The 57,671-nt window shown below is 40.3% G+C and carries 56 protein-coding genes (2 of these 56 cut by a window edge); 28 read left to right on the top strand and 28 right to left on the bottom strand.

Features of this window, described 5'->3' with window-relative positions; genetic code table 11:
- The 7 genes from FTT88_RS05010 to FTT88_RS04980 all read left to right on the top strand — a co-directional run.
- On the top strand, nt 1–322 hold the final stretch of the coding sequence (locus FTT88_RS05010) for an amino acid permease (protein WP_078192075.1). Its footprint begins 1,082 nt before the window's first position; the window shows 322 of its 1,404 coding nt (coding positions 1,083–1,404); the start codon falls outside the window, past its left edge; it ends in the stop codon at nt 320–322.
- 344 nt (nt 323–666) lie between these two features.
- Nucleotides 667–876, top strand: a complete 210-nt coding sequence (locus FTT88_RS05005; protein WP_372491094.1) for a lipoprotein — start codon at nt 667–669, stop codon at nt 874–876.
- A 24-nt stretch (nt 877–900) separates the two neighbouring features.
- Nucleotides 901–2,145, top strand: a complete 1,245-nt coding sequence (gene lysA / locus FTT88_RS05000; protein ID WP_180020737.1) for a diaminopimelate decarboxylase — start codon at nt 901–903, stop codon at nt 2,143–2,145.
- Nucleotides 2,146–2,158: 13 nt separating this feature from the next.
- A complete protein-coding gene (gene dapF, locus FTT88_RS04995) occupies nt 2,159–3,004 on the top strand; it encodes a diaminopimelate epimerase (RefSeq protein WP_111883917.1) in 846 nt (281 codons plus the stop codon).
- A gap of 136 nt (nt 3,005–3,140) precedes the next feature.
- The gene (locus FTT88_RS04990) at nt 3,141–3,908 is read left to right on the top strand and encodes an enhanced serine sensitivity protein SseB C-terminal domain-containing protein (RefSeq protein WP_180173719.1); all 768 of its coding nucleotides are present in this window, start codon (nt 3,141–3,143) and stop codon (nt 3,906–3,908) included.
- 71 nt (nt 3,909–3,979) lie between these two features.
- Entirely contained in the window at nt 3,980–4,903 is a 924-nt protein-coding gene (locus FTT88_RS04985) for a tyrosine recombinase XerC (RefSeq protein ID WP_180023306.1), read from the top strand.
- 279 nt (nt 4,904–5,182) lie between these two features.
- Nucleotides 5,183–5,554: a hypothetical protein gene (locus FTT88_RS04980; RefSeq protein ID WP_111883920.1), complete on the top strand. Its 372-nt coding sequence runs from the start codon at nt 5,183–5,185 to the stop codon at nt 5,552–5,554.
- A gap of 500 nt (nt 5,555–6,054) precedes the next feature.
- Here the strand turns inward: FTT88_RS04980 and FTT88_RS04975 are convergent, their stop codons facing one another.
- Entirely contained in the window at nt 6,055–6,549 is a 495-nt protein-coding gene (locus FTT88_RS04975) for an Lrp/AsnC family transcriptional regulator (protein WP_180106426.1), read from the bottom strand.
- 113 nt (nt 6,550–6,662) lie between these two features.
- Here FTT88_RS04975 and FTT88_RS04970 point away from each other — a divergent pair, with 113 nt between their 5' ends.
- The 6 genes from FTT88_RS04970 to FTT88_RS04945 all read left to right on the top strand — a co-directional run bounded on the left by FTT88_RS04970 (nt 6,663) and on the right by FTT88_RS04945 (nt 14,379).
- Nucleotides 6,663–7,268, top strand: a complete 606-nt coding sequence (locus FTT88_RS04970) for a LysE family translocator (protein ID WP_180023307.1) — start codon at nt 6,663–6,665, stop codon at nt 7,266–7,268.
- Nucleotides 7,269–7,795: 527 nt separating this feature from the next.
- Nucleotides 7,796–8,548: an electron transfer flavoprotein subunit beta/FixA family protein gene (locus FTT88_RS04965; protein WP_078192067.1), complete on the top strand. Its 753-nt coding sequence runs from the start codon at nt 7,796–7,798 to the stop codon at nt 8,546–8,548.
- An 18-nt stretch (nt 8,549–8,566) separates the two neighbouring features.
- A complete protein-coding gene (locus tag FTT88_RS04960) occupies nt 8,567–9,499 on the top strand; it encodes an FAD-binding protein (protein ID WP_180066371.1) in 933 nt (310 codons plus the stop codon).
- A 455-nt stretch (nt 9,500–9,954) separates the two neighbouring features.
- Complete coding sequence (locus FTT88_RS04955; protein ID WP_180173718.1) at nt 9,955–10,587, top strand: hypothetical protein; 633 nt, start codon at nt 9,955–9,957, stop codon at nt 10,585–10,587.
- A gap of 290 nt (nt 10,588–10,877) precedes the next feature.
- Nucleotides 10,878–13,862, top strand: coding sequence for a DNA gyrase subunit A (gene gyrA / locus FTT88_RS04950; RefSeq protein WP_180009983.1), 2,985 nt, complete (start codon nt 10,878–10,880; stop codon nt 13,860–13,862).
- Between the two features lie 73 nt (nt 13,863–13,935).
- Nucleotides 13,936–14,379 (top strand): DUF3887 domain-containing protein, encoded by a 444-nt coding sequence (locus tag FTT88_RS04945; protein WP_180039637.1) that lies wholly within the window; start codon nt 13,936–13,938, stop codon nt 14,377–14,379.
- Nucleotides 14,380–14,444: 65 nt separating this feature from the next.
- On the opposite strand, the gene gltP is transcribed toward FTT88_RS04945, so the two are convergent.
- Nucleotides 14,445–15,740 carry a glutamate/aspartate:proton symporter GltP gene (gene gltP, locus FTT88_RS04940; protein WP_078190399.1) on the bottom strand — a complete coding sequence of 432 codons (1,296 nt, stop codon included), beginning with the start codon at nt 15,738–15,740 and terminating at the stop codon, nt 14,445–14,447.
- Between the two features lie 459 nt (nt 15,741–16,199).
- Between gltP and FTT88_RS04935 the strand changes: the two genes are divergently transcribed.
- Nucleotides 16,200–16,748, top strand: coding sequence for a hypothetical protein (locus FTT88_RS04935; protein ID WP_180003324.1), 549 nt, complete (start codon nt 16,200–16,202; stop codon nt 16,746–16,748).
- Between the two features lie 119 nt (nt 16,749–16,867).
- Here FTT88_RS04935 and FTT88_RS04930 read toward each other — a convergent pair whose 3' ends face one another.
- From FTT88_RS04930 to FTT88_RS04915, 4 genes are read right to left on the bottom strand one after another with little or no spacing between them, the layout of a single operon-like run.
- The gene (locus FTT88_RS04930; RefSeq protein WP_180173717.1) at nt 16,868–17,986 is read right to left on the bottom strand and encodes an ABC transporter permease; all 1,119 of its coding nucleotides are present in this window, start codon (nt 17,984–17,986) and stop codon (nt 16,868–16,870) included.
- Nucleotides 17,983–19,113: an ABC transporter permease gene (locus FTT88_RS04925; protein WP_180173716.1), complete on the bottom strand. Its 1,131-nt coding sequence runs from the start codon at nt 19,111–19,113 to the stop codon at nt 17,983–17,985. Before FTT88_RS04925 ends, FTT88_RS04930 begins: the two co-directional genes overlap by 4 nt.
- Entirely contained in the window at nt 19,113–20,276 is a 1,164-nt protein-coding gene (locus FTT88_RS04920) for an HlyD family secretion protein (RefSeq protein WP_111883932.1), read from the bottom strand. Before FTT88_RS04920 ends, FTT88_RS04925 begins: the two co-directional genes overlap by 1 nt.
- 21 nt (nt 20,277–20,297) lie before the next feature.
- Complete coding sequence (locus tag FTT88_RS04915) at nt 20,298–21,785, bottom strand: TolC family protein (protein ID WP_180108783.1); 1,488 nt, start codon at nt 21,783–21,785, stop codon at nt 20,298–20,300.
- A gap of 347 nt (nt 21,786–22,132) precedes the next feature.
- On the opposite strand from FTT88_RS04915, the gene serC reads away from it, so the two are divergent.
- On the top strand, nt 22,133–23,212 hold the full coding sequence (gene serC, locus FTT88_RS04910) for a 3-phosphoserine/phosphohydroxythreonine transaminase (protein ID WP_078192058.1): 1,080 nt from the start codon (nt 22,133–22,135) through the stop codon (nt 23,210–23,212).
- A 605-nt stretch (nt 23,213–23,817) separates the two neighbouring features.
- Here serC and FTT88_RS04905 read toward each other — a convergent pair.
- Entirely contained in the window at nt 23,818–24,750 is a 933-nt protein-coding gene (locus FTT88_RS04905) for a hypothetical protein (protein ID WP_180009976.1), read from the bottom strand.
- A gap of 266 nt (nt 24,751–25,016) precedes the next feature.
- Here FTT88_RS04905 and FTT88_RS04900 point away from each other — a divergent pair, with 266 nt between their 5' ends.
- Nucleotides 25,017–25,505, top strand: a complete 489-nt coding sequence (locus FTT88_RS04900; protein WP_373685259.1) for a YaiI/YqxD family protein — start codon at nt 25,017–25,019, stop codon at nt 25,503–25,505.
- 5 nt (nt 25,506–25,510) lie between these two features.
- Nucleotides 25,511–26,416, top strand: coding sequence for a DMT family transporter (locus FTT88_RS04895; RefSeq protein ID WP_168378072.1), 906 nt, complete (start codon nt 25,511–25,513; stop codon nt 26,414–26,416).
- A 7-nt stretch (nt 26,417–26,423) separates the two neighbouring features.
- Here FTT88_RS04895 and FTT88_RS04890 read toward each other — a convergent pair whose 3' ends face one another.
- Nucleotides 26,424–26,993, bottom strand: coding sequence for a PilZ domain-containing protein (locus tag FTT88_RS04890; protein ID WP_078192054.1), 570 nt, complete (start codon nt 26,991–26,993; stop codon nt 26,424–26,426).
- 26 nt (nt 26,994–27,019) lie between these two features.
- Between FTT88_RS04890 and FTT88_RS04885 the strand changes: the two genes are divergently transcribed.
- The 3 genes from FTT88_RS04885 to FTT88_RS04875 all read left to right on the top strand — a co-directional run bounded on the left by FTT88_RS04885 (nt 27,020) and on the right by FTT88_RS04875 (nt 31,497).
- Nucleotides 27,020–28,255, top strand: coding sequence for a lipoprotein-releasing ABC transporter permease subunit (locus FTT88_RS04885; RefSeq protein WP_078190389.1), 1,236 nt, complete (start codon nt 27,020–27,022; stop codon nt 28,253–28,255).
- Nucleotides 28,248–28,931, top strand: a complete 684-nt coding sequence (gene lolD, locus FTT88_RS04880) for a lipoprotein-releasing ABC transporter ATP-binding protein LolD (RefSeq protein ID WP_180173715.1) — start codon at nt 28,248–28,250, stop codon at nt 28,929–28,931. The genes FTT88_RS04885 and lolD overlap by 8 nt, the downstream gene beginning before the upstream one ends.
- Before the next feature lie 106 nt (nt 28,932–29,037).
- Nucleotides 29,038–31,497, top strand: coding sequence for a DNA internalization-related competence protein ComEC/Rec2 (locus tag FTT88_RS04875; RefSeq protein ID WP_180173714.1), 2,460 nt, complete (start codon nt 29,038–29,040; stop codon nt 31,495–31,497).
- A 32-nt stretch (nt 31,498–31,529) separates the two neighbouring features.
- On the opposite strand, the gene FTT88_RS04870 is transcribed toward FTT88_RS04875, so the two are convergent.
- A complete protein-coding gene (locus FTT88_RS04870; protein ID WP_180173713.1) occupies nt 31,530–32,498 on the bottom strand; it encodes a lysophospholipid acyltransferase family protein in 969 nt (322 codons plus the stop codon).
- A 128-nt stretch (nt 32,499–32,626) separates the two neighbouring features.
- On the opposite strand from FTT88_RS04870, the gene sppA reads away from it, so the two are divergent.
- Together sppA and FTT88_RS04860 are read left to right on the top strand one after the other, a co-directional pair.
- Entirely contained in the window at nt 32,627–33,652 is a 1,026-nt protein-coding gene (sppA, locus tag FTT88_RS04865) for a signal peptide peptidase SppA (RefSeq protein ID WP_180173712.1), read from the top strand.
- A complete protein-coding gene (locus FTT88_RS04860) occupies nt 33,649–34,458 on the top strand; it encodes an alpha/beta fold hydrolase (RefSeq protein ID WP_180173711.1) in 810 nt (269 codons plus the stop codon). The genes sppA and FTT88_RS04860 overlap by 4 nt, the downstream gene beginning before the upstream one ends.
- Nucleotides 34,459–34,533: 75 nt before the next feature.
- Here the strand turns inward: FTT88_RS04860 and purN are convergent, their stop codons facing one another.
- Both purN and purM read right to left on the bottom strand, forming a co-directional pair.
- On the bottom strand, nt 34,534–35,163 hold the full coding sequence (gene purN, locus FTT88_RS04855; protein WP_180173710.1) for a phosphoribosylglycinamide formyltransferase: 630 nt from the start codon (nt 35,161–35,163) through the stop codon (nt 34,534–34,536).
- 9 nt (nt 35,164–35,172) lie between these two features.
- Nucleotides 35,173–36,243, bottom strand: coding sequence for a phosphoribosylformylglycinamidine cyclo-ligase (gene purM, locus FTT88_RS04850; protein ID WP_180162971.1), 1,071 nt, complete (start codon nt 36,241–36,243; stop codon nt 35,173–35,175).
- A 134-nt stretch (nt 36,244–36,377) separates the two neighbouring features.
- On the opposite strand from purM, the gene cxpE reads away from it, so the two are divergent.
- The 4 genes from cxpE (at nt 36,378) to FTT88_RS04830 (ending at nt 42,687) form a co-directional block, all read left to right on the top strand.
- A complete protein-coding gene (gene cxpE / locus FTT88_RS04845) occupies nt 36,378–37,595 on the top strand; it encodes a chloramphenicol efflux transporter CxpE (protein ID WP_078190381.1) in 1,218 nt (405 codons plus the stop codon).
- 18 nt (nt 37,596–37,613) lie between these two features.
- Nucleotides 37,614–38,318 (top strand): DnaA regulatory inactivator Hda, encoded by a 705-nt coding sequence (gene hda, locus FTT88_RS04840; protein ID WP_078190380.1) that lies wholly within the window; start codon nt 37,614–37,616, stop codon nt 38,316–38,318.
- A 118-nt stretch (nt 38,319–38,436) separates the two neighbouring features.
- Nucleotides 38,437–40,248: a rhombotarget A gene (gene rbtA / locus FTT88_RS04835; protein ID WP_180173109.1), complete on the top strand. Its 1,812-nt coding sequence runs from the start codon at nt 38,437–38,439 to the stop codon at nt 40,246–40,248.
- A gap of 24 nt (nt 40,249–40,272) precedes the next feature.
- A complete protein-coding gene (locus FTT88_RS04830) occupies nt 40,273–42,687 on the top strand; it encodes a CSLREA domain-containing protein (protein ID WP_180173709.1) in 2,415 nt (804 codons plus the stop codon).
- Nucleotides 42,688–42,775: 88 nt separating this feature from the next.
- Here the strand turns inward: FTT88_RS04830 and FTT88_RS04825 are convergent, their stop codons facing one another.
- The 5 genes from FTT88_RS04825 to FTT88_RS04805 all read right to left on the bottom strand — a co-directional run bounded on the left by FTT88_RS04825 (nt 42,776) and on the right by FTT88_RS04805 (nt 46,065).
- On the bottom strand, nt 42,776–43,180 hold the full coding sequence (locus FTT88_RS04825; RefSeq protein WP_078190378.1) for a DUF3106 domain-containing protein: 405 nt from the start codon (nt 43,178–43,180) through the stop codon (nt 42,776–42,778).
- Complete coding sequence (locus FTT88_RS04820) at nt 43,170–43,490, bottom strand: hypothetical protein (RefSeq protein WP_078190377.1); 321 nt, start codon at nt 43,488–43,490, stop codon at nt 43,170–43,172. Before FTT88_RS04820 ends, FTT88_RS04825 begins: the two co-directional genes overlap by 11 nt.
- Entirely contained in the window at nt 43,487–44,101 is a 615-nt protein-coding gene (locus tag FTT88_RS04815) for an RNA polymerase sigma factor (RefSeq protein ID WP_111883945.1), read from the bottom strand. Before FTT88_RS04815 ends, FTT88_RS04820 begins: the two co-directional genes overlap by 4 nt.
- A 160-nt stretch (nt 44,102–44,261) precedes the next feature.
- Complete coding sequence (locus FTT88_RS04810; protein WP_078192042.1) at nt 44,262–45,038, bottom strand: RNA methyltransferase; 777 nt, start codon at nt 45,036–45,038, stop codon at nt 44,262–44,264.
- A gap of 52 nt (nt 45,039–45,090) precedes the next feature.
- Nucleotides 45,091–46,065: a class 1 fructose-bisphosphatase gene (locus tag FTT88_RS04805; protein WP_078192041.1), complete on the bottom strand. Its 975-nt coding sequence runs from the start codon at nt 46,063–46,065 to the stop codon at nt 45,091–45,093.
- A 184-nt stretch (nt 46,066–46,249) separates the two neighbouring features.
- Here FTT88_RS04805 and FTT88_RS04800 point away from each other — a divergent pair, with 184 nt between their 5' ends.
- On the top strand, nt 46,250–46,447 hold the full coding sequence (locus FTT88_RS04800) for an NF038105 family protein (RefSeq protein WP_078190373.1): 198 nt from the start codon (nt 46,250–46,252) through the stop codon (nt 46,445–46,447).
- A gap of 267 nt (nt 46,448–46,714) precedes the next feature.
- On the opposite strand, the gene pal is transcribed toward FTT88_RS04800, so the two are convergent.
- The 12 genes from pal to FTT88_RS04740 all read right to left on the bottom strand — a co-directional run bounded on the left by pal (nt 46,715) and on the right by FTT88_RS04740 (nt 57,200).
- Entirely contained in the window at nt 46,715–47,284 is a 570-nt protein-coding gene (pal, locus tag FTT88_RS04795) for a peptidoglycan-associated lipoprotein Pal (RefSeq protein WP_168378062.1), read from the bottom strand.
- 68 nt (nt 47,285–47,352) lie between these two features.
- The gene (gene tolB, locus FTT88_RS04790) at nt 47,353–48,636 is read right to left on the bottom strand and encodes a Tol-Pal system beta propeller repeat protein TolB (RefSeq protein ID WP_171319182.1); all 1,284 of its coding nucleotides are present in this window, start codon (nt 48,634–48,636) and stop codon (nt 47,353–47,355) included.
- Between the two features lie 192 nt (nt 48,637–48,828).
- Complete coding sequence (locus FTT88_RS04785; RefSeq protein ID WP_257222184.1) at nt 48,829–49,347, bottom strand: TonB C-terminal domain-containing protein; 519 nt, start codon at nt 49,345–49,347, stop codon at nt 48,829–48,831.
- 48 nt (nt 49,348–49,395) lie between these two features.
- A complete protein-coding gene (locus FTT88_RS17515; RefSeq protein ID WP_180054933.1) occupies nt 49,396–49,914 on the bottom strand; it encodes a cell envelope integrity protein TolA in 519 nt (172 codons plus the stop codon).
- A 62-nt stretch (nt 49,915–49,976) separates the two neighbouring features.
- Nucleotides 49,977–51,371, bottom strand: a complete 1,395-nt coding sequence (gene tolA / locus FTT88_RS04775; protein ID WP_180059242.1) for a cell envelope integrity protein TolA — start codon at nt 51,369–51,371, stop codon at nt 49,977–49,979.
- Between the two features lie 3 nt (nt 51,372–51,374).
- The gene (gene tolR / locus FTT88_RS04770; protein ID WP_078190369.1) at nt 51,375–51,824 is read right to left on the bottom strand and encodes a protein TolR; all 450 of its coding nucleotides are present in this window, start codon (nt 51,822–51,824) and stop codon (nt 51,375–51,377) included.
- A complete protein-coding gene (tolQ, locus tag FTT88_RS04765; RefSeq protein WP_078192037.1) occupies nt 51,824–52,522 on the bottom strand; it encodes a protein TolQ in 699 nt (232 codons plus the stop codon). Before tolQ ends, tolR begins: the two co-directional genes overlap by 1 nt.
- A gap of 27 nt (nt 52,523–52,549) precedes the next feature.
- The gene (gene ybgC / locus FTT88_RS04760; RefSeq protein ID WP_067765246.1) at nt 52,550–52,957 is read right to left on the bottom strand and encodes a tol-pal system-associated acyl-CoA thioesterase; all 408 of its coding nucleotides are present in this window, start codon (nt 52,955–52,957) and stop codon (nt 52,550–52,552) included.
- 216 nt (nt 52,958–53,173) lie between these two features.
- Nucleotides 53,174–53,821, bottom strand: coding sequence for a hypothetical protein (locus FTT88_RS04755; protein ID WP_180054940.1), 648 nt, complete (start codon nt 53,819–53,821; stop codon nt 53,174–53,176).
- Between the two features lie 98 nt (nt 53,822–53,919).
- A complete protein-coding gene (ruvB, locus tag FTT88_RS04750; protein ID WP_168378058.1) occupies nt 53,920–54,927 on the bottom strand; it encodes a Holliday junction branch migration DNA helicase RuvB in 1,008 nt (335 codons plus the stop codon).
- A 219-nt stretch (nt 54,928–55,146) separates the two neighbouring features.
- A complete protein-coding gene (ruvA, locus tag FTT88_RS04745; RefSeq protein WP_168378057.1) occupies nt 55,147–55,749 on the bottom strand; it encodes a Holliday junction branch migration protein RuvA in 603 nt (200 codons plus the stop codon).
- A 110-nt stretch (nt 55,750–55,859) separates the two neighbouring features.
- Nucleotides 55,860–57,200, bottom strand: a complete 1,341-nt coding sequence (locus FTT88_RS04740) for a deoxyguanosinetriphosphate triphosphohydrolase (protein WP_180007613.1) — start codon at nt 57,198–57,200, stop codon at nt 55,860–55,862.
- A 355-nt stretch (nt 57,201–57,555) separates the two neighbouring features.
- On the opposite strand from FTT88_RS04740, the gene FTT88_RS04735 reads away from it, so the two are divergent.
- Nucleotides 57,556–57,671 carry the 5' end (the start) of a M20/M25/M40 family metallo-hydrolase gene (locus FTT88_RS04735; protein WP_180164264.1) on the top strand. 775 nt of this gene lie beyond the right edge of the window, so the window shows 116 of its 891 coding nt (coding positions 1–116); its start codon is at nt 57,556–57,558; its stop codon lies beyond the right edge, outside the window.

Below are 57,671 nucleotides of genomic sequence, written 5' to 3'. Positions count from 1 at the left end.
ATTACAGTATTTCGTACCGAACACGGTTGAAGCCTTCACTTTAGCAACTACACTGTCGACGATTTTATTTATCTGCGTATGGCTCATGATTATCTGGAGTTATATCGTTTACTATAAAACTCGTCCTGAGTTGCATGCGAAATCAACCTTTAAACTACCGGGTGGTTTATATACCTGTTGGCTCGTGATTATCTTCTTCATCGGCATGATTTATGTCTTGTCGCTAGAAGCAGATACCATGAAAGCGCTCATGGTGAGCCCGATTTGGTTCATCATATTGATTATTGGCTATTTCGGTTTTTATAAGAAAAAGCACCATTAATTTACATTTTTAATCTGATGTAAAAACATAAAAAGCTGCTCCTGAGGGGGCAGCTTTTTTATTTGGATATGGACTTATTTTAAGTTAAAACAGACTGTTTATTAGCGTTTCGATTTGTATTAAACAGCATTCAAATTGATATGCTATTTCAGTGAAATCAATAGCCTGATCGAGCTAGAAATAAAGACAAATAAGGATTGAAAACAGCACCATCAAATTTTGCTTAAATTTAGTGCAGAATGGCAAAAAGCTCACTTGGAATTACAGGGCTTTTCTTTTATCCGCGGGTTGATCACGTTATACTCGGAAAAATCTTTTCATTAGGTACGTTTATGTATCGTTTTATGAATTATAAAATTATTGTATTAGCAAGTGCTGTGCTGCTGACCGCTTGTGGTCAGTCTGGTGCATTGCATTTACCTTCAGATGCAAATGCAGATAAGCGCGCAAAATATCTGATTTATCCAGATACGCCTGCACAGCAAAAGCAGGAAAAACAAGCGGCTCCTGTTGCAACTGAATCGGAATCTTCAAATTCTAACCCTACACCTTAATGCTTTTATAGAAAGGATACTTTCATGAGTTTCACCCGTACGAATGGGGTATTGCATGCAGAGCAATGTTCTTTACAACAGCTTGCACAGCAATATGGCACACCGCTTTATGTTTATTCAAAAGCTACTTTTGAAAAGCATTATTCAGATATGGATCGTGCATTTAGCTTTATCGACCATCAAATTTGTTTTGCGGTAAAGTCAAACTCTAATCTTGCGGTGTTAAACGTACTTGCCAAGCAGGGCGCTGGTTTTGATATCGTGACGGGTGGTGAACTCGCACGTGTGTTAAAAGCCGGTGGTGAAGCTTCTAAAATTGTATTCTCTGGTTTGGGTAAAACTGAAGCCGATATCCAAAAAGCGTTGGACGTGGGTATTGCATGTTTTAACGTTGAATCACATGCAGAGCTAGATCGAATCCAAAAAGTTGCTGCGGCAATGGGTAAGAAAGCACCGATTTCATTGCGTGTAAATCCAGATGTGGATGCTAAAACGCATCCTTATATCTCTACGGGTTTAAAAGAAAATAAATTCGGTATTCCTTCAGACAGCGTTTTTGACACCTATGCCTATGCGGCGACATTGCCAAATCTTGAGATTATCGGGATTGATTGCCATATCGGTTCACAGTTGACTGAAACTCAGCCTTTTGTTGATGCACTTGATCGTGTCATTGTGATGATCAATCAATTGAAAGAGATGGGGATTCAGCTAAAACACATCGATATCGGTGGTGGTTTAGGTGTGACTTACAAAGACGAAGTTCCACCAACTGTTGAAGAATATGCTCAGGCAATGCGTCCGGCTTTAGAAAAATTAGGCCTTAAGGTGTATATGGAACCGGGGCGTAGTATTTCTGCAAATGCAGGTGTGTTGTTAACCAAAGTTGATTTACTCAAACCGACCAATCATCGTAATTTTGCGATTATTGATGCTGCAATGAATGACTTAATCCGTCCCGCTTTATATGAAGCATGGATGGATATTCAGGAAGTAACACCTCGTACAGATACAGAAAAGAAAGACTGGGATGTTGTTGGTGCGATTTGCGAAACCGGTGATTTCCTCGGTAAGCAACGTCAGTTGGCGATTCAAGAAAATGACGTGCTTGCAGTATTGGGTGCGGGTGCTTATGGTTTTGTCATGAGCTCAAACTACAACAGCCGCGGACGTGCTGCTGAAGTAATGGTTGACGGTGATCAGTCTCATTTGATTCGTGAGCGTGAAACCATCGAATCATTATGGGAACGTGAACGTTTATTGCCTTAAGGAGAAATTCGAGATGTTATTAGAATTTACCAAAATGCATGGCCTTGGCAATGACTTTATGGTGGTCGATCTAATTAGCCAACGGGCTTATTTAGATACAGTGACGATTCAGCGTTTGGCCGACCGTCATTTTGGTATTGGTTTTGATCAGCTTTTGATTGTAGAACCACCAGATTTACCCAACGTCGATTTTAAATACCGTATTTTTAATGCAGACGGTTCTGAAGTTGAACAATGCGGTAATGGCGTACGTTGTTTTGCGCGCTTTGTGCATGAACGTAAGTTGACCAGCAAAACCAAAATCAAAGTACAAACCAAGTCAGGTATCGTAGAGCCTGAATTAGGTGCGAATGGTTGGGTGCGCGTTAACATGGGTTATCCTCGCTTTTTGCCGCATGAAATTCCATTTATTGCGGAAGAGCCTGAAAACTTATACGACATTGCATTGGCGAATAATGAACAACTCACCATTGATGTAGTGAGTATGGGTAATCCGCATGCAGTGACGATCGTTCCTGATGTCATTACTGCAGACGTCGCTAAAATTGGTCCACAAGTCGAATCGCATGAGCGTTTTCCACAGCGTGTAAATGCTGGCTTCATGCAAATTGTGGATGAGAAACATGCACGCCTACGTGTATTTGAACGTGGTGTCGGTGAAACCATGGCCTGTGGTACAGGTGCTTGTGCAGCGGCAGTATCAGGTATGCGTCGTGGCTTATTAGCCAATTCGGTCGAAATAGAGTTGGCAGGTGGTAAGCTGCAAATTGAGTGGCAAGAAGGTGGTGTGGTTTGGATGACCGGACCAACCGCAACAGTTTACGAAGGACGCTTAGATTTAAGTTACTTCCAAGGTTAAACTCCAAGCCCTGATTCATTCAGGGCTTTTTTCATAAAATAAAAAGTGAATAAAAAATTATAATTCAATGGGATTGGAATCAACATGGAACACATAAATGAAGAAATCTTAGAACAACTTTTTCATAAAGCCTTACATGAACCCGCGTATCGACCCGAATTTTTTAGCTCAGTTATTAGCAGCCAATGTGTATTGTGTGGGAACAACAGGGGCGGATTCACGCATTGCCGAAGATTTGACCTTGGAGGAAGGCGACAGTGTTCAATTGAAATCATGGGAAGATGAAACTTATGATTGCATCATCCCGTTTTTTACTTCTTTGGAAAAAATGCGGTTGGCAATATCTGAAGAAGAGTCGTATATCCGGCTACCAACCAAGGTATTATTTGAAATGACCTTGGGAGCAAAGCTTATATTGAATCCACAATCACCAGATGCAACGAAGGACTTTGTACCAGAAGAAATTCAACATTTGCTGAACGGGCAGTATATTCAGCACTCAGAAAACTATGAAGTTACGGAAGATACGGAAGTTTTAATTGGTCAGCCAGCGGAATATCCGCAGTTTATGATTGATCAATTAAGCATTTTTTTCGGCACAGAGCGTGTGGTAAAAGCAGCTTATTTGGCGCAAATGCTGAATCAAGCTCGAGATGATTCACCAACTTTGCTGATCGGACTAGATTTAGAAGCAGGATTATCTGAACAACAAATTCAAGATTTGCACAGTAAAATTGGTCGTATCACACAGGATATTTTAAAAGAGCAATGCCCAGTGGATTTAATCCATGTCAATCCGCACAGTGTGGATGGTGTAGAAGGGTATTTGCTTAATGAAACGCAAGCTTTTTACCAACGTGTTGATGGTAAGCCTAAGGGGTTCTTTGCTAGACTCTTTTCATAAAACAGATATGTAAGATCGCTTTAGAGAATGTACTGAAACGCTAAAGCACATGTTGAAATGGGAGAAGACAGATGACGATGGATCAGAGTCAACTACTGGCTATGTGGTTGAAGGAACGTGAAATTCAAAATCAGTCTAAACATACCTTGCAAGCGTATGAGCGTGATGTCAGTGATTTTCTCCAATTTTGTACAATACGCAACTTGCCACTGCATGATGTTGAAAAGTCAGATCTGCGTGAATTTGTTGCTCATAAAGTGGAACAGTTTCAGCTCAGTCCAAGTAGTTTGCAGCGCATGTTATCTTCGATTCGCCAATTTATGAAATGGGCAGAACAAGGAAATTATCTCAATTTTAATCCTGCAGATGATTTTCAGCTCAAACGCCAATCACGTCCTTTACCTGGATTGGTCGATATTGAAACCATTAAACAAATCATGGAACAGCCTGAGCCAGAAAGTGAAACTCAACGGCAGCTTTGGATACGTGATAAAGCGATTTTGGAGCTGCTATATTCAAGTGGTTTACGTTTGGCTGAAGTGCAGGGCTTAACCATTCGAGATATTGATTTTAATCGCCAACTGTTACGTATTACGGGTAAAGGGAATAAAACCCGCATTGTACCTTTCGGTTCTAAAGCCAAAGAGGCTGTGATGCATTGGTTGCAATTATATCCTGCATGGCATGGTGATTTTGTCCCAGAAGCCCAAGTTTTTATCACTCAAAAAGGCAATCCACTAGGGGTAAGACAAATAGAAAATCGAGTTAAATTTCAAGCTCGACGTGCAGGTGTAAATGTCGATTTACATCCGCATTTATTACGACATTGCTTCGCTAGCCATATGTTGTCCAATAGCGGTGACTTGCGTGCTGTACAAGAAATGTTGGGGCATAGTAATTTAACCACTACACAAATTTATACCCATGTGGATTTTGATCGATTGGCACAAGTTTATGATCAGGCCCATCCAAGGGCACAGCATAAAGATTCGTAACAATTGCAAAAACGACTTTGGTACTCAGTGGTCTAAATTTTGCTTAAATACACAGGCTAGATTTTACATTTTGTATCCTAAAGTGGTCTACTTCATGAAAATTAAATAAGGATGTGAAAAAATATTGGTAAAATTGACCGACATTTTGAACTATTGTCGCATTATAAAAATTCAAATTATCGGGTATAAAAATTGTCCATTATTGAATTGACGTAAGTGCTGAAGTGAAATTCGCCATTTACTAAATTGCTGTACCGTTAAAAATATATAGGCCATACCATGATTTCAGATATTCAAGAAAAATATGACCAGTTAAATGGTCAGCAAAAAGAAATTTTTGCAGGATACGGCTTACGCCAGATCAAACACTTTGTTGAAATCAGTTTGCCTGAAGTAGAAGCTGTATTGCCTGAAGGTGCGCAGCTACAAGGGATTAATGCCGATGGAAAAGTTCAGGCGTTTAATGCGGCGACGGGCCAATACTTTATTTGGATTTCGGATAAACAATGGCAGCTTACCAATAAAGCAACTGCTAAATTTGACAGTAAAGAAGATGCCCTCACCATTTGGCGTATTTTTGATTTGGCAAAGTATGAACTTATTGACCTAAGCCACATCCATCGTGACTTTTTGGAAAATCAGCCAGCCTAAACCATTGGTCAAATAAACAACTCATGGGCTATCTTCATTGGTTTTGGATGTTTAGCCCTTATATCACCCGCACCATGACATGTTGTGATGTTTATGAGCAGAGCGTTAAAGTGTCTACCTCGTTTGGTTTTAAGCTTTCAAATAAACATTTGAGATAAGCTAGTGGACGTCTTTGCAAAACTTATGATGCTAAACAAAATCTCTAAATGTAAACCCATTTTGCTGTTCAGTAATCAATTCGCTCAGTTTTGATAGCGAGAGCCTGTAAATCCAATCAGTCGTATTCTTGTTTAAGAAATTAAGCTCAAAGGCTCCTTAGATTGTGTTCGTTCATTTGCCGCAAATCATTATTTTTCTTTGCTTAAAATATAATGAAATACCGCATAGCTAGGTTTTTGCATTCGAGGCTGTGAATAACTGCGTTACTACGTGGTCATTCTTGTAGTATCAGCCTCGTCGTTTCTAATGCTTGAGTTGCTCGTTGGCAGACCAATTTCTGTTTATAAATCTTCTAACGGTAACTGGAAGCTTTGTTTGATGATTTGGCTAGGTAAATCAGTCTTTACACTAGTGATGCCATTTTTCTTGGTTAAGTGAGTAGACTGAAATTTACGGTAACTTTCTAGGTCAGGAACTACAACTTTGAGCATTGCATCGCACTCACCCAAAATAATGTAGCACTCCATGACTTGAGGAAGTTCTTTCATCGCTTCGATAAAAGTATCGATGGTTTCAGCATCTTGCCCATTCAACCAAATACGAGAGAACAAAATTAATTGAAAGCCAATCTTTTGTGGATCGACCACGGTGGTGTAATTCTGAATCACACCTGCTTCTTCGAGTAATTTAACCCGACGTAAACAAGAAGAAGGCGAGAGTCCAATTTCCTTGGCTAAGTCATTATTTTGGATGCGGCCATTATTTTGAAGTGCGCGAATGATATTTTTATCAATACGATCTAGTTTAACTAGAATTGACTTAGAAGATGTCTTCATAAAATAGAATATAATTCTAAAAATAATATCTATTATAGAATATTTGATATCCTATTTTAAAGCGATTCAAACATACTAATTTCACTTTCAGGACATAGAAAGGGAAAATTGAAATGTCTGTATTTGCTTTGTTTGCCTTAACGGTAATTCCCCTTATTTTCACACCAGGACCCGATATGCTTTTTATCCTGTCACAAGTGATGGGTAAGGATGCAAAAGCAGGCATGATGGCAACAGTGGGGGTGTGCTCAGGTTATTTGGTTCACTCGATTTTAGTGGCATTGGGTATTGCTGCGATTATCGTGTCATTTCCACTACTCTTTGAAACAATCCGCTGGTTGGGGATTGCTTATCTTTTATATTTGGCAACGCATTTGCTGCGTTCAGTATTTAGCAGTAAAAAATTAAGTATTGAGAAAAAGTCAGCGTCCAACCCGATTAAAAAAGGCTTTTTTACGGCTTTACTGAACCCGAAAGGAATGTTGATATATTTTGCAATTTTGCCGCAATTTATCGATAAATCAGCGAATACCGTGAGTCAAGGTTTGATTTTGTCCTTCATTTTTATTGGGCTGATTTTTGTGGTGTATTGTAGTTTAAGTGTGGTCTTTGCACGTATTACACAAAAAACTCAAATTGATGAACGCAAACAAAAGTGGATCGATGGTACATCAGGTGGTTTATTGGCTCTCGCTGCGACATGGTTAATTGCCAATTAAAAACAGCAAATGTAAATAGAAATAAATGCTTTAACTAAAACCTTCGTGAAAGCGGAGGTTTTTTTATATGTGCTGAATATCGACACATATTAAGAACAAGAAAGAGAGAAAAACCCACCAATTAGCTTCGGAAAAGTGAAATTAGCGCTAAATTCATTATGCTTCTATCTTAAATGACAAGTTTAGATATGTTGCCGAATGTGTAGAGGGAAAGCTCTATTTCAGAAAGATTGATCGAAAATTGATATTAAATCAGATCTTTTGATGAGCTAAATCAAGTAAAAAAATAATAAAAATCAATGCTTAAAAAATAACTGAATAATGCGTTTTTTTGGATAACTGAAGCATTCTTTAAAAAATGTGAACGATAAGTTCAAGGAAATTACGCTTTTTTACAGGTCTTTCGATAATTGTGACTTGACCGAAATGCCGTACACATTGCAAGATAGGGCACCTAAAAAATTTAAAGTGAAGAGTTAATATAACTTTTCTCAACATTTACATTTGCTAAAACAGCCGAGGATTACATGAAGGCTCTTGTTGCTGTAAAACGTGTGGTTGATGCCAACGTTAAAGTTCGCGTTAAGCCGGACAACAGTGGTGTTGACTTAACGAACGTTAAAATGTCAATTAACCCATTCTGTGAAATCGCAGTGGAAGAAGCGGTTCGTTTAAAAGAAAAAGGAACTGTTTCAGAAATCGTTGTTGTTTCTATTGGTCCTAAAGAAGCTCAAGAACAAATCCGTTCTTCTATGGCGCTTGGTGCAGACCGAGGTATCCTTGTTGAAGCTGACGACAGCCAGTTAGGTGCACTTGAAGTTGCAAAAATCCTAAAAGGTGTTGTAGACGCTGAACAACCTCAATTGATCCTTCTTGGTAAACAAGCAATTGATGACGACTCTAACCAAGTTGGTCAGATGCTTGGCGCGCTTTTAGGTGCTGGCCAAGGTACTTTCGCTTCAGAAGTTAAAGTTGAAGGCGACAAAGTACAAGTGACTCGTGAAATCGACGGTGGTTTACAAACTGTTGAACTTGCACTTCCTGCAATTATCACCACTGACTTGCGTTTGAATGAGCCACGTTATGCTGCTCTTCCAAACATTATGAAAGCGCGTAAAAAGCCGCTTGATACTAAGTCACCTGCTGATTATGGCGTTTCACCTGCAACTAAGCTTAAAACTGTTAAAGTTGAAGCTCCTGCAGAACGTAAAGCGGGCGTACAAGTGAAGTCTGTAGATGAGCTTGTAGATAAATTGAAAAACGAAGCGAAAGTGATCTAATACAGAAGGATAAAAATCATGAGTATTTTAGTTATCGCTGAGCACAACAACAAAGCACTAAATGGTGCAACTCTTAACGTTGTTGCTGCAGCGCAAAAAATCGGTGGTGATATCACTGTATTAGTAGCTGGTTCAGGCGCTCAAGCAGTTGCAGACCAAGCAGCTAAAGTTGCGGGTGTAAGCAAAGTATTACTTGCTGACGACGCTGCTTATGCTAATCAATTGGCTGAAAACGTTGCTAAATTAGTTGCTTCTATCGGTGCGGGTTACACTCACATCCTTGCTGCTTCTACGACAACGGGCAAAAACGTACTTCCACGTGCCGCTGCGCTACTTGACGTAAGCATGATCACTGACATCATTGCTGTTGAAGGTCCTAAAACTTTCAAACGTCCAATCTATGCAGGCAACGCGATTGCAACTGTAGAGTCTGGCGAGTCTGTTGTAGTTGCGACTGTTCGTGGTACTGCATTTGATGCTGTTGCAAGCGAAGGCGGCTCTGCTGCAGTTGAAGCTGTTGCATCTACTGGTGATGCTGGTATTTCTAAGTTCGTTTCTGAAGAAATCGTGAAATCTGAACGTCCAGAATTAACAGCTGCGCGTATTGTTGTTTCAGGCGGTCGTGGTGTTGGTTCAGGTGAAAACTATCACACTGTTCTTGATCCATTAGCGGACAAGCTTGGTGCTGCGCAAGGCGCATCTCGTGCAGCAGTTGATGCTGGTTTCGTACCAAACGATATGCAAGTGGGTCAAACAGGTAAAATCGTTGCTCCTGACTTGTACATCGCTGTAGGTATCTCTGGTGCGATTCAGCACTTGGCAGGTATGAAAGAATCTAAAGTGATCGTTGCGATCAACAAAGATGAAGAAGCGCCAATTAACTCAGTAGCTGACTACTGGTTAGTGGGTGATTTGAATACTGTTGTTCCAGAATTAGTATCTAAAATCTAATTTCTGAACGCAGTTCAAAACGCTCCTAAGCTTATGGTTTAGGGGCGTTTTTGTTGTTTGAAGAATTAGTAGGTCTTCTTGGTTATGTTTAATCGATTAATTATACGTAAATGTACATATATAAATTGCAGTTAGATGTTTCATGCTTATGGGGGTAGTGGATTCTTAGTTTAGTACTTCAATATTCATACGATGTGATTTCTTATTATTGGTATTAGACACGACTGTAGCGTAAGCTAAACGTATGTTGAAACTTAAATGGTAAGTAAGCAGGAGCAATCGCTTGGTAATAGGATGGAAATTAATAAATTATAAAAAATACAAAGATTTAAAATAAAATAATAAAAATTTATCCTTCAAGTTTGAATCTTAAACTTAAAGCAAGCTTAAAGGATTGTATATTTTGTGTTAACATTGCTTTTTTATTGAACTTGCCCTTTAGGCTGAGTCTCCCTTTGAAATTTGATTTTCAGTTACCAGTCAGTGTATTGGTGCTGATGATCTGCTGTTTACTTTTTCCTGTTTTACAAAGTATCTCTTTTCCTTTATTTGATGGAATGACTGTTACAGCAGTTGAATCGGTCCAAGCATTGTTATTGCTGTTTTTTGCGATTTTTACTTTTTTCTATATTCGACCACTTGAAATGCAAGATGGAAAGATACTATTTTGGTTGTGGGCTGTTGCATGGTGGTTGTTGCTATTTGGTCGCAGTATTAGTTGGGGGCGTGACTATTTTCCTGATGTGCCTAAACCGTATTTTCGTTTAATTTCGGTATTCATGATTGCACCTGTCGTCTTTATGCTGTTTTCGCCTTATTTACGCCAAGAAATTGTACATAAACTAAAAACCTTGGCTTTACCAATTTGGCCATTCGGCTTGGTGATATTGGGCTTACTGATTTCTGATGCAGTTGAGCATAGTCGAAGTCTTAGTTTTTTATTTTTGTATGATTTGGCTTGTAAAGATTTCATCGAAGAAGTTTATGAATTTCCGCTTATTTTAGGTTTGTTTTTAACAGCATACCCATGGATGCAGCAGGATCATGTACCTCAAGAATTAGAGGTCATGCAATATCATAAAGAGTGATTTTTATCACATTTATGGGTCTAAATTTGAAGCTTCGAGAAGAAATATTTTGAACATTAAACAACCTCTATTCTTAGAGGTTTTTTTCACAGCAAATAAAATCAAAATGCTTAAAATAAATACAAAAAATCATGGTTCTAGTGCAAGATGATTGGCACAAAAATTAGGGTTTTTATGCTATACTGTCCGACTTGATTTTTGATATTGGTTCAGTGTTTTTTGAACTAATTTTTACAGATTTACGATATATAAATGCGGGCAGAATTCTGCTTGTATAACAAGGAGTATGCATGAGCGTATCGGAAATTAGACCGATTGCCATTGAGGATGAACTGAAGAGCTCATATCTCGATTATGCAATGAGCGTGATTGTGTCACGTGCGTTGCCAGATGTCCGAGATGGTCTCAAACCTGTTCACCGTCGTGTGCTTTTTGCAATGCACGAATTGGGCAATGACTACAACAAAGCTTACAAAAAGTCTGCCCGTGTAGTCGGTGACGTCATCGGTAAATATCACCCACATGGTGACTTAGCTGTATACGAAACTATTGTTCGTATGGCTCAAGATTTCAGCTTACGCTATCAATTGGTTGATGGTCAGGGTAACTTCGGTTCTGTCGATGGTGACAGTGCAGCAGCAATGCGTTATACCGAAGTTCGTATGCGTAAATTGACCCACGAACTTTTAGCGGATCTTGAGAAAGATACCGTAGAGTGGGAAGACAACTACGACGGTTCTGAGCGTATTCCACAAGTCATGCCAACACGTGTGCCTAACTTGTTGATTAACGGTGTAGCTGGTATTGCTGTAGGTATGGCAACCAATATGGCTCCGCATAACATGACAGAAGTCATTAATGCATGTCTTGCTTATGCCAACGATCCGCACATCAGCATTGAAGGATTAATGGAACACATTTCTGGTCCAGACTTCCCTACAGGCGGTATCATTTACGGTAAATCTGGCATTGTCGATGCGTACCGTACTGGTAAAGGCCGTTTGCATATCCGTGGTAAATATCACATTGAAGAAGACCAAAAATCGGGCCGTAGCACGATTGTCTTCACTGAAATTCCTTATCAAGTTAACAAAGCAAAAACCATTGAACGTATTGCTGAGTTGGTCAAAGAGAAAAAACTTGAAGGTATTTCTGAACTTCGTGATGAATCAGATAAAGAAGGGATGCGTATTGCAATTGACTTGAAGCGTGGTGAAAACGCTGAAGTGATTGTAAATAACTTATTCCAAAATACCCAATTAGAAAATTCATTCAGTATTAACATGGTCTGCCTCGATAATGGTCAGCCTAAGTTAATGAACTTGAAAGATATTATTGCAGCGTTTATCCGTCACCGTCAGGAAGTGGTTACACGCCGTACCATGTTCGAATTGCGTAAAGCACGTGAACGTGGACATATCTTAGAAGGTTTGACGGTTGCACTTGCAAACATCGATGCGATCATTGAAACCATCAAAACATCTGCAAACCCAAGCGAAGCACGCGAACGTTTACAAGCGGGCGAGTGGGCAGGCGGTGGTGTTGTTGCATTGCTTGAAAAAGCGGGTGCGGTATCTGTCCGACCAGATGAAATTGAAGGCGAAGATCCAGCACGTCCATTTGGTTTAACAGGTGATATTTATCGTCTGTCTCCAACCCAAGTAGGTGCGATCTTAGAACTTCGTTTACATCGCTTAACTGGTCTAGAACAAGACAAGTTACAAGCTGAATATACAGAAATTCTTGGTCAAATTGCTGAATACACGGCAATTTTGAACGATTTCAACTTATTGATGAACGTGATTAAAGAAGAATTGGCTTTAATCCTTCAACAATATGGCGATGCACGTCGTACCGATATCGTGGAATCACGTATCGACTTCTCTCGTGAAGATTTAATCCCTGAAGAGCAAATGGTACTAACTGTTTCTAAATCAGGCTATGCAAAAACTCAACCATTGTCAGACTACGCTGCACAGCGTCGTGGTGGACGTGGTAAGTCTGCAACTTCAATGAAAGAAGACGATTACATCCAGCATTTGATCGTGACTTCAAACCACGCAACAGTGCTTTGCTTTACCAATGTAGGTAAAGTTTATCGTCTGAAAGTGTATGAAGTGCCTCAAGCATCTCGTGGTGCGAAAGGTCGTCCAATGGTGAACTTATTACCATTAGATGAAAACGAAACCATCACCGCTATTTTACCTGTGGTTGATGCGCCGAAGAAATTTAAAGAACGCTTGGCTGACTTTAAAGCATTTGTAAAAGCCAATAGTGCACAGCTACAAACCAATGAAGTGATTAATAGTCATTTTGCTGGTTTAGAAGCTGCACTTGCTGAGACTGAAGATGGTGCAGATGATTTATCTGACGCACTTCGTATTCAGTTGAAACAATTGGGTCTAGAGTTGTCTACGACTGATCTTGATGATGAAATCATCAATGACTTTGCACAGCAAGCGGAAGCCGTTCGTAAAAACTTCTACGTATTTATGGCAACAGAATACGGTACGATTAAACGTGTTGAGTTAGAACAATTCTCGAATGTTCGTTCAAACGGTCTACGCGCGATTGAACTCAATGGTGATGACACCTTAATCGGTGTTGCCATTACCGACGGCGAACAACAAATCATGTTGTTCTCAAACGAAGGTAAAGCCATTCGTTTTGCAGAAACTGACGTGCGTTCAATGGGTCGTTCTGCCAAAGGTGTTCGTGGTATGCGCGTGACCATTGGTGCAGCAGCTCAAGCTGAAGACGCTGAAGATGCGGATGTAGAGTCTGATGATGAAGATACCTCTGATTCAGCTCTCATTAGCCGTATAGTGTCATTGGTAGTTGTTCCGGAAACTGGTGAAGTACTTTGTGCTTCAGCTAATGGTTATGGTAAACGTACACCAGTAGATGACTTCCCAACTAAGAAACGTGGCGGTAAAGGTGTTATTGCAATTAAAACATCTGAACGTAACGGTGAACTTGTTGGTGCGGTAGCGATTGATGCGTCTAAAGAGCTAATGTTAATTTCAGATGGTGGTACGTTGGTTCGTACACGTGCGTCTGAAGTGGCACAAACAGGTCGTAATGCTCAAGGTGTTCGTTTGATCCGTTTAGGTGAAAGCGAAATCTTGGTCGGTGTTGTTGCGATCGAAGCAGTTGAAGAAGACGAAACTTTTGAAGAAGTGGAAGCAATCGAAACTGAGCAGCTTGTCGATGACTCAACGATTATTGATCAAAATGACAATGAATCAGATCTCAATGAGCCTGAAGAAGACTAATTGAAGATTTAGAAAAGAGGGCGCTACGGCGTCCTTTTTTATAGACAGATAATTTTAGATTGATGAGTACAATATGAAATTAAAATATTTTGCAATGGCTTCACTTATTGGGCTTGGCGGCTGTGACCAAATTGGCCAAAAAGCATTAAATGCAATACCAGACCCAAGTGTTGAACAGACTGAAGTAGCCCAAGCTGCCTATGATCAATTACGTGAAGGCAATTTTGAAAAGCTGTACACTTACTTTGAACCAGAACTCAAAGCGAAGTTTGAACAGAATGAAAAAGAGCTGCGTAAATTTGCACGAGGTATTCCGAAACAAGATTACTCACGCAAAAATATAGTGGCAAAGCACATTGAAAAATCGACTGAAAAGCCGTCTTTATATACGGTCACTTATGAGTACGGTTATACCAATAAAAACCTTGTACAGTACGATGTAAGTTTTGATAAGCCGGCAGGAAGTAACAAAATTCGAGATTTTAATATTTCAGTGTTTGGTGAAAAAAATAAATAAAGTTTGGAAAAATAAAACAAAGCTGTAAAAAAGGACGCCGAAGCGTCCTTTTTTATGACATAAAATTAAGCGGCATCTTTTAGATTAGCAGCATAATTTTTTTGTTTTTCAGTATCAAATTGGCCTTCCCATTTACTGATCACCAGTACCGCAAGCGCGTTACCAATCACATTTAGTACAGTACGTGCCATATCTAAAATACGGTCAATACCCGCAATGAATGCCAGACCTTCAAGTGGAATACCGACACTGCCGAGAGTCGCTAGCAAGACCACGAAAGAAACGCCAGGTACACCTGCAATCCCTTTAGAGGTAATCATCAAGGTTAGGACCAGAATCACTTGTTGGGTGATTGTCAGATCGATCCCGTAAAGCTGAGCAATAAAGATAGCCGCAATACTTTGATATAGGGTCGAACCATCGAGGTTAAATGAATAGCCAATTGGAATCACGAAACTGGTAATCGGTTTCGGAGCACCGTAAGCTTCCATTTTTTCCATAATACGGGGGAGGACAGTTTCAGAACTTGCAGTTGAATACGCGAGAATCAATTCATCTTTTAAGATCTTGATAATGGCCCAAACACTGAAGCCACAGAACTTGGCAACGGCACCTAATACTATAAAAATAAAGAAGAATATTGCACCATAAACTAAAACTGCGAGCTTAAGCAGTGGCACAAGAGAGCTGAAGCCGAAATTCGCAACAGTCGCTGCAATCAAGCCGAATACACCAATAGGTGCAAACATCATGATCATGTGCGTAACTTTAAACATCGTTTCAGAAACAGCGGTCAACACTTTAATTAAAGGTTGTTTTACTTCCTGATCAAGCGCACCTAAACCTACACCAAACATCACAGAGAAAAAGATGATTGGGAGCATTTGACCACTCGTCAAAGCTGCAAAAAAGTTAGATGGAATAAGTGAAAGTATTGTTTGAATCAAACCATGAGAATGTTCACTGACTTCATGTGTTGTTTCTTGATACTTTGAAATATCGACTTGCGTCAATGCAGACATATCAATGCCGGCACCAGGTTGGAATACGTTGGCTGCAACTAAACCGACTAAAATAGCAACGGTGGTAATGATTTCAAAATAAATAATCGTTTTGAAACCTAGTTTACCTAAGTTACTACCGTGACTTGTATTGGCAATACCTAAAATAAGCATCGACACAACAAGCGGAATAACGATCATCTTAATGAGGTTAATAAAAATTGAGCCCAAAGGAGTCAAAAAGTTATTAACTAAAGCATCACGATATTCAGGAGAATAGTGTAGGAAAGCACCAACAAGTATACCTAGAATGAGAGCAATCACGATTTGCCAGGCAAGGCTCACCTTAATCTTTTTCATACATCAGCTCTTATGTCAGATTTGGGAGAAAAAAGCCCACAGTCATCCACGAACAAATGTTGCAGACAGACTGAATCCGCCATGACAAAAAGTTCTGAATAATTTGGGAGATAAATACGATAATATTTTGCAGTTTATATGAGAATACAGCCAACGATTTTGATCAAAACTAAACTGTTTGATCGATAAATTATCATTTTTAGTTGTATAAGCGATTTGATTGTTAAGTTTAATTTATAGAACGAATAAAATTGAGTTATTAATGAACACTTCACAAAATCTCTGATTTGCCTAGAAAGATCGAAAAACTAATTGTGAGCCTGTATTTTTCATTTTTATATAGAAGTTTGCTTTATACTTGTGAGGCAGATAAATCAGTGAAAATTCTATAAATCACACAGATTATCCGAAATAAATTTTAACTTTATATATTTTAATAATAACCAGAGGGCTTGTACGGTGTTGAAAAAATTAGTCGTCATCATCGCTTTAATCTTACCTATAACGGCTTGTGAAAAAATTGGCGATTTCTTGATTGCAAAATTCGAATCAAGCCTACCAAGTGAGACAAGCTCACAGCGTACTAAGTCAGAAAAATTATTCGCAGCACTACACCAACCCCATCAAGACAGCTTTTTGGCATTGGTTGAAGAAAATGTTCGTGATGTGATGCTAGCAGATCCAGAGCTGTTTTCACGTATGAAAAAGCTGATTCCTGCAGGTCAACCTAGCGCTGAAGCGCAAGTGATTCAGCGAATGGCAAATACTCGGCTGGGAGAAGGTAAGACCACAACAATTGTGTATAAATATGATTATCCGCAAAAAGAACTGTATATGAGTGTGGTCTTTGCAGGTCATGATGGGGACGATAAAGTGAAAGGATTCTGGCTCGAAAACGCTGCAGAAAAAGAATCAGATGATTTGGTTACTGAGATCACCTCAGATGCAGATGATTTTGATATTCAAGTGGATGAAGCATCGACTGTCACGCCAAATGCATACAGCTAATAGATGACAGCAAGAATTTAAATTTGAGACATGATTAGATACAAAGCGTTCGAGTCTATGATGAATAGGTTTGAACGCATTTCGCTTGAGACCAGACATGTCTTACAGCACAAACAGTTTTATCTTTTGGCAAACTTTAAACGCCAGACAGCAAGACATAAAAAAATCAGTCCAATACTTGTGAGGTAAAGCAATTTAGGGATGACAATTGCTGTAGGTACACCCATCTGATTGAGTTGAAGAAACATTTGAATGCCTTGAGTTGACGGCAACACCTGAGCAAGTATTTGCATCCATTCAGGCATAGCTGCATGCGGCCATGCCGTTCCCGAAAGTAGAAATAGCGGAATAGAACTAAAAACGATGACATGTCCTGCACGTTCTGGCAGGTCAAGAAAAGTTGCGAGATAGAGGGTCATCGCAATAATACAACTGAGGAAGATGGGCACAGCAATGAACATGCCCCAAAAATTTCCACCCCGTGGATAATCGTTCAGCCAAAAGGTAAAACCAAATAAATAGAAGCACCCTAAAGTCCCGATAGTCAAAATACACAAGAAGATGCCAGCCAATTGTGAATAGCTTGGACGCCATGTGGTGTTTTGTCGATAGGTCGCAATCAGCATGCACAGACCCAATAAAATCGTCTGATGAATAATTAAGGGAGCAACCGCTGGGAAAATATAGCTGCCGTAGCCTGAAAGTGGATTAAACAATGGAATCTTATGGATAGATAAAGCTGGGCTAAAATCGGATATGTTCTGGAATTTTTCTGCATATTCGCCGAGAGCATTTTCCATCGAACTGGCTAAACCTAAGCCAATTTTTTGCGTCTTTAGAAAGTTTGCAGCACTGAGATATAAACCAATTCCACCGGTTTCACCACGGCGAATGCTATTTGAAAGATTACTCGGCAACAGTAAAATCCCGTCAGCTTGCTGACTTCGGAGCATATTTTCAGCTTCCGCAAAATTACCAGTCACAGCTCGAATTTCTACATTGGGACTATTGGCTACAGCACCAATAATCGTATTGGTGAGTATGCTTTGTTCCTCATCCACCACAATAATGGGGAGCGATTCTGCGTGTTCCGCTTGATAAGCAATGGGATAAAAAAAACTGTAAAGAAAAACAGAAAGCACTAAGGTGGTAAAAATCGAACTGTGCTTAACAATATCTTTAAAGGTTTGAATATAGTGTCTGAGCAAAGTTGATAGAAATGACACGATTTTATTCATATGCTTTGCTCCTTCAGTACTTTCCGTAAAAAGAAGCTGGCAAGAACCAAATAGAACAGACAGTAAATGATCAGGGTGACAAGCGGTGTGATTGAAATGGAGATTGGGCTACCAATGACCCATTGTTCTGTTTGTAATTTGGCATAAGGCGTATAGGGAATAATATTGGCCCAGAATTTTGTAAACATCGGCGCGTTATTCAGCGGCAATGTCACCCCTGCAAAACTCAGTGATGAGCCACCATATACCGCAATAAAACCAAAAGATTTGGTGAGATCACGTGTCGCCAAAACTACAGTAGAACTGATAAAGGCATAGGCTGTATAAAAAAACAATTGCCCGAGCAAAATGAGCAGTAATGAACCCTGAACAAACCACCCTCGAAACACGATTAGCCAGAACATCCATGCCCATGTCCAAGCGGTAAAAATGAAAACATAACTGAGATTTTTAGCGATTAAAGCTTGAAAGACAGAAGTCGGTTTCACCCATTGATTTACAGTGTCATATTTGATTTCTTGACCGACTGAAAATGCGACACAGCAACACAGTAATAAATGCAGAATCGCAGGAATCATGTACGGCTCTAAATAGAACTCATAATTTAAACCTGGATTATATAAAGGTGAAATTTTGACATTGGGTGTCGGTGCATCGAGGTAGGGAATTGTATTTTCTAAATACTGATGACCACTAAAATCGGCCATGGCTTGCAATGTACTTAGCAGCATGGCTGATGAAATACTATTGCCGACACTAAAATAGCTTTGGTTATAGGCAATGCTGACTTCTGCATCTTTTGCTTGAACCAGTCGTTGCTCTGCACCAGCAGGAATATGAATATAGCCCCAAATTTGAGTCTGATTTAAAAGCTTTTCAGCATCATCCATACTGGGTGTAATGGTGGCTACTTTTAAGGTATGGTTCAGCTGCGCAAAATGAGTAATGTTACGGCTTAAACTGCTTTGATCTTGGTCTATGATCGCAATGGGTAAATGATCTGGTTTGCCTTGAGCAAACATATTGGTAAAGAGCAAAATCACAAGGGCAGGGGCAAGTGTGACCATACACAATTCCCATTTATGCTGCATCAAATAGCGAAACTCACGCAGAATGCCCCTAAACATTATTTACGCTCTTCAATTTTAAACAAAACGCTCATACCCACTTTTAAGTCAGCAATCGGCTGAGCGGGTTTCAGTTGGACTTTAAAACTACGAATGTCATAGCCGCCCGTTTGTCGCGTGGTTTTGATTGTTGCAAATTCACCTTCGGCTTCGATGTGATCAATTTTAAACTCGGCAGATTTGTTCAGCGCCGGTATAAATCCTTGCATGGTCTTGAGTTGATACACTTGAGCATACTGGTCTTCACGGACATTTAAGCTAATCCATAAGCTATCATCTTGAATCAGGCTTACAACGGGCACACCCATTGCAACTAATTCTGAAACTTTGCCATAGGTTTTTGAAATAGTGCCATTGGACGGTGCAAATAACTTGGTTTCAGCCTCAAGTGCATTGGCTTCAGCCAACGCGGCTTGCGCAATCTTGACTTGGGCATCTGCCGAGCTTTGTTGTTGCGGTGTACTGCCACGTTTTGCACGCGCATATTGTTGATAAGACGCTTCTGTCATTTGTGCAGCAGACACTGCGGCAGCTTGCATTTCATCACGGCGTTGTCGTGAAATGACACCTTCTTTATAGAGGTTTTGACCACGTTGGTATGTGGTTTGCGCCAATTGTTGCTGTGCTTTTAGACTTTGCCAATTGGCATATAAACTATCAATATTTTCTTGTTGAGAGCCACGTTCAGCTGTGGATTGCAGTGCTTGCGCAGATTGGAGTGCAGCTAAAGCCTGTTGTTTCTTTGCATCGACTTCGGGGCTGGTTAAACGAACCAGTGCTTGACCTGCTTGTACTTTTTCACCGTCATGCACATATATTTCTTCAATACGACTAGGTACTTTGGTACTAATGTGGATGGTTTCAGCCTCAACTCGACCTTGTAATTCAACCTGCTTGGGCTGATAACTTTTCCATAAGCCAAATGCAATCAATGCCAAAAGCAGAACTAAGACAATGCCAATCACGAGCTTGATCAAAGCAGATTTATTGCGACTTTGCACTGAGCTTTTTTTCGTCTCTGCATCAGTATTGGTATTCACTTTCTTTGGAGTATCCTCAGCAGTATTTGCTGTAGACGAAACGTTTGAACTCGAGACATTGGATTGGGATGTTTCAGCATTCGCAGAGGCATCTTCTTGGTGATCAGTTGGTTCCTGATTCATATGGTTTCCCCTCGGCTAAACTTAGCGAATATAGTCGGTGTGTGATTGATTGATATAGCTTTGGAACTGGTCAATGCTCCCGTGACTTTGTAGCAGTGTTGCGAGTGACATCACGTATTTATAAGCATTAAGTGCCATTTCACTTTGTAGCCCGTTCAATGCATTTTGTGCATCAATGACTTGTGTGGCCGTACCCATATCTTCTTTAAATGAAAGCTGTTGAATTCTTAAATTTTCTTGAGCAGCTTTTAGGTTTTGCTGCAACAACAGGTGACTTTGTTGAGCGCTGGTGACTTCATTAAATGAGCTATAAATCAGGCTTTCAATTTCTTGTTTGGTACGCTCAGTCATTAACTCAGATGCATAGCGTTGAAGTTCAGCAGCTTGTACGGATTTGTTTTTATCAATACCTGAAAATAAGTTGTAGCGAGCGGCAACACCAACGATCCAGTTTTGTTTATCGTCGAGACTATATTCACCAAAGGCAAAGACGTTGGGTTTTTTTGCTGCGCTTTGGGCTTTCACATTAGCACCAGCCAATTGACTGTCCAATTGCATTTTACGCACCAAACTAGACTGATCCTGATAACTTTTTAGTAAGGCGGTTATATTTTGATTGTGTTGCTGATTGATAAATAATGGCGTTGTAAGATCAGTAATTTGGCTGCTTTGCATTAAGTTGTTTAACTTAAATAAGCTAGAGCGGAGATTCGCTTCAGTATTTTGAAAAGTTCTGAGAGCATTATTCTTCGCCACTTCAAATTGCATACGCTGGCCTTTGCTAATAAAACCCTGTTGTTCCATTTTGAGCGCATTGGCATAGTGTTGTTGCATCGCATTTAAATTGAAGCGGCTGCTTTCGACTAATTTTTTTTGTAATTGAGCATTGAAGTAGGCTTGGATTAATTCAAAACGTTGCACATCTTGTTGTTGTTCACTGCTTATCGCGCTGCGTTTGGCTTGGATATTGGCAATTTCCTTGGCGCTAGACGTTAACCCACCGGTATACAGCGGCATCATTACGGAAACGGTAGGGCGGATCACTTGATCATCTAAGACCACTTGGGAAGAATCTGGAATTAATCCGACACCATCACGGATTGGCTGTTGCAGACTGTCTTTTAATGGGTCTGCCAAATCACTCGGTAAGCTTTCATCAATTTTATTATTAATGCCATTACTCAGCGTTTGTTCTAAGTTGTTTTTTAAGGCGCCGAGAGGAATATCGAGTTCATTATGAAAGGCATAGGCACGGACGTTTAAATCCACACGAGGTAAACCAAGGCCTTTAATGGCCTGAGCTTGAAGTTCGGCAGATTGTTGTAGCGCTTGGTTGGCCTGAGTACTATACGAACTAGTGAGTAGACTTTGTTCTGCTTGGCTATAACTGATACTTTGCGCAAGTACCGTGGGGCTAAAAAAAACACTCAAACAACCAAGGCCAAGCAGCAATCCTGAACGAAATGTATGTTTAATTTTTATAGAATAATCTGTTCGAGGTAGAGGCATAAAAACACACTCACAGCTAGGATGGGTTCATTATAGTCATTGTGATGAAGTTGGGTAAATTCACTAAGTTGTTGTATTGTTTCATATACATATGTAAATAAATTTTATCTTTGTAGCGCACGTCATTTTCGCACATCAAGACCTTAAATTAGCATCAATTCAAGGGATAAAAAATATCAGTAAATCTAATAATTTGAATTAATAAGAATTAATTTTGATCTTTATTGAAATTTTGACTTTAAATGTCAGACAGCATTGGAATATTTTCAGCTTTAACTACTGCAAGCACGCGTCAGATATGGTTAAATGCCATCATTTTATTGTGTTTCACTTTGAAAGGAAAACTCATGCGCGCGTACAACTTCTGTGCTGGTCCTGCTGCATTACCCACTGCCGTTTTAGAAAAAGCTCAAGCTGAAATGCTTGACTGGCAAGGCAAAGGCCTTTCGATCATGGAAATGAGCCACCGTAGTAAAGACTATGTCGCTGTGGCAGAGAAAGCAGAAGCTGATCTTCGTAAGCTGATGAATATTCCAGACAACTATAAAGTGTTATTCCTTCAAGGTGGCGCATCACTTCAATTCTCTGCGATCCCATTAAACCTATTGGGTAAAAACAGCAAAGCAGACTATATCCACACTGGTATTTGGTCTGAAAAAGCGTTGAAAGAAGCACAGCGTTATGGCGACATTAATGTTGTTGAAGCGGGTACCACCATTGACGGTAAACTTGCGATTACTGATCAAAGCACTTGGAACTTATCTGATGATGCGGCTTATGTGCATTATGCAGATAATGAAACTATTGGTGGTCTTCAGTTTGCCAACATTCCTGAAACAGACAAGCCATTGGTTGCCGATTTTTCATCAAGCATTTTATCTGCACCATTAGACGTCTCTAAGTTCGGTTTAATTTATGCAGGCGCTCAGAAAAATATTGGTCCGGCTGGTTTAACTTTAGTGATTATTCGTGATGATTTATTGGATCAAGCGAAAGCAGATATTCCAAGTATCTTGAAATATTCAGCTCAAGCGAAAAATGGTTCAATGGTGAATACACCATCAACTTATGCATGGTACTTATCTGGCCTCGTTTTTGAATGGTTACTTGAGCAGGGCGGTGTAGACGCAATTTATAAAGCGAATATGGCAAAAGCTGAATTACTTTATGGTTATATTGATTCAAGCGATTTCTATGCAAATCCAATTGCAAAAGAATTCCGTTCAATCATGAACGTACCATTTACTTTGGCGAATCCAGAATTGGAAAAACAATTCTTGAAAGAAGCTGAAGAAAACCACTTGCTGAATTTAGCTGGTCACCGTTCAGTGGGTGGTATGCGTGCAAGTATTTATAATGCTGTTCCGCTAGAAGGCGTTCAAGCACTGGTTAACTTTATGGATGACTTTGCAAAACGCAACGCATAATCCTAAAGGCATAAAAAAACCGGCAAATGCCGGTTTTTTTATTGAATAGATTAAAAAATAAAAGTATGTAACACGTATGCACAAATCAGCATACCTAACATAAAAAATAAGCAGGACATTGGCTCGATTTGATATCGAGATTCCATGTGATGGTCAACTTGTGATAAGTTTTCTTCTTGCACGACTTTCATAGATATTCTTTCCGATCTATTTATCGTTAATTACTATTTCTTAAACGCATTTTTAACATAATTATTTGATTAAATAAAGTACTATCTGCCATAAACTTACTAAACTATTTAGTTCATTTAAAAATAAGCAACCGAATTGCTAAATTTAGTTTCATAAATTTCCTATCTTATTTATTTATATTAGATTTTTATATTTTATCTTTTGCAGATGGATTTATTTTTCGTCATTATTTTGAATTTAATATTGTGGATAAGTTATTTTAATTTGAATTTAAAAATAGAATAAATCGACTATCTTGTGGATAAAAAATATTCAATCATTTAAATATTCAGCGAATACACATGATTAGCGAGAAATAAAAAAAACCGCACTGAGGCGGTTTTTTTATTTGAAATAGGTTTTTTGAATTCAAATTAGGCAGATTTCGCGTAAATATTGGCTTGTATCCACAGGTTGCCACGAATATATTGCCCAACATTGAAATCTTTATGCGCCGGATTTCGTGTTGCAACACGAACAATCACCGCTTCTTGGTTTTCTTCGTGGATTAAGGTCACATCATACAGCGTGTAGTCTTGCTCTTTAAATTGCATGGCGGTTTTGCCAACAATATGCCCTTGGAACCATGCTTCGTCTTCTTGGCCAAGATTTTCACCATATAGGTATGCAACCATTTTAGAAAAATCGACGGTCACTGGCGCTTTGTCATCTTCAGACTTTGGTTGCCATGCTTTAATTTGTTCGTGTAAATCTGCAGGGGCAACACCATTATTTGCTGCCAAGATATCGTTTAAAGCACGATGATGTTTAATCGATGCAGGATCATCAACGACAAGCTGTTCATGTTCTGCGACAGCTTCGAGTTCATAGGCCCAAGCATTGAGTTGCACACTGTAGCTTGCATCTTTTTCATATTGGTCGTGATTGACGCTATATAAACTATCAAAAGCATACACACTGGTATTTGCGCCTAAGTCGAGGCAAAGCACAGCTTGTGTATTGGATTTACAGGTAATAATACGTTCAATGGTGGCTTTGGTTTTATATGGGCTATCAAAACTTGGAAATGCAGTTTTAACGGCTTTAGGTTTATTATTTTCTACCGCAATCACTTGGCACAGTTGAATCGATGCTTGTGATGGACCTTGAATCAGCCAGGTACTTTGATCCATATCAGATTCTTGTGCGCATAAGCCCATCGGCATAATGGGTGCATCCAATGCCTGACCCAGCCAAACTGGTACATCCGTTGTCGGGTTGCCTGTAAGCAAATTCCAATGTTCAACATGACTACCAAAAGTTTGATCTTCAATAGTGATAATTTCAGGGCTATTTTGTTTTTTCATATGCACAATTGATATTGGGTTGGTTTCATAGTTAATAAATCGAGGGTTATTTGAAATTTTCAAGTCACCGACATCATATTTATCATGAAATCATGCATAAAAAATGTTTTCAGTAGGATTTAAATGTTAAAGCATTGGAAAATAGTCTCAACTTTGGCTCATTTTGCAGCTTTTCGATTCTCATGATTAGAGAAATGTAGATCCATTCAACGGATGCAGATCCCCAAATTGTCATGTAGATTTGTTACTATGAGTTATGTTTAAAAGTGAATGGAAAATCAGTGCTGCCATTTAAATTATGGGTGGATGCAGATGCGTTACCACGCATTTTACGTGATGTAATTATTAGGGCTTCTGATCGTTACCATTTAGAAGTCACTTTTGTCGCCAATCAAAATGTTGGGATAACGCCTTCGGTGCGAATTAACTCGATTCAAGTCATGAGTGGGGCAGATGCAGCGGATAAAGAAATTATTCAGCGCATGAAAGAGCACGACATCGTGATGACACAGGATATTCCACTTGCTGCTGAAGTGATTGAGCGGGGCGGTATAGCGATACATCCTCGGGGTGAGATTTATACCACAGCAAATGTCAAAGCACGTCTACACTTACGCGACTTTATGGATACTTTACGGGGCGCAGGTGTGCAAACCGGTGGTCCAGCCCCTATTTCAGAACGTGATAAGCGCGAATTTTCTAGTAGCTTAGATCAAACCATTCAAAAGCAAAAACGTAAAACGGCGCAGAAGTAAAAACCATGCCATCTAAAACAAATCTAGCGACGACCTATGCGTTGTTGGTGTTCATTTGGTCGACCACGCCACTTGCCATCGTTTGGAGTGTCAGTGATATCAATGCGTTTTGGGCACTGACATTACGCTTTTTTATCGCATTACCCTTGGCTGTTGCATTATTGTTTATTTTTAAACATAAACTTCCGATGGATAAAACCTCGCTGCACAGTTATTTGGCGGGGGCATTTAGTTTTATTGGTTCTCAGATTTTTACCTATATGGCAACGGCCTATCTCAGCTCAGGCATTATTGCCCTGATGTTTGGTTTGGCACCAATTATGACGGGTCTGATCGGTCGTTTCTTCTTTCATACCTATCTGCATCGCTTGCAATGGATTGGGATGTTGATTGCCGTTTGTGGTTTAGCCATTATTTGCTTAGGCGGCAGTGATCAGCACGTACAGCCTGTTGGTATTGTCTTAATGTTAATGAGCGTATTCGTCTACTGTATGTCGATTTTTTGGGTGAAAAAAGTCAATGCACCTTTGCAGCCTATGTCTCAGGCCACGGGTTCGATTCTTATCTCAGCACTATTTTCTGCCGCGATGCTACCGTTTATTTGGCAGTATGCACCGACACAGATGCCTTCGACCAAAGCACTCATTGGCTTATTTTATGCAGTGATTATGGCTTCATTGATTGCAATGTTTTGTTATTTCAAACTGGTACAAAACATCAAGGCGACAACTTTGTCTTTAACAACGGTACTCACACCCATGCTTGCTATGCTCTTTGGTGCTTTACTGAATGATGAAAAATTATCATTGATGGTTTTACTTGGTGCTGTGATTCTATTATCAGGCTTGTTTGTTTATTTTTATAAAGATTTTCGGGCGAACAGAGAGCTCGCCCACAAATTAAAACATTGATTAAAAATCACTCTTTGTTTTGGGTCAGTGCGATACACTCTGCAAGTTTGACGCGGTCTTGAGGGAGCAGTGTGATAAAATAGGCACCCGTACGGTATAAGTTGCTTTCTTCTTCACGGCTATAAACCACTTGCGCAGTTGCCGCAATATGGAAGAAATTTTCAGGGTGGCTTAAGGTCACATGGATATAAGTACCTTCTTTAATCGCGCGTTCGCTAAAAAAGCTCAAACCAGTCTCTGAGAAATTCACATGCTCAGGCACTGGTAACATGCTTTGTACAATTGCGTCGTATAAAGAACCCGTAATAAGGTTTAACTTTTGGTTAAATAAGGATAAGATTCGAGCAATTTGTTGATCTTTCTCAGCTAATTGTTCTAATTCGTAGTTGAGTGCATGATCAAATTGATCTAATTCAGCAAGTAGTAGAAAATAGCGCGGCAATACAAAATTAGGATCGTAAGGATCATTCAGTGCAACATCATCAGAGATAATCTGATAGTTGATGCGCAAAGCAGCATCGATACGCGACATTACACGGCGTTCAGTTTGAACGCTTTGATGCTGTAAATTTTCCATAATATATTACCTCGGACTAGATGGTTATGTTTAAACCAATCTCGCTGTATATAGGGTTGAGATACACTCGCGCTCGGCGCAGTAACCACTTTATTTCTTTTATTGCTCTGGTATCCATGATCGGCCTCACGCTTGGTGTGGCAGTCCTTATTACAGTTTTATCTGTGATGAATGGTTTCGATCGTGAGCTGAAAACTCGTGTCTTAGGAATGATACCTCAAGCCACTGTTTCTTCAACACAAATTTTAACAAATTGGCCTGAACTTGCAAAAAAAATTGAGCAGCATGAGCATGTTCAAGGGGTCGCACCATTCACCCAATTACAGGGAATGTTGACGGCACAAGGTCAAGTGTCTGGCATTATGGTCAGTGGGATTGAACCGCAGTATGAAAAAAAGGTATCAATTATCCAAGACCATATGGTGGAAGGCAGTATCGATAACCTGAAAAAAGGTGAGTTTGGTATTGTCCTTGGCAAGCAAATGACAGATGCCTTAGGTTTAGGCTTGAATGACAGTGTGACCTTAGTGCTTCCTGAAGCAACTCCTTCGCCGGCTGGGGTCGTTCCGCGTTTTAAACGATTTAAAATTGTGGGTATTTTCAGTATTGGTGCAGAGGTTGATTCGATGATGGGCTACGTGGCCCTGAACGATGCGTCGACTTTATTAAGACTGCCAGATGGTGCGCAAGGCATCCGTATGAAGTTGGATGATATTTTTGCAGCGCCACAAGTGTCTCAAGAAATTGTGCGTGATCTACCTGCAAACTTCTATGCTTCTGACTGGACTTATACACACGGCAACCTATTCAGCGCGATTCAAATGGAAAAGGCAATGGTGAGTTTATTGCTGTTCCTGATTGTATTGGTTGCAGCATTTAATATCGTGTCTTCATTGGTGATGGTGGTTACTGATAAAAAATCCGATATTGCCATTTTGCGTACTCTAGGCGCTTCACCGGCTACAATCACGCGGATCTTCATGGTGCAAGGTACAGTGATTGGGGTGATTGGTACGGTGTCTGGGGCGATTTTAGGGATTATCGCTGCATCGAGTATTAGTAATTTAGTCGGTTGGTTGAATACAACATTGGGCTTAAATATGTTTGATGCTTACTTCATCAACTATTTACCGTCTTATTTAAGATGGCAAGATGTTGTGGTGATTGTATCTTTATCATTGGGTCTTAGCTTTATCGCGACTATTTATCCGGCATTACGTGCAGCTAAAGTTCAACCTGCAGAGGCTCTACGCTATGAGTAATTTAGTTTTAGATGCCCAAAACATTACCAAATCTTTTACCGATGGGAAGTCTACAGTCGATGTGATTCGTGGACTTTCATTACAAGTCAAAGCAGGTGAGTTTGTTTCGATTGTGGGGTCAAGTGGTTCTGGTAAAAGTACGTTGTTGCATGTATTGGGTGGCTTAGATCGTCCAACATCGGGTCAAGTGATGATTAATGGTCAACGCTTTGACACTTTAGGTGAAGCAGAGCGTGGTTATATCCGTAATGAGCATTTAGGTTTTGTATACCAATTCCATCACTTGCTGCCTGAATTTACCGCCCTTGAAAATGTGGCAATGCCATTGATGTTACGTAAGTCGAGTAACTTCAAAGAAGTGAAGCAGCAAGCTGAATATCTTTTGGAACGCGTTGGACTTTCCCACCGCATGACGCACAAACCGGGTGAGCTTTCAGGCGGTGAACGTCAACGTGTGGCTTTGGCTCGTGCATTGGTAGCAAGACCTAAGTTGATGATGGCTGATGAGCCAACAGGGAACTTAGACCGCAAAACCGCGGTGAGGATTTTTGAGTTGCTGTCTGAATTACGTAAAGAATTTAACATGGCAATGCTAATTGTGACCCATGATGAATATTTAGCTCAATCTGCTGATGCGATTTTGCATATGCAAGATGGTTTATGGGTAGATGACTAAGCGCTAAATTGATTTTGTAAAAAATTAGTGGATTAAGATTGTTTGATTGAAGCTCACCGCGGTGGGCTTTATTATTGCCAGCACATAATAAAAATAATGACGACTCATGTTACAAAGTTTTTGTATTGGCTGGATTTTAGGTATTTCTTTTATGGGGTTCATGTTTTGGAATTCACAACTCTCGACAGCTCAGTTGCTTTTTATTGTCCTGATTTGGCTAGTGCTACAGCTCTACATTTCACCAAAACTAAAAAGTATCTTTTCGAAAATCTTACAGCTCAGTGCAAATCTTTGCATAGGTGCAATTCTCGGCTTTAGTTTCGCCAATACTCAACTCGATCAGCGTTTGGCATTGGTTGAACATCAGAGCAGACAAGGCGAGTTTATAGCGTATATTCCACAGATCAGCCAACTCAAAGACCAAGCAATTCAGCAAAAAATTGAAGTGCTCAATGTGAATCAGCAGATTCAATATTTTATGGCGTATTTACCCAATTCAATTGTGCAAAATAATGAACAGACGATTCAGTTGGTCCCTGGACAATACTATCGTATGTATGGTGAGTTACGACCTACCCAAAGCTATGTGACAGAAGGTGCATTTGACCAAGAGCGGTGGAGCGTACAGCAAAATATACATGCCAGTTTAAAGGTGAAGTCGGTGGAATTAATACCACCTCAACATGTGATTGCGATGGGCTATGGGCAGCAGTATCAACGACATCAAGGTGTGCTACACCAGTTCAAAATAAAAGTCGAACAACAACGTTTATATTTAAGAGCGTTTATATACCAACAACCGCTACGGAATCATGGCTTGCTGTTAGCACTGCTTACAGGTGATAAAAGTTTACTCACTGAAGGCACCAGTGAATTATTTCAACGCTTTGGGATGAGTCATTTATTGGCGATCTCTGGTCCGCATGTACTGGTTTTTGCCAGCATGCTCTGTTGGGCGCTGCAGTTAGGTATCCGTAAGTATTGTCCCAAAATCTATCTCAAATGGCCCAAACAGTATGTTTTGGTCGTGCCCTTTATCTTTTGTGTCCTTCTATATTGTGCATTTACCGGTTTTGAAATACCGGCGCTGAGAACGCTGACGATTTGCCTTGTCGCAAGTAGCATGCTTTTGTTACGGCAAACCATTCAGCCTTTTCAACTGCTGGTTTTTAGTGCCGCTATTTTATTGCTAGTGGATCCCTTTAGTATTTTATCTGCAGCATTTTGGTTGTCTTATGGTGCATGCTTTATTTTACTGCGGATATATCAAACCTTAAGGATGCATTTACTGGCTCAAACAGAAGTCAGTTTTTGGCAAAAGTTAAGGCATTCAATGTGGTTGATGGTGGAATCACAATGGAAAATCTTTGTTGCCTTATTTCCATTGATGGTGATTTTTTTCAAGCAAGTCACGTGGATTAGCCCATTAAGTAATTTATTCGCCATCCCGTGGCTAGGGGCAGTGGTGGTTCCTTTAGATATCATCGGAGGGGCACTTTCTTATATTTCTACACCTTTGGCGCATTTGGTTTTTTTATTCAATGATCTGTGTTTGGAAATATTGCATGTGTTTCTCTATGGCTTAGATCGACTCTTTGCACCAAAAATGCACGATGTCGCATTGACGTCAACTCAAATCATACTGTTGATACTCGTTGTAGTAATCTTATTTTTACCTGAAGGTATCTTGCCAAAATATTGGGCGGTCATTGCCTTTTTTGCTCTGTTTATCCCATGGAGAAATTCAGCAAACTTTCAACTTTCAATTTTAGATGTGGGGCAAGGGCAGGCGATCTATATCCGTTCTATAGATCATCATATGATGGTAGACTTCGGTGGAAACTATGATGAAAGTCAATTTAGTGTCGGGCAAAATATCATCCGGCCATTTTTGAGTGTGAATGGTGTCCATCGACTAGATCGGGTGTTATTGACTCATTTAGATCAAGACCATAGTGGTGGCTTTTTCTCATTGGAGCAACAGCTTGATATCGGGCAGCTTTCAAGTAATGAGCGAGTACAAACCATAAACCAAGCTCCACAGCGTTTATGTCAGCGTGGTCAGCAGTGGAATTGGGATCAGCAAGTCTATTTTGAAATACTCTCGCCAAAGCCTGAAGATCTGACAAATGCCCAATGGAATGCCAATGAACGCTCTTGTGTACTGTATGTGACGGTCAAAGGCGTCAATGGACCAAGACATTTTCTATTGATGGGGGATGCGGGTTGGGAGACTGAATATCAAATATTACGTGATTATCCAGACCTAAAAGTCGATATTTTGGTACTTGGACATCATGGTAGTCAGCATAGTTCATCCTATGCGTTTTTAAACCATTTTAAGCCCAAGTTGGCGATTGCTTCTGCGGGGCGATTTAATCGTTATGGACATCCTGCAAAGATGACCCAAACACGACTCAAACAATTAGATATTCCACTCTTACAGACCGCACAAAGTGGAAGTATTCATTTCAAGCAAAATAAACAGCAAATCGAGTTGATCGAAGAGCGAACAAAGTATAAATGGCTTGATCTATATCGCAGCCTATCAAAAGAATCCGAATAGAGAAACTCGCTCAAGGGCAAGGCGTGAAGATGTTATTCAGCCACTGTCATTGTTTGCTGTCTTTGATATTCCTCACGAATATCACGAATGCGTTGATCGGCTTCTTCATCACTAATATTGTATAGATTTCTCAATTTTGGATTGGCTTTAAAGCGTTTATAGCTCCAGTGATAATGCTCTGGGTAACGATGGATTAAATCTTCCACTGCTTTAAAGATAACCATCGAGCCATCATCTGCATTACCTTGATAAATATTGTCATCGATAGGTTCGATATGCATATCAAAACCATGATTATCGTTACGAATGGCATATAGTAAGAGCGCACGTGCTTTGGTTTTTTGAATTAGTTTTGCACTTAAGTTGCTGGTTTTTAATGGGATGCCAAAATAAGGGATCATTTCGCCGCCGGCATTGGGCGTATGGTCTGGCAAGATTACAGTCGTCCCACCTTGTTTTAAGGCTTTGAAAATTTGACGTACACCTGATTCATCCGTAGGAACCAATGTTGCTTGCTCGCGGCTTCGTGCAGCACGGACAAAATTGTTGGCAGATTCACTTTTTACCGGCTTGTACATGATGGTCATTTGAGTGTACTGCGCAACCCATGCATTCATGATTTCCCATGTGCCAAAATGCGGTACCACGAGGACAACGCCTTTTTGTAGGGCGAGCGCTTCATGTAAATATTCAGCGCCATGTACGTGATGAATTCGTTGAATATTTTTTTCTGTACTTGCACCCCAAATGTTAAAAAATTCAAAATAAGAACAAAGTTCGTTTCGAATCGCTTGTTTAGTGAGTTGAATGCGAGCTGACTCTGATAATTCAGGCAATGCAATTTTAAGATTGCGTTGAATCGTAGAGTAGGTTTTAGAGATTTTTAAAACATTGACTAACCCAGCCAAACCTTTTGCAATTAATCTAGAAATTTGAATAGGTTGACGGCTGATAAATTTTAACAGGTGATATGTGGTGTCCTGTGAATTTTGGTCGGTCATCTTGTTTAAGTCTGATACAAATGAAAGAAAATTTAAAATAATTATAGGGGAAAATGAATTGATTAGACAGTTATAGCGATTAGCGTGTATATAATGACTACAAATTAACGATTAACTAGGTTTTTTTTATGTCCGAATGGCCACCAAAACCTGAAGAAAAACAGCAAAGTTCTTCAAACAATATCCAGCAGCCAACTGGAAATGAATGGAAAATATTAGAAAAAGCCGTGCTTTCTTCCGTTGAGGAACAACGTAGAGCACGTAGATGGGGTATATTTTTTAAATTTTTAACCTTTGCTTATTTGCTATTTATTATCATTGCGATGGCAAAAAGTTGCAGCATGTCATCATCAGATCCTGCAGCAACAGTGGGCTCACATATTGCCGTGGTTGATATCATTGGGACCATTGCAGCGGACAAGCAAAGTGTAAACAGTGCAAATACCATCAAAGCTTTGAAAAAAGCCTATGAAAACAAACAAAGCAAAGCGATTGTTTTAAATATTAACTCACCGGGCGGTTCACCTGTTCAGTCTGATGAAATTTGGCAAGAAATTCAGTACTTGAAAAAAGCCCATACCGATAAAAAACTGTATGCCATTATTGGTGATACTGGTGCTTCAGGTGCGTACTATATTGCGTCTGCCGCAGATGAAATTATTGTCAACCCTTCAAGTTTAGTGGGTTCAATTGGCGTGATTATGCCGAATTATGGTGTTAGTGGTTTGATGCAAAAGTTCGGTGTAGAAGATCGCACCATGACTTCGGGTGAGAACAAAGCGATTTTATCCATGACTCAACCTGTCGATGCTGCACAAAAAGCACATGTTCAAGGTGTACTCGATAACGTTCATGCGCATTTCATTAATGCCGTGAAAGAAGGTCGCGGTAAGAAATTAAAATCAAATGATCCGGCTATTTTCTCAGGTTTATTTTGGACAGGTGATCAGGCTGTGAAGCTGGGTATTGCTGACCGTACAGGTAGTTTAAATAGCCTGAAACGTGAATTGAAAACTGAAAAAGCCGTAAACTACACCATTGAAAATAGTCCATTTGATTCTGTGCTAGGTCGTATGGGAAGTTCATTTGGTCAAGGTTTGGCAAGTGCATTGTCACAACAGGTTCAATCTGAAAACAGCACGAAGTTACAATGAAACCGTTAATTCATTTTGCGCACGCCAATGGCGTGCCATCACAGGTTTATCAAAAATTGTTTGATTTACTGAGTGATGAATATGATGTGATCTATGTGCCGTTACTTGGGCCAGATAAGCGTTACCCAATCGATAACCATTGGAAAAGCTTAACACAGCAGGTAATAGACAGTATTGTACGTCAGGCCAATGGTCGTAAGGTGATTGGATTAGGTCACTCATTAGGTTCGGTTTTAACATTTCAGGCTGCGTTACAACGCCCAGAATTGTTTGAACAAGTGTTAATGATTGATCCGCCTATGATCATGGGGAAAGAGTCTTTTGCTTTGCACATTGCAAAACTCCTCAAACTTAAAGTCCTCGATAAAATGTCGCCCGCAGGCTTGTCGAAACGTCGTCGTGATCATTGGGACAGTCGTGAACAAGCAGCGGAGCTTTTAAGGCCGAAAGGTTTTTATAAAGATTTCGATCCAGACTGTTATCAAGCTTATATTGATTATGCATTGATGGACGATAAACTGCGTGGTGGGGTGGAGTTGACGATTTCACGTGATGATGAAGTTCATATTTTTCGAACCAATCCTTCACTGTGGTGGTTACCTCATGCTCAACCGCAAGTACCTGTACAGCAGTTAATTGCAGAGCAGGGGCCATTTTTGGCACGTCACTTTCCCCAAATGGTCGAGAAAAAATTTGCGATTCCATTTAAAGTGGTTAGCGGCAGTCATATGTTTCCATTAGAAAAACCAGTAGAAACGGTTGAGTTAATCAAACAAATGTTAGCGGTTCATGCCAAACATGAATGATTGAATGTACTCAAATAAAAAAACGCATCCGAGGATGCGTTTTTTATTTCTATTTAAAATAGATAAAAACTGATTTTAAAACTTGCAGAATTGAACAGGTGCTTGCATCGGTTGATTGCGATATAACACCCCATCAGCAGTATGTTGGATCGTACCATTACAGATCCATTCTGCGACTTGAGGATAAATCACATGCTCAAGCACGTGAACGCGATTTGCCAGACTTTCAGCATGATCATGCACATTGACTTTAAGCACACCTTGAGCAAGCGCTTGGCCGGCATCTAGCTCTGCAGTCACGTAATGAACTGTACAGCCATGGAAGACATCACCAGTGTTTAACACACGTTGATGAGTATGCATGCCTTTATAATTTGGTAACAAAGAAGGGTGGATGTTAATCATTTTCCCTTCCCATGCTTTGACAAATTTTGGGCTTAAAATGCGCATAAAGCCTGCCAAAATCACCAAGTCAACATCCCAGTCGAGCAGTTGTTGATGCATCACATCATCAAAAGCTTCACGACTTGGATATTGTTTGTGTTCAATGACTGCAGTTGCAATCTTTGCTTTTTCTGCACGTTGCAGTGCAAAAGCATCAGGTTTATTGGAAATTACCCCAACGATTTGACCTGATAGATTGGCATCGATCAGGGCTTGCAGGTTAGATCCGCTGCCTGAAACAAGTACAGCAATTTTAATCATGAACGTTGCTTATGCGAAAACTACACGGATTTTTTCGTCAGCGCCTTCAACAGATTCAGAATTGTCTGCAATGTGACCCATTGTGAATGCTTTTTCGCCAAGGCTGTTGAGTAATTCAACAGTTTTGTCAGCATCTGCTGCATCAACTACGAGAACCATACCCACGCCACAGTTAAATGTGCGGTACATTTCAAATTGTTCAACACCACCTTCTTTTTGAAGTAGTTTGAACAATTCTGGCCATTCCCAAGATGCTTCATTGACTACCGCTTGAGCACCATTTGGCAGTACGCGAGGTAGGTTGCCTGGTAAGCCGCCACCCGTGATGTGTGCCATTGCGTGTACATCCACTTCTTTCAATAACTGAAGTATTGGTTTTACATAAATACGAGTTGGTTCCATTGCTGTATCGGCAAGTGGACGACCATCAACGATTTGAGTAAGGTCAACGTTTTTCACATCTAAAATTTTACGAAGAAGTGAGTAACCATTTGAGTGTGCGCCAGAAGATGCAACACCAACTAAAACGTCACCCGCTTTAACTTTAGAGCCATCAATAATTTTGCTTTGCTCAACTACACCTACGCAGAAACCTGCAAGGTCGTAGTCTTCGCCTTCATACATACCTGGCATTTCAGCAGTTTCACCGCCAACCAATGCACAGCCTGCAAGTTCACAACCCGCACCGATACCAGTCACAACATTTGCTGCAACGTCAACGTTGAGGTGGCCAGTTGCATAGTAGTCAAGGAAGAACAGTGGTTCAGCACCACATACGAGAAGATCGTTTACGCACATTGCAACCAAGTCTTGACCAATTGTGTCATGACGGTTCAAATTCAATGCTAAACGTAATTTTGTACCAACACCATCTGTGCCAGATACGAGAACAGGTTCTTCATAACCTTTAGGAATTTTACAAAGAGCGCCGAAGCCGCCTAGACCGCCCATTACTTCAGGACGTGCAGTACGTTTCGCGACAGATTTGATACGATCGACTAACGCGTCGCCCGCTTCAATGTCGACACCTGCATCTTTGTAGCTTAAACCAGTGTTTGGGGTAGAAGTTGAGTTGCTCATAATGAAGTCTCCGCATTCGCGCGGGGATTATAACCTGAATATGCAAAACTCTTATGCTATTTCGCACTAAAATGTTATCTTTATTAAAATATTTTCTTTTCTATAACGATTACATTGAAAAAAGGTGACTTTATATGGGTGATCGCACCTTGCGCCGAATTTTTATTCTTGCTGGGATAGCATTGATCCTATGGGTTTTATACTTATTAAAGCCTGTAGTTGTTCCTTTTATCGGCGCATTTCTAATTGCATATTTATTTAGCCCTTTAGTCGATAAATTACATAAAATTGGTTTGCCGCGCTGGTTATCCATCAGTTTGGTCTTTGTTGGAATTGGTGTCGCTATTTTCCTTGCCATGTGGTTCCTCGTACCACTAGTCTGGGAACAGTTGATGTATGCGAAAAACAATATTCCAGGCAATATTCACTGGGTGAATTACACCTTCCTGCCATGGTTATCTGAAACATTTAATCTTGTACCGATGGAAATTGATACAGAGCAAATGTCAGCAGCGATCATGGAATATATTCAAACCAATTATAGTGCAGACAGTATTCAAGCCATGTTGTTAAAAGTGGCTCAATCAGGTCTGAACTTCATACAAATTGGTGGCACGATTGTCTTAATTCCAATCATTGCCTTCTATTTCCTATTAGATTGGGAACGTATGTTAGAAAACATGCGTCGCCTTATTCCACGCAAATACGAAAAAAGCACATTAACCATCGTAGGCGAATGTCATGAAGTTCTAGGCGCATTTGTAAAAGGCCAGTTCTTGGTGATGTTCTTGTTGGGCGTTGTATATGCGGTTGGACTTCAATTGGTGGGTATTGAGGTCGGCATCATCATCGGGATGATTGCAGGTTTAGCCAGCATTATTCCGTACTTGGGTTTTGCAGTCGGTATTATTTCGGCAGTTGTGGCATGTCTATTCCAATTCGGTTTGGATTGGGTACATTTGGCCTTAGTGCTGGTTGTCTTCATGGTGGGACAGGCGATAGAAGGCTATATCCTTCAGCCGTTCTTACTGGGCGACAAAATTGGTTTGTCTCCAGTAGCCGTGGTTTTTGCAGTACTTGCAGGCGCACAATTGGCAGGACTGCTCGGAATGCTCATTGCATTACCAGTCGCAGCGATTATTGTGGTGTTATTACGTCATGCGCGTGAAAATTATGAGAAAAGTAATTTATACCGAAATGATGTACTTGTGGTGAATGATGCTGAAATTGGCACATTAAGCGTAGAAACCAATCAAATTGCTGTCGATATTGAGCTCAAAAATCAGTCTGCAAATTCGCTGCAAGATCCTGAAATTTCGAGTAACATTGAAAGATCAGAACATAAAGATTGATAAGGCCAAAATATAGATATGCGTCAATTGCAGCTAGATATAGAACCACAACTCGATGCCCGAATTAGTGATTTTTCTGGGCCGAGTTGGGGGCATGTAATCGATGGTGTTCGTCAGTTACATGCTGGTTTAATGAATCGTTTCTATATCTATGGTGGAGCTGGCACAGGAAAAAGCCATTTACTGTCTGCAATATGTGACTCCTATTTAGAAATTGGCAAATCAGCAATTCAAGTTTCATTGCTTGAATTGCTCGATGCGCCCACTGAAGCGATTACTTCGCTAGATCGCTATGACTTAGTGGCTTTGGATGATATTGAAGCCATCAGTGGAGTTCCACATTGGCAAAAAGCCGTTTTTCACCTGATTAACTATAATAACGAAGAAGGTGGTCAATTGGTCTTTTCATCTCGACTGGCGCCAATTGAACTCAAACTTGAACTGCCAGACCTACAGTCTAGATTAACTCAGGCTGTTAGTGTGAAAGTGCCGAATGGTAGCTTATACGCAGACCGTCAAGCGCTCGTTAACTCTGTTTTAGCGCGACGTGGCATCCATATGGATCAACAAATTGTGGATTATTTGTTGGCACATGGGCCGCATCAGGCGTCTATTTTACTTCGCTCTTTAGAACAACTGATTCAGATGTTAAAAGGTGAAAAAGTCAAATTGAGTCATGCAAATTTAAGACAGATTTTTGCCCTAATTGATGAATATCGGTAAGCAATAAAAATTCTTGAGTAATTACTCAAGCTGTGACAAAGTACATAAAAATATTTTAATGTTGCAAGGATTGTGCAACTTAAGAATAAAAAGATAAAAAATATTTAAGGAGATGGATATGCTCAAACAGAGCATAGGCATTGGCATGCTTCTCATGGCAGGTCATGCATTTAGCGCAGAAATTATCGTTACAACCACTGAAGATGTTGTAAAGGATGACAAGGAATGTTCACTTCGTGAAGCCATAGAATATATCAATAATGGTATGCCAGAAGCCGGATATAATGGTTGCGGGGGTAAAGACGCCTATGCCTCAATTTCTCTGAAAAAAAATGAAGTTTATAAACTCACTAAAAAAATTGATATTAAAGCAGAACTGAATCTGAAAACGGCGTATGGCAGTAACGTCAATGAAGATGTCGTACTCGGTCTTAATAATGCCGTCATTGAAATGACGGGTAAGGATCAAATTTTTAATATTAATGATGGCGAAAAAGAACTACTTGCGATCAATTTTAAAGAAATTTCATTTAAAGGATGTAAGCAAGATCAATGTGCTGATAAAGGCGGCATCATTTTTAATAATGAAAAACTTACACTTGAAAATGTAAAGTTTGAAGATGGCTATGCACGACTTGGTGGTGCAATCTACAATGTTGGATTTTCAGAAGATGGCGCAGCTGTAGCAAGCCGTCTATATATACGAACCACGATTTTTCAAAACAACAAAGCGGTAGATGGTGGTGCAATTTACTCAGAAGCACCGGCTTATGAAATCTATACATCTTTGTTCAAAAATAATGAAAGCACTTCTGGTCGAGCGATTGTTTACAATCAAAATGGGCTCGCAGACATCAGCAAGTTGGTGTTCAGTAACCCTCAAAATATCATTGCCAATAGTACTTTTTTCAAAAACAAAGGTTTTGCTGTCAACTTACGTGATGGTTTAGCACTCAATAATATTACAGTACTGAAGAACAGTGGCGGTATCGAACTAAATAGTACCTCTGAGCATGCTTATTTAGCCAATAGTGTGGTGATTGGTAATGCGCTCAGTGGTACCGCTCAAGATTGTAAAGTCGTGAACTCAGGAACAGACCAATCTGTTTTTTATAACAACTTAGTGGCTGCGAGTTGTCCTGTTGGGCCTGCTGCAAATTTAAATGATGTGTGGTCTGGGACGAGTTTAATTGCGGGTGAAGATGAAGGTAGCTGTAAAACCTTAACAGAAGATCGTAATGCACTTTTTTGTCCATTTACCACAGCAAATAACGCATTTATTGGTTATTTACGTCCTCGTATTTTATTAGATTACGAAACGATTTTCTCAAGCCCGATATTAAATAAGGGGAAGACCACAGCAGATGGCAATGAGCATCATGTGTATTGCGAGTCTTCTGATCAGCGTGGAAAAAATCGTAATTTGGATGATGTTTGGTGTGATCGTGGGGCTATCGAAATTGTGGTTCCTGTGAGCATGCCTCGATTAGGTAAAGACATTCGTACAGGTGAAGTAGCCAAGTTTAATATTTTAGATGCATTAGGTGACAGTGATTTAATTCCAAAAGAAGAATGTTCAAAAGTGATGGGTATGGCAAATTCAACGGGTGAGCCATGGCAAGATGGTTGCCCAATAATTGTACAAAGCACCGAATCTAAAGGTAAATTTACACTGAATTTGAATGGTGATTTTGAATACACGCCAAATGGAAATTGGCATGGCGCAGATATTTTTGAATTGCGTGTGGTGACGTCTTCAACCCGTTTTAATACTTCGGCAAAAAATTATTTAGCTGCAGAAGTGCGTATTTTCCAAGAACCAAACAATGAAATGGAAAGTAAAACCGTTAAAACTTCGGGTGGTGCTCTAGGCTGGGCGAGTATTTTTGCGCTGCTTGGCTTAGTTGGATTTCGTCGCTTTAAAAAATAGTCTGGATAGAATTAAGGACAGCACATGAAAAATTATAAAAAAGGATTGCTGGCGGTCATGGTCCTTGCGGCTATGTCATCTATGGCAGCGACAAGTAACATCATCAAAGTTACGACCTTTGATGATGAAAATGGTGAAAATCTCAATCAATGTTCTTTACGTGAAGCGATTGAAACTGCACGTAAAAACAAATCTTTTGGTGGATGTAATGTCGGTAATCCAAATAATGGGCAGACCGATTATATTCAACTTGAAGCAGGTGAATATCTTCTGACCAAAGGTGAGTTAGTTCCTCTAAATCAGATCGTGATAGAGGGGAAAAGTCGCTTTAACTATGATTCAAAAAATTTACTGACGCAGAAATTTCCTGCCTATGAAGATATTAGAACGACGATTAATGCCCAAGGCAAATCGCGTATTTTTAATACTTCACGCTCAGAAGCCAACTTTATCGTCAATAATGTACGCCTTACTGGCGGGATGGCAGAAGACCGTGGTGGTGCCTTGTATTTAGGGGGAGCATTTACCTTAAATAATGGTGCAATTGAAAACTCTCAGGCCAAAGTTGCTGGCGGTGCGATCTACTCCGTTGCGCATAATATGTCGAAAAAAACATTATTGGTGAGCAGTTTAGTTCAGGGTAACGTCGCACCTAAAGGTAGTGTTGTTGCTATGGACTGTATCGGGAACTTGGGGGATACCCAGCCTGAAATTGTGTTCCAGCAAAGCAGTATTATTCAAAATGGTTCATCGACGAGCAATAGTGTGATGGACTTCTGTGGTAATGCCAAAGTTGAACTAACAGCAAATACGATTGCAAAAAACCAAGCAAATCCAAGTACGGGTAGTATTATCCGTGCCATTTCTCAGGGAACGGAACGTTTAAGTGCTTTTTCTAGCTTCGTTTTAACCAGTAATACAATAGTCGAGAACAATGCGGCTAGTACCTATTATTATGATAACAATGGTACAAAGGCTTGGTATTTCAATGTATTGGCCTACAATACTGGTGGGAAATCTTGTCGCTATCTCAATAATGCTGTACCTGATAATGGTCAAAAATTTGTTGCAAGTAATAATGCATTTGAACTGGCAGCCGCACAGTGTTATTTACCCGAAAGTGTACTGAATAGTACGGAAAGCTTTCTGCAAAACCATGATGTAAGTAGCTATGCTATGGGGACTTTATTAAGCGACCTACAAACAAAATCTGCTTATAACTTGTATTTACCTTTGTATTACCCGAAAGCAATCGGCAGTGGTTTTGACTTGATCAATCTTGGCCTAGACGGCTGTAGTGATGCGGATCAACGGGGCATTTTGCGGATCACAGATGGTACTTTACAGTTATCACCTACGCAAAGAAACACATGTGATATTGGTTCGGTTGAGTTAATGAATTTAACCGCAGCAGATATGGCAGATATTACCAATGAGTCTTTAACAGCTCTGCAAGATAAGTATCAAAATACAATTGATGCTTTGAAAAAGGATATCGATGATCCTGATTATGCAGAATACAAAGTTGCCAATCAGGATGATTTAACAAAGTACGAAGCGGTATTAAGTGCATTAAAAAATAACCTTAAATATCGTGCGGTTTATTTTGATCCGTTCCCGGCATCATTACCTCAAGAAGAGTCTGTGAATGGTAGTGCTGAAACACGACAAATTGCCTTAAATGCAGACAACTACACCGTGACGACTTCACCAATCGGCATTGGTAGTGAAATTACGGTGTCTAGTACAGGCGAAGCAAGTATTGTGGGTAATCCACCACATGACCTACACTGTGATTGGGATGCGGGAATAAAACAAATCGTTATTTATCGCACCAGTGGGGCAACAACAGCACCTACCGAATACGGTTTTTGTAAATATACGCTAAAACAAAAGACAGGGAGTCAGGCGGAATCCTCTGGTGTAGTCCGTGTGGCCTTTAAAAATATGACCCCAGTGGCCAAAGCTGCCCAATATACGATTAGTCCGTCAAATAATTTGTCTGTTACAGTCAATAATTTATTAGAAAATGCTAATGATGATGGTGATGGTCCAGTTGCATCTATGCCAGCGGGTAAATCGGTATGGCATAAAAATGAAGAAGGCCAAATTATTCCCATTCGTTTTACGAAAATCCCAGCAGGTTTAAACTTTGAAGCTGAGTATAGTGGTAGCTGTCCAGCAAGTTATTTAAAGGAAACCTGCTACGGTGGCAAAATCACCTTCTCTGTAAAAAATGGCTTTAGTCAGTTTGACTATCCTGTTGAATATAGCGTTATCGATAGTGACGGCATTGCATCAAGTAATGCAATTCTGACTCTTAAGAATACAGCGAAAAATACCAACTCTTCTTCTAGCGGCGGTGGCTCAATGGGAGTATTTGGACTGTTGGCATTGATTGGTTTGGGTGTGTATCGTCAGCGTCGGTTGAGCAAGTAAGACAATAAAAAAAGCCTCGATAAGAGGCTTTTTTTATGGCTTAACCAATGTAATGGATTTGATTTTCACAACATACTGTTGTTTTTAATTAGTGAACGACAGCGATAGGCTGTAAATATTTATTGATATACTCATCGCGAATAGCAGGTCGTTCATCAGGACTAGCTTTTTGCATACGTGTCGCGAGTTCTTTACGTTCTAAAGTACTCATTTTTTGCCATGTTTCGCGCATACGCTGCTTTTCACTGTCCGGAAGTTGGGTGAACCAATCCATGCGCTGTTGCAAGCTGACACGTTGATCTGCAGGAATCTCTTTGAGTGCCTGATACTTTTTAATTAAAGCCTGTTGTTCTGCTTCAGATAGCGAATCCCAAGTTTCATTAACTTGAGTATCTGCATCTTTTGAAAAAATCCAAAAGCGATCAAAGCCAGCAAAACTGGTTTGCAAAAAACTAAAAGCACAGAATGCAATTGCTAATTTTTTAGCTGCCATGTGGAACTTTGTCCTCACCCAGAACCATCAACATTTCAAGATCTTCCACCATTTGAGGGGAGAGCTTAGGGGTTGAAATCACCTGATTTTGTGGTTTGTCATCCAGTACAGTCGCATTCGGTAAAATGACAAAACCTGCAATTGCTGCTGCAAGTGCAAAGCCAGACATTTTCCAGAAACCATAACGAGAAGTTTCGCGCTGATGAATATCTTCAAGCACGTTATTCATGACAGTTGCTTTGTCTTTATGGTGCTGTGCGAGTCCATCAAGTTTGGAAGTTACTTGCTTTAAGAAATCATCTTGTTTCATTCGGATGATCCTCCCATATGTGGATTCAAATGTGCCAAAGCGGTACGTAAACCTTGAATGGCACGGTGGTAATGTGTTTTCACACTGCCTTCGGAACAATTCATAATTTCTGCAGTTGTATGCGTATCAAAGCCTTCCCAAGCTCGCAACATAAATGCTTGTTGCTGGCGGACTGGAAGTTCTGCGATAGCATCTTGTATTTCCTCTGCAGTGACAGCCTGATCCAGAAAGTCGAAAGGGTTTGGTGTAGATTCATCTACAACATCCTGTATTTCGACATCGTCGTCATCTAGGCTGACTTTTCTAAATAAGGAAAACGGCTGCGAACGACGTGCTTCTTTTCGACGCCAGTCTTGCAGCTTGTTATTTAAAATGGTGTAAAACAGGGGATACCATTCCTCTGTGGACTTTTCAGCATAAGCTTTATGTAAGGAAATAAAGGCTTCTTGCACCAAGTCCATGGCAATGCCATGTTGACCGTGCGTTGCACTTTCCATCATTACTAAAGCACGCCCCGTCACTTCATTCATGAAGTTTTTCAGGCGAGACTCAGCCGTGCTTTTTAAAACACTGCTGTCTTGCGTCTCGGACTTTTTGGGTGCTAAATCCATAGAGATGGAAAATCCTGTCATCGGATACCCACCATTATTTCCATATTCATATACAAATAACGATGGAAATAATGGTTAGGTTGACAAAAAGAATTATTATTTTTTCTAGTGTAGTCTATTTTTTTCAGGCTTAAGCGCTAAATACAATAAAATAACGATTTTACTGACGCTGACGTACCATTTCAAAAAAACAGATCGAGCCAGCAATGGCTACGTTTAACGATTCTTGACCACCCGGTTGAGGAATCGCAACGGCTTCTGCATGTTGTAATGCATACTCAGAAACACCTTGACCCTCATTGCCTAAAATCCACACACATTGTTTGCGCAAATTTTTGCTATATAGGTTTTCAGACTGATGTGAGCTTGTTGCATACACTGGAATTTTGAATTTCGTCAAAATATCTTCAAGGGCAATATTTTCAAAGGTATTTAATGAAAAATGTGCGCCCATACCTGCGCGTAATACACGCGGTGACCAGAGTGATGCAGAGCCTTTGGTACAAACGACTTGCTCAATACCTGCTGCGGCAGCAGAACGGAGTAGGGTGCCTACATTACCAGGGTCTTGAATGTTGTCTAAAATTAAGGTGTCTTCACTGAAGTTAAGCGCTTCACTTGAACTTGGTAAATCCACAATCGCTAAGCAAGCAATAGATGTTCCAAGTGTACTGATATCTTTGTATAAAGATTCACTTAGAATAAACACCGCACCTTGATATTGTTCCGCAATGCGGTCGAAGTCGGCATGATTAATTGCTTGTTCAGTGGTGAAAATCGATTTGATTGGACGTTTTGAGTCTAACCATGACAACACCAAGTGTGTGCCTTCCAAAACAGTTTGACCTTGTTTTTTACGGTAGGCATTTTGTTCAATTAAGCCACGTAGGTGCTTAATTTTCGGGTTGTCTTTTGATTCGAGATAAATCAGAGCCATGGGGGAGATATCCACGAAAGTCAGCAAAAATACTGACTTTCGTTATAAGAAATTAATTATGGTATGACGTAACTAGGTCAACTTCGTTTTTAGAACCAATAATCACAGGAACACGTTGATGAAGTTCTGTTGGTTGGATGTCTAGAATGCGGACACGGCCTGTTGTAGAAGCACCGCCAGCTTGTTCCATCAACATACTCATTGGGTTTGCTTCGTACATTAAACGTAGACGGCCTGCTTTTTTCGGATCTTTGAAGTCGTATGGATACATGAAGATACCGCTACGGCAAAGAATACGATGAATATCACCCACCATACATGCGACCCAACGCATATTGAAGTCTTTTTCACGCGGGCCAGTTTTACCTGCAAGAAGTTCGTCGATATAACGTTTTACAGGTTCTTCCCAGTGACGCTGGTTCGATGCATTAATTGCATATTCTTTAGTGTCTGCTGCAACCGCAATCGCATCTTTAGTTAATAAGAATTCTTTGCTTTCTGGATCAAAAGTAAAGAAGACTACGCCAGCACCGACAGTTAGAGCCATCATTGTTGATGGACCATACAGTACATAACCTGCAGCCGCTTGATTCACACCCGCTTGCATGAAATCTTCAGCTTGCGTTACCGCATTTTTTGCAGGAAGAATTGAGAAAATTGTGCCAACACACATGTTGATATCGATGTTGCTTGAACCATCTAATGGGTCGAACAAAACAAGATAATCGCCATTTTCTTGAGCTGGTGTGAATTCATCTAATTCTTCAGATGCCAAACCACCGACATGTGGATGAACTTTTAATGCATCGATGAGGTAATCATTTGAAATGACATCAAGTTTCTTTTGTTCTTCACCTTGAACGTTTTCGTGTTGCGCGCTACCCAATACACCAGCCAAAGCACCTTTTTGTAAAAGAAGGTCGATGTCTTTGCATGTATTACCAATTGTTTCAATAACTTGTGCTAATGCAGGAGTAAGATTACCACTTTGTTGTTGTAGAAATTGGGAAAGGGTGAGATTTGACATAACCGGAAAACTCCAAATATTAATTTATCAAAAATGATAAAAATGTGATTGTGCAACATTTTAGATGAGAACGAAGGAAAAGAAAAATTAAACTAGACTATTTGTCGTGATTTTACCCTTGCAAGTCCTGAATAACATGCTATGTTGAATCTAATGTATAAATCGAAAGACAGGGAGCACAACAATGACCACACAAAAATTTGATGCGACTCCGACTGCAACTGAGGGATTGAATTTAGACGATATTTCTGCGGATACCGTAAAAGCTGCATGGAGCAGTTACGAAGCAAAAGCAGAGTATAAAAAGTTCAATAAACATGACCTCATTGAGTCGATGCAAACAGAAAAAGAAAATGCTGAACATCCAGAAGCAGAAGCGTAATGATTTGGATTGTTAAGCTAATTTTCTAGTTGGTAAAGCTAAGGATCTCGTTTTAAAAGTCGTTCATTTGCATTTTTAATTGGATATTTTCTTAAAGTTCTAAAGCCGCTAATCGAATTTATCCTGAGTTAAAGGGCTAAATTGCGTTAAAGCACAGAACGTTGCAATAGAATGATGCAAATGAAACGATATAAATAAAATGATACGGGTTAAATCAAAAAAGCACTCATCAATGAGTGCTTTTTTTAGCTAAGACTTTTTCAAGTCTTATTTCAGTAGCGGAGGAACAGCTTCGTAGTTAATTTCTACGCGGCGGTTTTCTTTCCATGCATTTTCATCATGACCCGCATTGATTGGCATTTCTTTACCATAGCTGACTGCTTCAAGCTGATTTGGACTTACGCCTGTTGTAATCAGGAAGCTTTCAACAGCTTTAGCACGACGCTCACCTAGAGCCATGTTGTATTCACGAGTACCACGTTCATCGGTATGACCTGTTAAAGCCACGCGTGAGTTTGCATTAGCAACTAGGAACTGAGCGTGAGCTTGAAGAGTTTGTAAATCTTCATTGCTAAGCTCTGTACTGTCGTAGTCAAAGTGTACTACGCGTTTCGCTAAAAATGCTTTATTCGCTTCAGTTACACCTTTAGATGATGCACCCGCAAGATTTTGTGCATTGAGCGCAGCATCTTCACTTAAACCTGAAGTGTTTACAGTGGTTGAGCCATTTGGGTTTTGTCCTGCTTGTACATCTGCTGCAGGTTTACGGCTGGCACAACCAGTCATTACTAATGCTGTAGCTAAAACAGGTAGCGCAATCAGTTTCATTGCTTTCATATTGATCTCCATGACGGTTATTTATGATGTTTCATTAAAAAGTTATTGTTGAATAAATCATGCAGTGTTTATTTCGGTGCCCAAGCTGGTTCACGAACTTCACCTTGTTCACTTGGTAAGTTCATGCGGAAACGACCATCTAAAGACATTATCGAGAGCAAACCACGGTTTGCTTCACGTGTTGCATACACCACCATTTGACCATTTGGTGAGAAGCTTGGGGATTCATCTAAACTTGTTGGCGTTAAAATATTGGTTACACCTGAACCAATGTCTTGAACCGCAACTTTATAGTTACTACCGCTAGGACGATGCACCAAAGCTAATTTTTTACCATCCGCACTTAACGTACCACGTGCATTGAAAGCGCCACGGAAAGTCAAGCGTTTGACACTTTCAGCACTTAAGTTGTAGGTGTAAATTTGTGGAGAGCCACCACGGTCAGAGGTAAAAATAAATGATTTACCGTCAGGGGCATAACGCGCTTCTGTATCAATCGCTGTGTCATTGGTCATGCGTTTTAATTGGCGAGTCTGTAAATCCATTTGATAGATTTCAGGATTGCCATGCATAGATGCAGTGAACAACATGCTTTTACCATCGGGCGAGAAGCTTGGAGCACCATTTAAACCACGGAAACTTGCAACTTTTTCACGGTTACCACTTGCTAAGTCTTGGATGTAAATTGCAGGGCGCTTGGTTTCAAAAGAAACATAGGCTAGCTTTTTCGCATCAGGCGTCCACGCAGGGGAAAGGATTGGATCTCGTGAAGTCAAAATCGTACGGGGTTGTTCACCATCTGTATCTGCAATTTGTAGGGTATAGCGCTGATCTGGTGTTGCTGCATTACGCAATACATAGGCAATACGGCCGCTGAAGTCACCTGGAATGCCAGTTAAAGCTTGATAGATCGCATCACTGATCATATGCGCTGCTTGACGGTAACGTGAAGCAGGTACAGTGAGTAGTTCATTTAACAGGTATTGTTTTTTTTCAACATCATACAGTTGGTAGTGAATTTCATAAGAGCCATCAGCCGTTGTTTTTGATGTACCTGTCACGACATAGGGTACGCCCGCAGCTTTCCATGCTTCTGCATTAGGTGAATTTATTGTTGCAGTTGCAGGTAAGTTTTTAGAGGCACTGGTAAATTTACCTGAGCGGTTCAAGTCATTTTCAACCACTGGATAAATATTTGAGTCATTACTAAAAGGCACGATCGCAATTTTAGGTGCTTCTTCAGGAGCTTTAGTGATTTCGAGGTGAAGCTGCGCATGCGTTTGAGTCACTAAAACTGGGCTCAAAGCAGTGAATACGGCTAAGCAAAGAAGATGTTTACGCGTCATTTCCATCATTCGCTAACTACTCTAAAAATGTGAGTTATTGTCTGTATTAGGTTGTGTCACATAATGGCATGATTTTGAATTATTAAAAGCACAACATTATGATTAATCTGTTATTCGTCTGTGAATTCGTGTCTAAATGTTTGCCTATTTTGATGATGCTTAATTATAAAAATATAAGGTTCTGCTGAACTGATGTCCTTATTTAGAGTGGAAAGACATATAAATCAACCGAGATTCACGGCGAGCATCTGGATTTTCTGGTAAATCAAAAGGGGCTGAGCTAAGGATGGCTTTTTCAATACTCTTTTTAAATGCACGATTTGGCGCATCAAGAATCACTATCGATTGAATTGAACCAAATGATGTCAGTGTAATTCGAGCATTGGCTTTTTGCCCAGTTGAATCTGCTGGAGCTTGCCAACGGCTCAAGATTAAATGTTTAATTTCGGTTTTGGTCCCAGATGCAAGCTTTTTGGCTTGTGATTTACGAGAAGCCTCAGCGCTTGCTGTTCGTTTAGCTGTCGCAGCAGTTTGTTCACGTTCGCGCTTGTATTGCTCAGACTTTGCCTTTGCGGTAGTCATAGGTACATTCGCGGAACTCACCGCGACCTTTTCAGGTTGAATCTGAGTCGATGCTGGATTGTCAGTAGGGCTGGCTAAGGTTGATGATGAGCCTGCCATTACAGAAAATAGAAACAAAAATTTCAAATGTGCCATAAGTTGTAATTAGTCCAATGATCAATTTAAAAATTTAAATGGGTATCGTTATTTCGCTATAAATTTTGTTATAAAAATGCGCGCTTGTTTACGTGCCTCTGGATCAGATGGCATGGGATAAGGTGCAGCATCGCGAACGGCAGTTTCAATACTGGCTTTCAAATCTGGATCGCTAGAATTGATAATAATAGAATGTACACGTCCATTGTCTGCGAGATTAACACGTACAGATGCCGATTTTCCTGTAGAACCTTTGGGAACTTGCCAAGCACGGCGAATTTTATCTGCAAAATCTTTTTTTGCTGTGAGAGCAATTTTTTTGGCTTCAGCTTTTTTCTTTGCAGCCTCATCATTTGAATTTTTTGCCATGGCTGTAGGCGGAAATTGTACTTCTTGTAAAGCTTGCTCAGGTTGATTTGTTTTAGCATTATCCTTCAGCAAAGCTTTAAATTGTTCGGATGATATATTTTCAGGCGTTGCCGAAGAGGGGATATAAATTGACCGACTTTGAGCAATTGTTTGGCTGCAAATAAGTAAGAGTGTAGAAAATAAAAAAAGTGGTTTCATCTTTTATGATTCTTTATAGAAGTAAATGAAAAATCCCCACAAGGTTTGCAGGGATTTAAAAATTAACGTGATGACTTGAAGGTGGACGTAAACCTTTGAGCTTCACGTTTTGCATCTGGGTCACTCGGCATTGGGTATGGTGCAGCAGCTCGAACAGCAGCCTCAATACTGGCTTTCATATCAGGGTCACTAGAGTTCACAATCACTGACTGAACTGAACCACTTTCCGTAAGGGTAACGCGAGCAGTTGCCGATTTACCAGCAGAGTCAAAAGGTGTATCCCATGCACGGCGGATTTTGTTTTCAAAATCACGTTTAGCAGTTGAGGCAATTTTCTTCGCTTCAGCCTTTTTCTGTGCGGCTTCTTCAGCTGCTTTTTTAGCTGATGAAGCTTTGGCTTCTTCGGCTGCACGTTCGCGTGCTTCGGCATCGGCTTTAGCCTTTGCATCTGCCTTGGCTTTTGCATCGGCATCTGCTTTACGTTTTGCAACTTCTGCATTGGCCTTGGCTTTCGCATCAGCATCTGCTTTACGTTTTGCAGCTTCCGCATTGGCCTTAGCTTTGGCATCAGCATCTGCTTTACGTTTTGCAGCTTCCGCATTGGCTTTAGCTTTTGCATCGGCATCTGCTTTACGTTTTGCAGCTTCTGCATTGGCCTTAGCTTTGGCATCAGCATCTGCTTTACGTTTTGCAGCTTCTGCATTGGCCTTGGCTTTCGCATCAGCATCTGCTTTACGTTTTGCAGCTTCCGCATTGGCTTTAGCTTTCGCGTCTGCATCTGCTTTACGTTTTGCAGCATCCGCATTGGCCTTGGCTTTTGCATCTGCATTGGCTTTTGCCGTTGCTGCAGCTTTGGCTTTGTCAGCTTCTGCTTTTCTTAAAGCATCGGCACGGATTTTTTCGGCCTTGGCTTTGGCATCAGCATCTGCTTTACGTTTTGCTGCTTCAGCATTGGCTTTCGCCGTAGCATCTGCTTTTGCCTTAGCCGCATCCGCTTTAGCTTCTTGTTGTGCTTTTAGTTTTGCAGCTTCAGCCGCTTTAGCTTGTTCTTGAGCACGCTTTGCATTGTCCGCAGCTTTTTGTTCAGCAAGCTGCTGTGCTTTTGCCGCAGCGAGTGCCTGTTGAGCAGCAACCTGTGGATCTGCCTTAGGTGGTTCTGCTGGTTTAGGTGGTGCAGCCGTTGGAATCTCGGGTGCTGGTTCAACGCTAGGTTCTGCTGTTTGCGTGATTTGTTCAGCTACATTTTCATGCGCGGTTTCATCAAACTCTGTGACTTCACGAGTTACAGGTTTCAAATCTTCCGGTTTTACCAAAACAGTGGTTATTTTTTTAGGGGGCTCAGGTGGTTTACTCATGCCAAGATAAAGTAAGCCAACCACAGCGACGATATGAACACCTAGTGTGAAACCAATCGCAACGGCTTTTTGTTTAAAAGGCGGCTTGTTGAAATCTTTCATAAATTATTTTAATGGCTCAGTCAGTAAACCTACTTGTGTTAAACCTGCATCTTGAAGGGCAGACATGAGTTTCATGACTTCACCATAAGGACGAGATTCACTGCCGTTAATCAGGACACTCATTTGCTTTTTCTGTTCGTTCGCTTCATTTTGTGAAGCAGTTAAAACAGATTTTAGTTCATCAAGTGTGAGTACATCATTCTGATGATTTTTATCTTCTAGTTTGATCGTTCCATCCGCCTCAAGTGTAACAATCGCAGGGCGATCTTCCGCTTGCATAGGCGTGCCATTTGCCTGTGGTAAATCGACTTTGACACCTGTGGTGATCATAGGTGCAGTGACCATGAAAATCACCAATAGAACTAACATGACATCAATATAAGGTACGACGTTCATGTCACTTTTTAATGGTTTTTTGATACGCTCAAAGCGTCCAGAACGTTGAATAGCCATTAGTCATTGTCCTGAGTTGAACCTACAGACTGGCGTTGTAATAACGCAACCATTTCTTCGGCAAAAAGTGCACGATCGTTATAAACGGCTTCACCTTTGGCTGTGAAATGGTTAAATGCAAGTACAGCAGGAATTGCCGCAAAAAGACCAATGGCCGTTGCAATCAATGCCTCTGCAATACCAGGAGCAACCGTAGCAAGGGTGACTTGGTCAACATCTGCTAAACCAATAAAGGCGTTCATAATGCCCCAAACAGTACCGAATAAACCGACATAGGGTGCAACCGAGCCAATACTCGCAAGCGCGCCTAAACCATTTTCTAAATGTCCTTGGTCACGGCTTAAACCTACGCGAAGAATACGTTCTGTACCTTCAATTGATTGTTCTGCACTGGCATTACGTTTTTTAAGTTTGAAAAACTCGCCTAAACCTTGATAGAAGACATCTTCAAGGCCAACACGTTTCGAGTTGAGCTGAGCATTGTTGTATAAAGTGTTGAGTTCGGCGCCAGACCAAAAGATTTTTTGGAAATGTTCATCGTCAGCCTGCGCTTTTTTATAACTCATGTGTAACTTGGCAATCAGATACCAACTGAATAACGAAGCTAAGAGCAGCAGGAGCATTACCAGTTGTACGACAGGACTTGCTTGTAAGATGAGGTCTGAAACTTTGAGTGTTGATTCTAGTTGAGTTGCCATAGTTACTACATGTGCCAAATAATTTTTTTAATCTTGTTCCAATTCTTTCAGAATCAGTTCACGTATTTCATCAGGAAGGCGACGGGGTCTCATCTCTGCACTGATACATGCCAATTCTACCTCACCTGATGCCAGCATAATATCACCACGATAAATATTTTGTTGCAACACAAATGACGTAGCCTTACACGAAACTACACTTGCTGTAACAGTAATCAGGTCATCCATTAATATAGGGCGTGAATATTTCACATTAATTTTATGAACGACAAAGTTGTAATCTTTTTGATGCCAATAATGGTCTACACCTGAAGCGCGTAGCCATTCTGTGCGGGTACGCTCCATAAAGCGAATATGATTTGCGTGGTAAACAATGCCACCTGCATCTGTATCTTCAATATATACACGAATGTTGAATTCGAATTTATTCGCCATGAGAGTGTTCCGTCTTTATAAAATCTGAAAAATATTGTTCTGCACTTCAGCATAGAATTAGAGCATTTAAAAATGGCGATAATTCAATGATTCGTCAAGTGCTTCAATGACGGGCAGTTTAGCACCGTGAGTCATCAGTCCAATGGCACAAGGTTTCAACTCACGTAAATCTTTAACTTCCGTAGTTGTAATTATTGATTAAAAAAGAGACTGCTTTTAATTTGTTTGTTCATCTAATTTAAATTTTGTATCGACAAAATCCTGTAGATGAGCTGCTAAATATCCCGCAATATGAAAGTGAGTTTCTTCCATTTTCTTTTTCTGTTGCTTTGGGAGTAATGCTTTTAAAGATTCATACATATACGTTAAGCAGCAAAAGCCAAGGCCAATAACTAACATGAGTAAAAGTTTATTAGGTAGATCTATCCAGAAAAACACATAAACGAGTATGACTAAAGTAAAGAATGAGAAGCTGAAATACAACGTATTAATTTTTGCTGGCTTAAAGTTTTCCTTGACCAAAGCTTGTACGTCGTCGTGATAGTACGTCCCAATAAAAATGAGGGCAGAAGTATAGTTGAAGCTCAGGTTTTTTATACGATATGCAGAAGGCGATTGTTTAATAGTTAAGATATTATCTTCACTTACTTCTATGGTTTCTTTGCTAAGAATGTTTTCACATTCGACAGTGATAAAATAATTGTATTCGGTGTGGAATAAGCTTTCAAAATCACTCATTTGTTTTGGGCTAAATGAACTGATAGGTTGTTCTCTGGGAATGTGTTCAATGGCACTGTCTAATGGTAGGTTTTGAATGTAGTCGCTATTAATTTTGTTAATTATTCTATTCTCAAGATTTATCATTTTAGTCTATTGTTTGTAGTGGCTTGAATTTATTTTAAAAATTTAAATAAACATGCAGGGAGCATTTAACTCCCTGAAGTCGTTCAGTGAATTATCGTTTACTTATCTTTCGGCTCTGGTGGTGTCATCCCAAACTGTAAATACGCCATATTGGTGGCAATACGTCCACGTGCAGTACGCATGACATAGCCTTGCTGAATGAGGTAAGGCTCGATCACATCTTCTAGCGTCCCTGAGTCTTCTGCCATAGCAGCAGCTAAAGCTTCTACGCCTGCAGGGCCACCATCAAAACGCTCTAGTAGCATTGATAAATAACGGCGGTCTAGCGTATCTAAACCATCTTTATCGACATTCAGCATGTCCAAAGCACGTTGAGCCATCTCTTGGGTTACTTCACCCGTACCTTTAACTTGCGCATAATCACGGACTCGGCGTAATAAACGGTTTGCAATACGAGGTGTCCCACGAGCACGGCGTGCAACTTCCTGTGCGCCTTCGGCAGTCATGGGTACATCCATCAAGTTTGCAGATCGAGTCACAATATGCGTTAAGTCTTTGACAGAATAAAACTCTAAGCGTTGTACGATACCAAAACGGTCACGTAAAGGAGAGGTCAGTAGGCCTGCACGAGTCGTCGCTGCAACAAGAGTGAAGGGTGGTAAATCCAGTTTGATCGAACGGGCAGCAGGGCCTTCACCAATCATGATGTCGAGTTGGTAATCCTCCATCGCTGGATAGAGAATTTCCTCGATGACCGGTGAAAGACGATGGATCTCATCAATAAATAAAACATCACCTTCTTCGAGGTTGGTTAGCATCGCAGCCAAATCGCCTGCACGCTCAAGGACTGGGCCTGATGTCGATTTTAAGTTGCCGCCCATTTCACGCGCAATAATATTGGCTAGTGTGGTTTTTCCTAAACCCGGTGGGCCAAAAATTAAGGTGTGATCGAGTGCTTCTTCACGGCCACGCGCAGCACCGATAAAGATTTCCATTTGTTCACGGACGACAGGTTGCCCGATGTAGTCATCAAGGGAAGTTGGGCGAATGGCGCGGTCGAAGTGGTCTTCGGGTTTTTCTGAACCACTGATAAGACGGTCTTGCATATAATTAAATCAATCTCTGGCTGAACTTTCGAGGCACAGCCTCAAGTTGTGATTTGTGTTAAGGTGCCATTGTGTAGGCATTGCTTTACTTTTGAAAGATCAAAAGTAACAAAAATCTTGTGTTGGATTGAGGATATATCCTTATATCCCAATCCAACATGGCGACATCCATGTCGCCTTCGTGTATCCAATTTAGGTGTATTGGTATGTCTATTTGAATTATTTATTCATCGACTTAAGTGCTGCACGGATAATGTCGCTGGCTTCAGTAAAGTCACCTTTGGCAGCATTCACTAATTTTTGTGCTTCAATTGGTTTGTAACCTAATGATTGCAATGCCGCCTCAGCTTCGGCAACTGCAGAGTTGCCTGTAAATTGAATTTGTTCAACAGTTGAATTGGTTGGTGCAGTGCCTGAAGCCATGGCTTTAAAGCGATCACGAAGCTCAATCATGAGGCGTTCAGCGGTCTTTTTACCCACACCCGGAACTTTGACTAAAGTGTTTACATCTTCATGTTCAACCGTGTGAATCAGCATTTCAACACTTAATGTTGATAAAATGCCCAGTGCCATTTTAGGGCCTACGCCGTTAACTTTTAACAGTGTGCGGAAGATCAGTTTTTCTTGAGCATTGCTAAATCCATACAGCAGTTGTGCATCTTCACGTACAGCCAGATGTGTCCACAAGGTAATTTTTTGACCTTTCTGTAGTTGGCAAAATGTTGAAAGTGGGGTGTCAATTTCATAGCCCACACCATTTACATTGAGTAATACCGTTGGTGCTTCCAATGCCAGCACTTCGCCAATTAAACATCCGATCATGTCATTTATTCACTTTATTTCAGTTTAGTCTGAGCTATTTGCTCAATTTCAATTTGTTGCGAGATTAGCGTGAAGGCCAGCGAATTACTAGCCTTCACATTTTTTCAGCTTTAAAAGAAACCAACTTTATTGCCTTGAAGTTCCTGTGCAAGGTTATAAGCCTGATGGTCTGAAAATTTAGAGATAATATCCAATACTTGCATGATGTTTTCATAATGCAACGGCCCAAAATGTGCCCCCGAACGGTGGAGAATGGACATCAGTCGCTGTTCTTTAAAACTCAAGGTTTTATTTGGCGTAGTTAGAGGAATAAATGCATCTAAAATATTTTGTAGACTTTGATGCGCAATAATCTCTAAGCCGGCTTTTTGTGGATGTTCAAAAATTTTATCGCGAGCTAATTCTTTTGCTCGGTTAATTCCACGCTCAATATCTTCACTGCAATATTGCAATAAACTGCCTTTGAGTTGACCTGACAAAATATCATGATGATGACGGGCAAAGGCAGTCGTGACTTCTTCGACTAGACGTTTCATCACACGACCTCGTAATGCGGCAATTTTTTGTTGCCAAGTGGTATCAGTCATAGCCAATTCGGCAGGTATGCCATAGTCACCGACCAAATCAAGGAAAATGGGCTCAACTTCGTTATAGTTCAACATGTTGAGGATAATGCCATCTTCAAGGTCAATTAAGGCATAACAAATATCATCTGCGGCTTCAAGCAAATAAGTCAAAGGATGACGACAGTAGTGATATTCGCCCAGTTGAATTAAACCCAATTGTTCTGCAATTTGCTGCAAGATTTCTTTTTCTGCTTGATAACAACCAAACTTTGCTCGTTGGCTTGCAGGTTTATTGCCTTGCGATGCAATAGTTTTGGATAGCCACGGGTATTTTAAATATGCACCTAAAGTTGCATAGGTTAAACGCATACCACCATCATTCGGGTGATAGTCAATTTTAGTCAGTAAACGTAAGCCTTGTGCATTACCTTCAAACTGACGCACATCGGCTTCTTCTTCAGGGCTTAAGTCCTGTAAAAAGTTGGTATGCGATGCGTCATCAAACCATTCTCGAATGGCATATTCGCCTGCATGGCCAAAAGGTGGATTACCAATATCGTGTGCCAAGCACGCAGCTTGAATAATTGCACCGACATCGGCAGGTGAAATCCACATCGGGAGTTCATCTTTAATTTTTTCAGCCGCCAGCATCCCCAATGAACGTCCAATACAAGACACTTCTAAAGAGTGCGTCAGGCGAGTATGAATGCCATCGTGTTGGGTTAATGGATGGACTTGGGTCTTGCGATTAAGCTGTCGAAAACTCTGCGAAAATATAATGCGGTCATAGTCTTTATGAAAAGGGCTACGTGCCTGTTCAGAACTGTGTTTATTGCTACCAATACGAACTGTAGAAAGAAGTTCAAGCCAACGCATTTGAGTCATTTATCATTATTCATTTATTACTTGAATTGAATAATGCCAAACTTAGTTGAAAATCACTAGTCTGGGGCGACACAACTTGTCTTAAAAGATGTATGAGTGATTTGCCTTAATGAAATGCAAAACAAAACAGAAATTTAAAAATGGGCTGTTAGTATAGATGGGCAAATTTTACCTTTTATCCCATTTTTTAATTTTCAATGAGAATAATTTAAATGTATAGAAAGCAATTTCTTCCTACTTTGACTGCACTAAGTTTGGGCGTGACATTTTTTTGTCAGGTTGTACAAGTTTCAATACAGAAAAAAATATAACGAAAGTGCAGCCAAACCAAAATGTTGCTGCATCAGAAAATAGCATGATGCATCATTTAGAAACATTTGAAGAAATTGCGGAACAAAATGGTGGCAATCGTGCAGTAGGTACAGCAGGTGGATTGGCTTCTGCACAATATATTCTTGAACAAGCCAAGAA

Origin of the sequence: Acinetobacter sp. YH01024 (assembly GCF_013420195.1) — a bacterium.
Classification (GTDB): Bacteria; Pseudomonadota; Gammaproteobacteria; order Pseudomonadales; family Moraxellaceae; genus Acinetobacter; species Acinetobacter amyesii.
Note: the sequence above shows the minus strand (reverse complement) of the source record. Positions and strands in the feature narration are given on the sequence as shown.

Bases quoted from the DNA above. Each gene is read 5' to 3' on its own strand.
- FTT88_RS04830 (WP_180173709.1), top strand. From the start codon at position 40,273: ATGAAAAATTATAAAAAAGGATTGCTGGCGGTCATGGTCCTTGCGGCT.
- FTT88_RS04815 (WP_111883945.1), bottom strand. From the start codon at position 44,101: ATGGATTTAGCACCCAAAAAGTCCGAGACGCAAGACAGCAGTGTTTTA.
- FTT88_RS04895 (WP_168378072.1), top strand. From the start codon at position 25,511: ATGCCATCTAAAACAAATCTAGCGACGACCTATGCGTTGTTGGTGTTC.
- ruvA (WP_168378057.1), bottom strand. From the start codon at position 55,749: ATGATCGGATGTTTAATTGGCGAAGTGCTGGCATTGGAAGCACCAACG.
- tolQ (WP_078192037.1), bottom strand. From the start codon at position 52,522: ATGGCAACTCAACTAGAATCAACACTCAAAGTTTCAGACCTCATCTTA.
- FTT88_RS04960 (WP_180066371.1), top strand. From the start codon at position 8,567: ATGAGTATTTTAGTTATCGCTGAGCACAACAACAAAGCACTAAATGGT.
- pal (WP_168378062.1), bottom strand. From the start codon at position 47,284: ATGAAAGCAATGAAACTGATTGCGCTACCTGTTTTAGCTACAGCATTA.
- hda (WP_078190380.1), top strand. From the start codon at position 37,614: ATGCGTCAATTGCAGCTAGATATAGAACCACAACTCGATGCCCGAATT.
- rbtA (WP_180173109.1), top strand. From the start codon at position 38,437: ATGCTCAAACAGAGCATAGGCATTGGCATGCTTCTCATGGCAGGTCAT.
- sppA (WP_180173712.1), top strand. From the start codon at position 32,627: ATGTCCGAATGGCCACCAAAACCTGAAGAAAAACAGCAAAGTTCTTCA.
- cxpE (WP_078190381.1), top strand. From the start codon at position 36,378: ATGGGTGATCGCACCTTGCGCCGAATTTTTATTCTTGCTGGGATAGCA.
- FTT88_RS04820 (WP_078190377.1), bottom strand. From the start codon at position 43,490: ATGAAACAAGATGATTTCTTAAAGCAAGTAACTTCCAAACTTGATGGA.
- FTT88_RS04825 (WP_078190378.1), bottom strand. From the start codon at position 43,180: ATGGCAGCTAAAAAATTAGCAATTGCATTCTGTGCTTTTAGTTTTTTG.
- dapF (WP_111883917.1), top strand. From the start codon at position 2,159: ATGTTATTAGAATTTACCAAAATGCATGGCCTTGGCAATGACTTTATG.
- FTT88_RS17515 (WP_180054933.1), bottom strand. From the start codon at position 49,914: ATGAAACCACTTTTTTTATTTTCTACACTCTTACTTATTTGCAGCCAA.
- FTT88_RS04990 (WP_180173719.1), top strand. From the start codon at position 3,141: ATGAACCCGCGTATCGACCCGAATTTTTTAGCTCAGTTATTAGCAGCC.
- FTT88_RS04925 (WP_180173716.1), bottom strand. From the start codon at position 19,113: ATGTTTAGGGGCATTCTGCGTGAGTTTCGCTATTTGATGCAGCATAAA.
- FTT88_RS04915 (WP_180108783.1), bottom strand. From the start codon at position 21,785: ATGCCTCTACCTCGAACAGATTATTCTATAAAAATTAAACATACATTT.
- FTT88_RS04985 (WP_180023306.1), top strand. From the start codon at position 3,980: ATGACGATGGATCAGAGTCAACTACTGGCTATGTGGTTGAAGGAACGT.
- FTT88_RS04970 (WP_180023307.1), top strand. From the start codon at position 6,663: ATGTCTGTATTTGCTTTGTTTGCCTTAACGGTAATTCCCCTTATTTTC.
- FTT88_RS04920 (WP_111883932.1), bottom strand. From the start codon at position 20,276: ATGAATCAGGAACCAACTGATCACCAAGAAGATGCCTCTGCGAATGCT.
- ruvB (WP_168378058.1), bottom strand. From the start codon at position 54,927: ATGCAAGACCGTCTTATCAGTGGTTCAGAAAAACCCGAAGACCACTTC.
- FTT88_RS04870 (WP_180173713.1), bottom strand. From the start codon at position 32,498: ATGACCGACCAAAATTCACAGGACACCACATATCACCTGTTAAAATTT.
- FTT88_RS04810 (WP_078192042.1), bottom strand. From the start codon at position 45,038: ATGGCTCTGATTTATCTCGAATCAAAAGACAACCCGAAAATTAAGCAC.
- FTT88_RS04965 (WP_078192067.1), top strand. From the start codon at position 7,796: ATGAAGGCTCTTGTTGCTGTAAAACGTGTGGTTGATGCCAACGTTAAA.
- purN (WP_180173710.1), bottom strand. From the start codon at position 35,163: ATGATTAAAATTGCTGTACTTGTTTCAGGCAGCGGATCTAACCTGCAA.
- ybgC (WP_067765246.1), bottom strand. From the start codon at position 52,957: ATGGCGAATAAATTCGAATTCAACATTCGTGTATATATTGAAGATACA.
- FTT88_RS05005 (WP_372491094.1), top strand. From the start codon at position 667: ATGAATTATAAAATTATTGTATTAGCAAGTGCTGTGCTGCTGACCGCT.
- FTT88_RS04975 (WP_180106426.1), bottom strand. From the start codon at position 6,549: ATGAAGACATCTTCTAAGTCAATTCTAGTTAAACTAGATCGTATTGAT.
- FTT88_RS04905 (WP_180009976.1), bottom strand. From the start codon at position 24,750: ATGAAAAAACAAAATAGCCCTGAAATTATCACTATTGAAGATCAAACT.
- FTT88_RS04945 (WP_180039637.1), top strand. From the start codon at position 13,936: ATGAAATTAAAATATTTTGCAATGGCTTCACTTATTGGGCTTGGCGGC.
- FTT88_RS04890 (WP_078192054.1), bottom strand. From the start codon at position 26,993: ATGGAAAATTTACAGCATCAAAGCGTTCAAACTGAACGCCGTGTAATG.
- purM (WP_180162971.1), bottom strand. From the start codon at position 36,243: ATGAGCAACTCAACTTCTACCCCAAACACTGGTTTAAGCTACAAAGAT.
- tolA (WP_180059242.1), bottom strand. From the start codon at position 51,371: ATGAAAGATTTCAACAAGCCGCCTTTTAAACAAAAAGCCGTTGCGATT.
- FTT88_RS04800 (WP_078190373.1), top strand. From the start codon at position 46,250: ATGACCACACAAAAATTTGATGCGACTCCGACTGCAACTGAGGGATTG.
- gyrA (WP_180009983.1), top strand. From the start codon at position 10,878: ATGAGCGTATCGGAAATTAGACCGATTGCCATTGAGGATGAACTGAAG.
- FTT88_RS04875 (WP_180173714.1), top strand. From the start codon at position 29,038: ATGTTACAAAGTTTTTGTATTGGCTGGATTTTAGGTATTTCTTTTATG.
- FTT88_RS04785 (WP_257222184.1), bottom strand. From the start codon at position 49,347: ATGGCACATTTGAAATTTTTGTTTCTATTTTCTGTAATGGCAGGCTCA.
- lysA (WP_180020737.1), top strand. From the start codon at position 901: ATGAGTTTCACCCGTACGAATGGGGTATTGCATGCAGAGCAATGTTCT.
- FTT88_RS04740 (WP_180007613.1), bottom strand. From the start codon at position 57,200: ATGACTCAAATGCGTTGGCTTGAACTTCTTTCTACAGTTCGTATTGGT.
- tolR (WP_078190369.1), bottom strand. From the start codon at position 51,824: ATGGCTATTCAACGTTCTGGACGCTTTGAGCGTATCAAAAAACCATTA.
- FTT88_RS04980 (WP_111883920.1), top strand. From the start codon at position 5,183: ATGATTTCAGATATTCAAGAAAAATATGACCAGTTAAATGGTCAGCAA.
- FTT88_RS04860 (WP_180173711.1), top strand. From the start codon at position 33,649: ATGAAACCGTTAATTCATTTTGCGCACGCCAATGGCGTGCCATCACAG.
- FTT88_RS04755 (WP_180054940.1), bottom strand. From the start codon at position 53,821: ATGATAAATCTTGAGAATAGAATAATTAACAAAATTAATAGCGACTAC.
- FTT88_RS04885 (WP_078190389.1), top strand. From the start codon at position 27,020: ATGTTTAAACCAATCTCGCTGTATATAGGGTTGAGATACACTCGCGCT.
- FTT88_RS04930 (WP_180173717.1), bottom strand. From the start codon at position 17,986: ATGAATAAAATCGTGTCATTTCTATCAACTTTGCTCAGACACTATATT.
- gltP (WP_078190399.1), bottom strand. From the start codon at position 15,740: ATGAAAAAGATTAAGGTGAGCCTTGCCTGGCAAATCGTGATTGCTCTC.
- FTT88_RS04805 (WP_078192041.1), bottom strand. From the start codon at position 46,065: ATGTCAAATCTCACCCTTTCCCAATTTCTACAACAACAAAGTGGTAAT.
- lolD (WP_180173715.1), top strand. From the start codon at position 28,248: ATGAGTAATTTAGTTTTAGATGCCCAAAACATTACCAAATCTTTTACC.
- serC (WP_078192058.1), top strand. From the start codon at position 22,133: ATGCGCGCGTACAACTTCTGTGCTGGTCCTGCTGCATTACCCACTGCC.
- tolB (WP_171319182.1), bottom strand. From the start codon at position 48,636: ATGGAAATGACGCGTAAACATCTTCTTTGCTTAGCCGTATTCACTGCT.